This is a genomic window from Brucella thiophenivorans (assembly GCF_002252445.1).
In the GTDB taxonomy this organism is placed as follows: Bacteria; Pseudomonadota; Alphaproteobacteria; order Rhizobiales; family Rhizobiaceae; genus Brucella; species Brucella thiophenivorans.
Window position 1 is genome coordinate 1 of record NZ_NNRJ01000052.1, and the last position, 57,671, is coordinate 57,671.

The following is a 57,671-nucleotide window of genomic DNA, read 5'->3' on the forward strand; positions in this document are numbered from 1 at the left end:
CTATGCCTGGGCCGACAACAAATACATGCTCTATGGAGAAGGTTCCATCAAAACATCCCTCAACCACTTCTCTCAAAGCTATGCTCTCAAAGGCAATGTCGGCTTTAAAGTAAAGTGGTAAAAAGTCTACGGTCTTCTGCGAATTCAGCTCTCCGGCATCGGATCGGAGGGCTGTTCGTTTCAAATGAACAAACTGGGGCTGCGGATAAAAACTTGGACTATCAAGGAGGTAGTTCATGTATTCCTACGAAGATCGGATGCGAGCAGTTGCGCTTTATATCAAACTGGGTAAGCGTGCGAATGGACTTCCCCTTCAAAAGTGCAGGGCTTCTGTTAGATGAAACTGACAGGAGACCTTAGAATTGAAGCAGCGAGAATTTACAGAAGAGTTCAAACGCGAAACCCACGGCATGCTCCCGTCTATGAGCGGGAAAGGCAATTGTTATGATAATGCTATGGTGGAGACTGTCTTCAAGACAATTAAATCAAAACTGATCTGGCGCACGGTGTTTCAAACAAGAATTGATGCCATTAAAGCTATTGGACAAAATATTGATGGCTTATATATAATCCCATCCGCAGACATTCCGCACTGCGATATAAATCGCCAATCTCATATGAGATGACAACGCGAAATCTAGAGCCGGAAACTCTCCACTAATCCAGGGCAAGTCCATCGGAATTTTGCCTGTTTGACCGGCACCAGATCAGGAGTACGGGAGGTTAAAACCCGAGCGAACGGTAGCCGCCATTATGATAGACAAGTGGTTCTCCTCCGCGTGAAACAATCTTCAAAGCGCTACCGATAATGATGGCATGTGTATGACGTTCGATCACATCTTCGACCGCGCAATCGACGGATGCCAATGCACCAGAAAGCGCAAGTGCTCCACTTTCCAGTTCAAACCATTCAGCACCGTCATAACGCGCAATGCCTTTGATACCGTCTTTACCGGCAAAACGATCCGCCACATACTGCTGACCCGCGGACAGGATATTGAGACAGAAATGATTGTGCCGGTTGATAATTGGCCAGACAGACGCGCTGCGATTGATATTGACGATGATTGGCGGCTCCATCGACAAAGCTGTCGCAGACGTGACCGTCGCACCTGACCTATGTTCACCCCGACCGGCAGTGACAACGCTTGCACCAGCTGCCAATAGACGCATCGCCAACTGCAACTCAGCTGATTCCACGAGCGCGCTCGTCAATTCATCCGAAGTTTCAGAACGCGTATCACGAAGATAAGTCACCGTCGAAGCCATAAAATGAGCCGTCTCAATATTCCAACCGACTGAGAATTAACATGCTCTCAGACTACATCCGAGGTCGACTTTTCCTTATTCGACAAAGTTAATAGAAAATTGTCGGCGTCAGTGCCTGTCATGTTCTGCGCTTTGTTGCGGCTATGAATGCATCAAGTTCCGAGCGCGATCCCGCACCCTCCATCGGGCCTCGAACCGTGACATTACGCGCACCGGCTGCACAGGCGTAGGTAACCGCAATATCAGGCGAAAGCCCCAGCCTGCGGCTTGCAACATATGCGCCACCAAAACAATCGCCTGCGCCGGTGGGATCAATTTCATCAACGATGAACGCTTGCTGATGCAATCGCGTCCCGTCGGCGGCAAAGTAGCTTGCCCCATCACCGCCACGCTTGAGCACGATTTCCTTCACGCCCAGTTTGAAAAGACGCTCAATTGCCTTCTCTTCGCCTTCCACACCCGCCGCAAGTTCCAGCTCGTCACCCGATGGTAGCAACAAATCAGTCATTGAAATCAATCGTGCAAAAAACTGCGCCGTATTTTCATCCTGTTTGATTTCCTTGCGCAGATTGGGGTCAACAGAGAGCGTTCCGCCGCGCGCCTTGATGATGGTAACGGCTTGCTCGATCACCGCGCGCGCACCCGGCATAGTCAGTGCCGATCCCATGACATGAAGATGTCCCGCCCGCTGGCCGAGCTCTTCAACGTTGGATGTCCAGCCAAAACGGGACGCAGCAGATTGCACAATATTAAAGACGAAGTCGCGTGAACCGTTGGAGCGATAACGCACAAAAGCGCTTCCCGTTGGAAAATCCGGATCAATGGATATGCCGGTGACATCGACCCCATCACTCTCAAGACGACGGATATTCACGCGTCCAAAATCATCATCGCCGACGCATCCGATCATGGCTGACTGATTGCCCATACGCGCGCATTGGGAAATGAAAATTGCCGGAGCGCCACTCGGAAAAGGGCCGATCAGCGGCTGCGCTTCAACAAAACCGTCGCCAACAGTTGTTGCAACGATCTCAACCAGTATTTCGCCAGCACAGATTGTCGGACCAAGCTCATCGGGGGAAAGCACGCTTAAGGCCATTCTATTCACTCGCTATGTCATCGCCGAAATTCGGTAAAGAGTCGCAGAATAGATAATCTTCAGTTATTTTGAAGAGATAAAGCCCCAAACACTGAAAGAAAAAGCGGCTGTCATCGTTACAGCCGCTTTATTTGTATATTGGCCGCGCATTTTACCCGAAAGCGGTTTCATACTTTTCAGGATGCACTCTAATTTGCAAATCGTTCAATTCGCTGGCAGATCAGAAAAATCGCGCTGACGCGTAAAGGCTATGCCCTTGCTGTCGAACAAATGGCACGATTGCGGATCAATGCCGACCCTGATTTCGGCATCACCGCTGATCGGAGCTGTTCCCGGCGTGATGATGCAAAAGGTTTCGCTCATGCCTTCCGGCACGCTGTAAACAATTGTCTGCTGTCCAAGGCGCTCAACCACCGAAGAGCGCACGGTAATTGTCGTCTTACTTTCGCCGATAGTGACATGTTCGGGGCGAATGCCCAGTGTTAGCGTCTCACCAGTTTGCGGGCAGGCTGCTTCTTCGCAAAGAACCGGCAGAACCAGTTCATTGTTTCCGAGCTTCACACGCGGATGCCCGTTGCTCTCAAAGCCCGCGAACGTCACAGGCAGCATGTTCATGCGCGGGTTGCCGATGAAGCCCGCGACGAAGCTGTTGCGCGGACGGTGGTACAGTTCAAGCGGCGTACCAACCTGCGAGATGTTGCCGCCTTCAAGCACCACGATACGATCAGCCATGGTCATCGCTTCCACCTGATCATGCGTCACATAGATCATGGTTGCGCCCAGCTGCTTGTGCAGCTTTGTCAGTTCGATACGCATATCAGCGCGAAGCGCTGCATCTAGGTTGGAAAGCGGCTCATCGAACAGGAAAATCTTCGGTTCGCGCACAATCGCACGGCCAATCGCCACGCGCTGACGCTGACCGCCGGACAACATGCCCGGCTTTTGTTCAAGGCGCTGATCGAGATGCAGGATCGAGGCCGCATGTTCCACCTTACGCTTGATGGTGGCATTGTCAGCACCTTCGACGCGCAACGGGAATGCAATATTTTCGTAAACGCTCATATGCGGATAGAGCGCATAGCTCTGGAACACCATCGCGATGCCGCGCTTGACCGGAGGCAAATCGTTGACGCGCTTTTCATCGATGACAATATCGCCCGACGTCGTATCCTCTAGGCCTGCGATCATACGCAGAAGCGTGGACTTGCCACAGCCCGATGGGCCGACAAAGACCATGAACTCGCCTTCGTTCACTTCAAGGGATACGTTCTTGACGACGTCAAACTGGCCGAAGCTCTTGACAATATTCTTGAGGGATAATTTTCCCACGCTGCTCTCCTGCGGCCAAAACTTGGTCCAAAACCCGCCCTGTCCCATACAGAAGACAGGGCGGATCAGTTTGATTACTTCAGATTTTTCAGTTCTTCAGTTGCCTTGGTAAGCGCTGCTTCAGGCTTTGCATCGCCTGTGACAACGGACTGAACCATCGAAATCATCACATTCTGGAAACCGCGCCAGTCGGTGAAAAGCGGCTCTGCGCCACCATACTGGATGCCTTCGATCAGCGGGCGCCAGTAAGGAATGTCAACCATAACCTTATCAACGGCTGGCGACGGACGCATTGGTGTCAGGCCTTCATCGGTTGCAAGCTCATACTCTTCCTGAATAGCAGGAGAAGTGATGTACTTGGCAAACTCAGCAGCCTTTTCCTCAACGCCTGAATCCTTGAACACGGCAAGGCTGTCGGTGATGACAAGCGTACCCGAACCCTTGGCATCAGGACCAACAGGAAGCGTTGCAATGCCCCAGTTGAACTTGGAATCCTGAAGACGAACGGCAGCACCCGATCCACCCTGGATCATAGCGACTTTGCCATCAAGGAAGATCGCGCGAACTTCGTTCTGTTCGTAAGCGGTCGGGCCTTCCTGCGAATAGGCCTTGATGTCATTATAGGCTTTAAGCGCTGCCAAAACCTGCGGATTGTCCATAACGACTTCACCCTTGTCATCAAGTATCTTGCCGTCATTGGTGTAAACCCAATGCAGGAACTGATGCACGGTGTTGTCAAAGGTCTTGGCAGAAAGGCCATAGCCCGGAATACCGGTCTTTTCCTTGATGATCTTGGCAAATTCGATCTCTTCCGCCCATGTGCGCGGTGGCTGTTCCGGATCAAGACCTGCCTGCTTGAACAGGTCCTTATTCCAGTAGAGAACCTTGGTCGAAAGCGCGACCGGAACGCCCCACTGGGTGCCGTCATAAGTGACGGTTTCAACCACATGCGGGAAATAAGCGGCTTTTTCTTCATCGGTCATCGGAACTTCAACGATCATATCGTTGTCAGCAAATTCCTTGAGCGTGCGCGAACCGACATATGCGATTGCTGGCGGTGTGCCTGCAGCAGCAAGTGTGGTTGCCTTGTCCTGGCACTGTGCCCAGCCGACCACTTCAACAGCGATCTTCCAATCCGGGTTTTTTTCTTCCCATGCCTTGATGTATTTGTCATGCGTCTTGTCAAGCTTGTCGCCGCAATAGATCCACGAGATCTCCTGCGCTGCTGCTGATGCACCGAGTGTGCCAAGCATCGTGCTGCCTGCGAGAACAAGCGCCGCAGCCCCCATTTTGAATATCGTCGTCACCTCTGGAAACTCCCTTATGTTGATAGATTGTTGAGATGGATTGTCATTGCTTCACAGCACCTGCGGTCAGGCCTCCAACCAGATAGCGCTGTAGTAAGAAAATAATGATCATCGCCGGTGCGATGCCAACGAATGACGCTGCCATCAGCTCATTCCAGACGACTTCCTGCTTGCCGAAGAAGGCAAAAAGGCCAACCGGCAGCGGCATATATTCCGCCTTGGAATTGAACGTCAGCGCGAAGATAAACTGCTGCGCATAGGCACCGATGAAGGTTGTAATCGCCACAACGATTATCCCCGGCATGGCTATCGGCAGGATAACCCGGCGCAGCGTGTAGAAGTGACTTGCACCATCCATATAGGCCGCTTCATTCAGCTCACGCGGAATACGCATCATGTAAGTGCGCAAAAGCCAGATAGCCGCCGGAATGAGGAAGGCAACGCCCGGCACGATCATCGCGGCATAGGTGTTGAGCAGCTGAAAACTGCGCATCAAGCGGAACAGCGGGATTAGCAGAACCGCGCCCGAGAACATGTTGATCGCCAGAAAGCCGCCAAGGATCAGCCCTGCCCCACGAAAATCAAACCGCGAGAAAGCGTAAGCCGCTGGCACCACTAGGAGCAGCACGATGATCGTGACCACCGACGAGATGAAGAACGAGTTGAAGATATAGCGTCCGAATTGCGGAACGCTCTTCCACATCGAGAAATAGGCATCAAAACTGCCATTTTCCGGCCAGAACCTGTAGGGCGAAGAGAATAGCTGGTTCAATGGCTTCAATGAAACCAGAAAGCCTTCAAGGAAAGGTGCCAGCAGAAAAAACAGAAACAATGCAATCCCTGCATAGGCTGCGATTTTTTCATACCACGTATAGCGGTCGATAAGCGGCGTGTTTTGCGGTTGGCTCATTCTGGTGCTCCCTATGCCAGCTTTTCGGGGCTGATGCGCCGTGTGACACGGAAATAGGCAAGGCAAAACAGCGAGAGGAATATGCAGATGGTGACGGCACGCGCTGCGCCCTCACCATAACGCTTGGAGCCAATAGCCGTCTGATAGGTGTCGATAATCATCGTGGTGGTCGAACCGTTCGGGCCGCCCTGCGTCAAAATCCAGATAATGTCGAACGAGTTGAATGTCGCAATCGTAGACAACATCGACATAGTGATGATAGCAGGCAGCATCAGCGGCAATGTCACCCGGCGGAAGCGATACATGCGACCAGCGCCGTCCGTCCACGCGGCTTCATAAAGATCTTTCGGAATAGCCTGCATGGCGGCAAGGAAATAGAGCGTCACCATCGGCACGCCGATCCAGACGTCCGTGACAATCGTCGCCCAGAAGGCTGTATTACCATAAGCAAGGAAAGCAATTGGCCCATCGACCAGACCGAAACGCTGGAGCATACCGGAAATCATGCCGAACTGGCCGTTATACATCCAGCTCCACATGAAAATGCCAATCGCCATTGGCACGATCCAAGGCGGCATGATCATCAGGCGGAACAGCGCGCGCCCCGGCAAAGCCATATTGAGAAGCACCGCTCCAAACATGCCAATCGTGATCTTCATCAGCACCGAAAAGAACGTCCAGACGAATGTCCGGCCAATAACAGCCATAAACTGCGCATTGGCGATCTTTTCATAATTGGCCCAGCCGACCCAATTGGTCGTTCGGCGCAACGATGCGTCGGTGAAGGAAAGGATGAAGGTGTCGATCAGCGGATAGGCGACGATTGCCAGCACATAGATAAGTGCCGGTGCAAGCATGACCCAAGCAAAGATGACTTTGGAGCGTTGCATTCCCATGTATCAGATCAAACTTTCTGAAGTGCTGCGTCGAAGCGATCCCAGACGGGACGCAGATCGATGACCGTGCGCTTTTCACGCGCCTCATCCATTGCCATGGCAAGAATGCCCGCTTCCATCGCATCAAGCGGCGACACAGGAAGTGGCCCGCCATGCATGACATGGGCGATCACTTCTTCCGCCATCTTTTCGTCAGCGCCATAATGCTGAGAGAGCTCGGTGCGTGTCGCATATTCCTTGTGAATGGTACGCTTTTCGTTCAGCACTTCATGCACATCGAAATAACCACGAATGAAATCACCCTCAGCCTGACCGCGCGTTCCGAAAATCGCAAAGCGGCGGAACTGGTCCGGTGCATTCAGATTGGTGTGGAAGTTCATGCCGACGCCGTTGGCATATTCAATAATCGCGACTTGATAATCGATGATGTCACCATCGGAATCGAAAACCTTGTCGGAACCCTCCCAGCCCGTTGGCTTGCGATGGAACAGCGACATGTCGTTGATGCCTTCACGACGCGGATCATTTTCCGGAATGAAGGTCTTGCGGCCACCAAAGCTCGCAACGCGTTCTGGGCGTGAGCCGATAACGCTGTTGTAAAGATCGAGATCGTGGCAGCACTTCTCAAGAAGGAAGCTGCCCGACCACTTTGAATAGCGGCGCCAGTCGCGCATGAAGAATGCGCCGTGATATGGATAGATGTGTTCTGCCGCTTCAACCGAAACGATATTGCCAAGCAAACCATCGGTCTTGGCCTGCATCAGATCGCGATACATCGGTGCATAGCGCAGCACCAGACCAACCAGCAAACGGTCCTGACCGTGTTTAGCAAGAAGCTCAGCCAGCGCGTAAGTCTGCTCAATCGAGGATACAATTGGCTTTTCGGTGAAAACCGTAAGACCAGCTTCAAGACCCACACGAATATGATCGAGATGCATATGGTTTGGCGAGCCGATCATCAGCAGATCGAACGTCTCATTGGCGATCAGCTCTTCCGGCGTCGCATATTGCTTGCCAGCCGAAATGCCATGCTCATCCAGCTCTGCCATACCCGCAGGCGCAGGGTCTACATAGCCGACAATCTCGAACTCGGGATCAAGTGCATTGAAGACAAAACCCAAATAACCCAGACGATAGCCCAGTCCTACAATGCCGACTTTCACGATAAACTCCCAATCGATTTTTTAGTAAGATGAAAATTATCACCACAAAATGTCAAGAAAAAACACAAGGAATTTAGCAAAACCAAAACTTTTCACACAGACTTGATGAGGTCCAGAAATAGCATTCCCGACCACCTGCCTTAAAAGAAATCAAATTGCTCGAAATCAGTTCAATATGTACAAATTGCAATCATTCTGCATTAAAATTGCAATTTTAATAAATAAAAACAGTTATTTAATGGATTTACGGTTTCGTAAGCAGCACATCGAAATACCAAAAAGGGATGTATTTTGTTATAAATTCTGGCTGCGTGAAGCGCATGAAGTCATGCAAAATTCGCAACAAAAGAATTTAATAACCATTAAATCACAACCGGCTAAATTTTAGGATGGACAAAATCCATTGAAGGCGATGATATAGTTGCTAACAAGGCCAAGGCCTCTATCCCGCATGATTTGTGGCCAAGCCGACAAAGACTCAGCGGGATCTCACTTATCTAAAACGCGCCCCCGAAATTGGGTTTACCTTTCGGAATGCGCATAAATCTGCTGGTGGAGAATTGCATGCCTAGCCTATTCCGACTTGAAAATTCGTGGATCGCAAATCCCGCACCAGCCGGAACCATGACAATCGAAGTGTTTAACCTGTCGGATGAAACACTCACCGATTTCTCACTTTGCTACACCAGCATCACCCGCATTGTTGGAGAGCCGCAGATCACGAACGGACACTTTGTCCTGCATGATGGCAGCTTCAACGAAATAGCTACGCTCAAAGGCTTCGCATTGAAGCCGGGCGAAACATGGACTTTGAGCGTCGCACCACTTAATCGCTCACCGTTCCATGTTAATGACGGAGCGAAGACGGCTTATCTCAAATGTGCTGATGGCCGTTTGATCCACATTGAGACCGGCGAATTAGCGCTTTCGGGACAGAACCTCCCTCTGCCCGGCCCGCGCCTGCCGGAAGGCCGTCTTACGCTTCCGTTTGCTCTGCTGCCATGGCCCGTGAAATTCAATGCTGAAGCAGGCAGCACGCCAATTGCATTGCATCCCGCAGAGGGCACAGATCTTTCGGGTCTGCGTGCACTTTCGCTGGTTGAGGAGCTTCATGCGCGACTGTTCCCGCAAGCCCGTCAGGTATTTTCGCTCAAGTCTGTCGAAGGCGGTCGCGCTGTTGCGATCAAATCCGACGCGAGCATCAAGAAGAGCGGCTTCGCAATCGATTTCACGGCTGAGCTGATCACAGTTACAGCCTCTGATGCCGATGGCACACGCCATGGTCTTGTCGCGCTCGCGCACATTCTTGACGGTGCAAAACAAGATGCAGAAAGCTTCAAATTCCCGGTTTCGGGCCGCATTGAAGATGCACCACGCCATGATTGGCGCGGCTGCCTGCTTGATGTGTCGCGTCATTTCTGGACGCATAATGAAGTCACGCGCTTTCTCGACATTATGGCCTGGTATCGCCTCAACACGTTCCACTGGCATCTGACCGACGACGAAGCATGGCGCATTGAAATCCCAGAACTGCCGGAACTGACAGGGATTGGCGCAACCCGCGCTCCGAATAGCCCAATGCTGCCGCAGCTTGGCGATACGACTGAAACTTCGCACGGCTTTTATACCCAGGAACAAATCCGCTTAGTGGTTGCACATGCGCAATCCCTCGGCATCGAAGTGGTGCCGGAAGTCGACATGCCCGGCCATTGCAAGGCGGTACTGACCGCGCTCCCTTATCTTCAGGATCGCAATGAAGCCAATGAGTCTTACAAAACTGTTCAGGGCTTCACGAACAATGCGCTCAATCCCGCCATGCCAGCGACATGGGAGTTTGTGAAGACGATCCTTGACAATATCGTCGCTCTCTTCCCCGGTCGCTATATCCATATCGGCGGCGACGAAGTGGCAGATAATTCATGGATTGGCTCGCCGCTTGCACGCGAATTGATGGAACGCGAAGGGCTTAAAGGCACGTTTGAACTGCAATCATGGTTCATGCGTAAGCTCAAGATCATGCTGGAACAGCGCGGCCGTGTTCTCGCTGGCTGGAACGAAGTCGCTCATGGTGGCGGCGTGCAGCCGGAAGGCACTTTGCTGATGGCATGGCAGGCACCGGAAATCGGTATCGAGCTTGCAAAGCAGGGTTATGACGTCGTCATGACGCCGGGTCAGGCCTATTATCTTGATATGGCACAGTCGCATAACTGGTGGGAACCGGGCGCTGGCTGGGCGGGCGCTTCCACGCCGGAAGAAAGCTACGCTTACGAAGCTGCTGGTGATTTCCCACCAGAACTGGCGCAGCATCTCAAAGGCGTTCAGGCTTGTATCTGGTGTGAGCATTTCACCACGCACGCCTATTTCAACGACCTCACCTTCCCACGGCTACTGGCTGTGGCGGAAGCTGCGTGGACCCCGGCATCGGAAAAAGATTGGCTGCGCTTTGCTGTGCAGGCACGCCGTCATCCGCTATTCTGATCCTCATGTCCTGCACGGTTATAGCCGTGCAGCACAAAGCCTATTTTGGAAATAGTGGCGCACTGAATGTCGACCTCGAGCCTCGATCTTGTCCGGCAATATCCGATCGTGCGAGCCAGCACGATCGCGATCCTGTTTTTTGGTTTCGCAGGGGCAGCAACAACACCTTATCAGCCGATTGTCGGCATTAAAGTCATCGGCTTAAGCGACTTCACCTATTCGGTCGTGGCTTTCTGTGCCGTTGTCGCCAATCTCGCGGCCAGCATTGCCATCGGATTAGTATCTGACCGCATCGGGCGTTATCGCGCGCCAATGATCATCGTCACAGCCCTTGGTGTTGTGGGCTTTGGCCTGATCTGGCTATTTCCAACGCCTTGGGTGTTTGCACTGGCGACTATTGGACCAATCGCGCTTTTTAACGTCGTCAGCACGCTTCTGTTTGCCAATATCCGCAATCACTCTGCTGGAATGACGCCAATTGAACTCGGTGATTCCATCACCATTGTTCGCATGGCGATTTCGATTGCATGGATTCTTGTACCCGGACTTGTCGGTGCAGCACTCGCCGGAACTGGCTCTGCCCTCACCGCTTATTCCTTCGCAACATTGCTCGCGCTCGGCTGCTTTGCATCAATTGCCACATTGATGCCACATGATCACCACAAGAATCTTGAAAAAAGCCACAAAAAAGCCTCTAGTTTTGACGGCTTCAAGCGCCTTTTCTCACCTTTTGTCGTCACAAGACTGCTTGGAATCGCACTCATCACATCCGTTTTGCATGTGAACGCCATTGCACTTCCGCTGATCATTACAGGGCGCGGTGGTGGATCGGTCGAAGATGTCGGCATGGTCATGGGCTTCGTGGCAGGACTTGAAGCAATTCTCATGCTGGTATGGGCGCGTATTGGTCGCCGCCGAAGTCAGATCGGCATCTTCTTTGTCGCATCATTGCTTTACGCAATCTATCTTATCTGGCTTGCATTCCTTACCACACGATGGGAGATTTACGCGGCATCAACGATTGGGGGGATTGGTGCAGCTGCAATCGTGAGCCAGCCAATAAGCTATCTGCTTGGCATCATTCACGATCGGCCTGGCCTGTCGGCTTCCCTGATCGCAATAAACATGTTTGTCGGCGGTGGCATCGGCACAGCGCTTTTCGCTATTGGAACAAGCTTTGCTGGCTATGGAACTGTCACCATCATGGGGGCTATCGCAGGATTGGCCGGTGTCGCGATACTGGCAAAGGCAGAGTACAAGAAAAACTGAGGGGATTGCTTTGAGCCGGATACTACTGGAAGTCTGCGTCGATGATGCTGAAGGCCTGGACGCCGCGATCAAAGGCGGCGCAGATCGGATTGAGCTTTGCGCAGCACTCGCAATCGGCGGGCTGACGCCTTCCATCGGTCTCATGCAACTTTCAGCCAAAGCGCCAATTCTGATCATGGTAATGATACGGCCCCGCGCTGGCAGCTTCGTCTGGACCGAAGATGAATTGCAGATCATGGAAGCTGAAATTGCAGCAACACGTGCCCTCGGCCTTGCAGGTGTTGTGATTGGTGCCAATCTGCCCGATGGCAAGCTTGATAAGCCTGCATTGCAGCGGCTAGTGAAAGCGGCTCAAGGCCTTGAAATTGCACTGCATCGCTCAATCGATCTGACACCTGATGCGGCAGAAGGGGTGCAAATAGCTATCGAGCTTGGCATCGACCGCATTTTGAGTTCAGGCGGCGCCTTGAAAGCCGTATCCGGCCTCGAACGCCTTGCGGAAATGCAGATTGCTTCCAAAAACAAAATCACCATCATGCCGGGTTCGGGCGTGAATATGGGGACACTTGCCGAGATCGCTGCGGCATTGCCTGATCTCACTGAAATTCATGCATCCTGCAGTGCGCCCATCGATGCGGATGAGATTCTGCTGAATTTTGGCTTCGCTGTGCCGGGCGCGACAAGAACCACGGCAGCGAAAGTTGCCGAGCTGCGTACAGCTCTCAACGCCATTGCCGATGGCAGACAGCCACCTTCCTGATTTAAACAGCCATCCCTTGCTCAGGAATGGCCGACATACAAACGGAGCAAAAATAAATTTGTGTTGAAATAAACAACTGACTTGAGAAATTTGTGTTGAAGTAAAATTTTCTTTTCAATAGAAAATTACGACACAAGGAAAGGGCCGGAGTTGCAACCGACAGAAGACCTCTATCAGACTGTGCAAGCAGCAGTGCCGGAGCTTACTCCGAAGCTGCGTGGCATATGCCTGTTGATCGAAAACGATCCGGTAGGCTTCATTCGCTCAACTGCACGCGAATTGTGCAGCCAGCTTGGCACATCTGAGCCAACGCTCATCCGCTTCTGCCAGCGTTTTGGCTATGCGGGCCTTGCCGATTTCCGCATCGATCTTGCTTTGTCGCTTGCCCAGCGCCCCGGCCTGGTGCCCGCTGGTGTGGAAGCCAATCCGGTTGATCGTCGTGCCGTCAATTTCGACGCCAAGGATGCAATCGGACGCAAGGCAGTCAGTCTCCTTGAAGGCGATACCGCGGTGCTGTTCGATAACGGCTCCAGCACCGAAAGACTGGCAGCACATCTGGGCGATCTTGCACCCCTTATCGTCATGACCCGCAGTCTCGACGTTGCGCAGACCGTGCTTCGCCACAAGCAGCATCAGGTGATGCTGACCGGCGGCAGCATCCGCCGCGAAACCATGTCGGTCTCCGGACGACTGGTCGATACGGCTCTTTCGGAAATGCGTTTCGACACCTTTGTTATGGGTGCGGATAGTGTTGATCCCGAAACAGGTGTGAGCACTTTTCTGGAAGACGAAGCCCATCAGAACCGCGCGATGATCGAGGCTTCTGGCCGTGTCATCGTTCTGGCCGACAAGACCAAATTCAGCAAACCACGGCTGCATCGTATCTGCGCAATGGATCGGATTACAGCGATTATAACCGATATTGAGCCCAATCACGAAATAGCCAACCGCATCCGCGAACGCGGCGTGCGTGTCATCAGTACTCAAGAGGACGGCGTAAATGACTAAACTGGAAACGAGCCACACCTGGCAGGAAATTCATGCACAGCCGGGCATCTGGCAGGCTTGGGCAGCACCTCTTGCCACCCAGTCGGCTGAAATCCGTGAATGGATCGCCGCCAAGGGTATCAAGCGTATCGTTTTCAGCGGCGCAGGCACCTCGGCTTTCATCGGTCAGGCTCTTGCATCGGTCAAGGCTGGCGCGATTTCGCTTAACGCCATTCCAACCACCGACATTGTTTCCAATCCGTCCGAAACGCTGTCTGATGATGGCGAACTGCTCGTCGTGCAGTTTGGCCGCAGCGGCAACAGCTCGGAAACCATCGCAACGCTCGACCTGCTGGACGAGCATTTCCCGAAGGCTCACCGCCTCAACATCACCTGCAATGGCGAAAGCGCACTGGCCGTTCGCCCAGCAAAAGGCCCGGGCGAACAACGCGTCATCGTTCTGCCAGCAGCAACCCACGATCAGGCTTTTGCCATGACCTCGAGCTATACGACGATGCTTTTGTCGGCGCTCGCCTGCATTGATGGCACAGCTGATGTCGCCGACAAGCTAAACAATCTCTCGGCTGCCGGTGCTAAGGCACTTGCACAGCTCGACGCAACGCCTGCCCCGCATCCAGACCGTGCAATTTTCCTCGGCTCCGGCGCATTGACCGGCGTTTCGCGCGAAAGCGCACTCAAGGTTCTGGAGCTGACTGCAGGTCAGGTCATGACCAACTGGGACAGCACGCTCGGCTTTCGCCACGGACCAAAGGCTTCAGTTGTCGGTAACACCCGTGTTGTGGTTTTCATTCACCCGGATCAGCACACCGCTCGCTATGATCGCGACATCGCAGTTGAAATTGCTCAGCAGTTCCCGACGGCGACGGTTACGACTGTTGGCGGCGAAGACTGTGATCTTGCGCTTGATCTTACCGGCGACAGCCGCTGGGATGCCGTACTTTATGTGCTTCTGGCGCAGATATGGTCTGCCCGCTGGTCGGCAGAACTCGATCTCAACATCGACAATCCATTTATTGATCAGGGCAACCTGACACGCGTTGTTTCCGGGGTTAAGATTTACCCCTTTGCAGCATGAAACACGAGGTCAGCATGATCTGCGGCGCCATTGATCTGGGCGGCACCAAAATTGAGGGCCGACTGTTCGACGCAAATATGGAAACGGTTCTGACACGGCGTATTCCAACGCCTGTCAGCGACTTTGAGGCCTTTATTGATGGGCTTTCGGCGCAGATTGAATGGCTGACCGAGACGGCGGGCAATCCAAATCTGCCCGTCGGCATCAGCCTGCCGGGCTGGATTGATCCGGCCAACGGACATGGCTTTGCATCCAACATTCCGATCACAGGTCGCGATGTCGGTGCAGCCCTCACCAAACGTTTCGGACGCAGCTTTCCGCTGATGAACGACTGCATGGCTTTCGCCTATTCAGAAGCGCATGGCGGTGCAGCCGAGGGCAGCGAAGCGATGATTGGCCTGATTGTCGGCACCGGCATGGGTGCTGGTGTGGTCATCAACGGCGAGATTCCGCCGCGCTATAATGGTCTTGCACTGGAAATCGGTCACACGGGTATGCCTGCACGCATTCTAAGCGAGCAGAACATGCCATTGATCCCTTGCGGTTGCGGTAAGACGGGTTGCATGGAACGCTATGTTTCCGGCACGGGCCTTGCCGATATTTCCAAGATTAAGCTCAATGAGACCATTTCCAATCAGGAACTGACATTGCGCGCGTCCAATGGCGATGCGAACGCAGAAAAGGTTCTCGATGACTGGGCTGATCTGATGGCGGAATCGCTTCTGACCATGCAGCTTGTTGTCGATCCGGATTGCTTTGTGCTGGGCGGTGGCCTTTCCAATATGGATGGTGTTACTGAGCGCGTCTCAAAGGCATTTGAAAAGCGCAAACTCGGACCCACACGCATACCCGCCATCAGAACTGCACGTTTCGGTGATAGCTCTGGGGCACGCGGTGTTGCGCTATATGCATTAAATAAAGCTGGAGAAAGCCAATGACCCGTCTTGTCGCCCCCGATTATGTCTTTCTGAACGGGCGGCTTCAGACTGGTCTGGTGGCCGAGATCGGCCAGCATGGCATCACCCGTCTTCGCCCGCGCAAATCGGATGAAACGCCGGACTTGACGCCGCGTGTGCTGATGCCAGCCTGCATCGACCTGCAGGTCAACGGTGCGGGCGGCATCATGCTGAACTCGGAAACCAGTGCAAAGGGCATCGCGCATATCATCTCGACACTGCGCAAACTCGGCACTGCTTGGGTTCTGCCAACGCTCATTACCTGCGAGCCGGAGCGCATCATTCAGGCAGCCCATGCAGCCGTTGAATGTAAAGACATGGATGGCTTCTTCGGTCTGCACATTGAAGGCCCGCATCTCAACCCTGCCCGCAAGGGCACGCATCGCGTTGAATTCATCCGCCCGATGGATGCATCCACGCTTGAAGCGCTGAAAATTCTGCGCAAGGCGGATGTGCCTGTCATGCTGACGCTGGCACCGGAAATGGTGCCGGGCGACACGATCCGCGAGATCGCTGATATGGGTGTCGTGGTTTCCGCCGGTCACACCAACGGCACGACGGAACAGGCCCGCGCCGGGCTTGCTGCCGGTGTGAGTTGTTTCACCCATCTTTACAACGCCATGCCGCCAATGACCTCACGTGAGCCGGGTGTGGTCGGCACTGCAATTGGCAGCGATGCTTTCGTCGGCATCATTGTTGATGGACATCATGTGACATGGGAAATGGTCGGCGTCGCATGGCGTGCGCGCCCAAAGCGTGACCGCATGTTCCTTGTATCAGACGCCATGTCGACCATTGGCGGCCCAGATCATTTCGAACTTTATGGCGAGCGCATCGAAGTGCGCGATGGTGCACTCGTTAATGCAGCCGGTTCCTTAGCTGGCGCCCATATCGATATGGTCGGCTGCCTTGCCAATCTCGTTCAGCATGTCGGTGTGCCGCTTGAAGAAGCCATTCGCGCAGCCTGTGTTGTGCCTGCCGATGTGATGGGCGTAGCTTCACCGAACCTTGGTGCCGAAACGCCACTGCCAGAGATTCTTGCTCTGGATAGCAATCTTCAGCGCATTTCTCTCTAAAATTTTCTTTCTATCTATGGAGTCCCATCATGAGCAGCACTCAGACCTTGAGCAAACTTCCCGCCCGCTACGCGAGCGGTGCGCGCGGAGGCATCACCTCGATCTGCTCGGCACATCCTCTTGTTATCGAAGCAGCTCTTCTTGAAGGCATTGCAACCAAGACCGACGTTCTGATCGAAGCCACCTGCAATCAGGTCAATCAGGATGGCGGCTATACCGGCATGACACCGGCTGATTTCCGCCGTTTTGTCGAAGACATCGCATCGCGTCTCGGCTTTGATACCAAGCACCTTATTCTGGGTGGCGATCACCTCGGCCCAAATCCCTGGAAGCACTTGTCTGCTGAAGAAGCCATGGCCAAGTCCGAAGTGATGATGGATGGCTTTGTGCGTGCTGGCTTCACCAAAATCCACCTCGACACCTCCATGGGCTGCGCCGGTGAACCAGTCGCACTGCCCGATGCTGTGACCGCTGAGCGTGCGGCCCGTCTTGCCAAGGTTGCTGAAAAAGCAGCCGCTGAATCTGGTTTTGATCTGCCTGTCTATATTGTTGGCACGGAGGTTCCGATCCCGGGCGGCGCGATGGAAGAAATCGAAGATCTGGAACTGACCAAGCCCGATGCAGCACTTGAAACCATAGCCATTCATCGCAGAGCCTTTGCAGCACTTGGTTTAGAAGATGCATTCTCGCGCGCCATCGGTGTTGTCGTGCAGCCGGGCGTGGAATTCGGCAATGAAAATGTCGTCTATTACGACAGCGAAAAGGCGACTGCTTTAAGCGGTGTTCTCAACCAGACGCCGCAGTTTGTCTTTGAAGCCCACTCGACCGACTATCAGCCGGTTGAGGCGCTGTCGGCTCTGGTTCATGATGGCTTTGCCATTCTGAAAGTTGGACCGGGCCTGACTTTTGCGCTGCGTGAAGCACTCTACGGTCTCGATCAGATTGCAGCCTTCCTCGACAAGCTTCCAGAAGAAGAAACCGTTCGCGGCAAGCTTGAGAAGCTGCTTCTCAACGAGCCCAAGAACTGGGAGAAATATTATCATGGCGATGCGGAAGAACTGCGCCTTCAGCGCCATTTCTCCTATAGCGACCGCATTCGCTATTACTGGCCGCATCCGGAAGCAACGGCTGCCGTCAATTCGCTACTCACGCGCCTTGAAGGCCGCAAAATCCCGGAAACGCTGATCAGCCAATATCTCGGCACGCTTTATCCATCTGTTGCATCCGGCAAGGTTGAAGCCACGTCGCATGCACTGATGGTGGAAGCCGTTCGCAATGTCATCCGCATTTATGGACAGGCTGTCGGAACACATTCGTGAGGCAAAATAATTCAGCGAAGCGAGGCTATACCCTAGCTTCGCTTTTTGCGCTGGAGTGCTGCAAGAACAGAACGCTCCGAGCTTAAAAGATAGCTATCGAGCTCGTGTGCGGCGCGCTCATTATTGCCCGCTTGAAGCGAACCCAAAAGCTCCGCATTCAGCGCGATATAGGAGTCGTGCATATGCGCGGTATCTTCCAACTGCGCGAACACCAGACGCAGTTCCGCAAGCACCAGATCAAAACAAACGCTCAATCTCGTGCTGTCGCAAAGCTCGACCATGGCGCGGTGAAATTCCATATTGATGGTGCCAACCTGCCTCCAGTCACCATTTTCCTGCGCTGAAACTGCCTGCACTAATAGCGCGTTCATGCGCGCCAACGCCGGGTGCGCAGGAACTGCAATCTGAACAGCCCCCTTCTGGATAACGCGCCGAACGCGATAAATATCAACTACCGTGGCCTCGTCGGGCGTCGCAACAAAAACACCGCGATTGGGAATATAGGTCAGTAAGCTTTGGCTAGTGAGAAGGCGGAAAACCTCGCGCAATGTATTGCGCGATATGCCAAATTGCGCTGAAATCTGCTGCTCGGAAAGCTTGCTGCCGGGCAATAATTCGCCTGTAATCAACATTTCGCGGATTTTGGCAGCTGTTTGGGTCGCCAATGGCTGGTCATCGTCAAGCGAAGGCATTGCGTTCGTCATGAATATCCTTCAAACTTTCATTATTCGGAACAGCGCGGCATGATCCCAAGCTATCCCCCACCATTTTCCAGCGAGAGCGGTTCTTATTAAAATTATTCGTTAGAACCGCTCTATTTCTTTATTTTTTCGCATTATCCGGCGCAAAACCGCTACACACTTTTGCTGGAAATGCTCAGATACACAAATTACATATTGTTGAACAATACATAATAGGTTATTCAACAATAACTCGTAAAATGCCTTTATTCAACTGGGATGAGACATGGCAGCTATCGATCTCAACAGCGATCTTGGAGAAGGCTTTGGGCCTTGGCCGATGGGAGACGATACGTCGATGCTTGCAATCGTGACCAGCGCCAATATTGCCTGCGGCTTTCATGCGGGTGATCCTGCCGGAATTATGACCGTGTTGCGTGAAGCGGCTCGCCATGGTGTGACTGTTGGGGCGCATATCGGCTATCGCGATCTGGTCGGTTTTGGCCGTCGCAATATGGACCCTTCAAGCAGCGAACTGATTGCCGATACGATTTACCAAATTGGAGCTTTGCAAGGCCTGGCGCAAGCCGCCGGAACAACGGTCAGCTATGTGAAGCCGCATGGCGCGCTTTATAACACCATCGCTCATGATAAACGTCAGGCAGCGGACGTCATTGCCGGGATCAAGGCGATTGATCAAACACTTGTACTAATGGCATTGGCCGGTGCACCCATTGTCGATCAGGCACGCGATGCGGGACTGCGCGTAGTTGGCGAGGCTTTTGCGGACCGCGCTTATAATGCCGATGGCAGCCTTGTTAATCGTCGGCTTGAGGGCGCGGTTATTCATGATCCGCAGATCATTGCCGAGCGGATGCTGCGTATGATCAACGAACAGCGCATAACAGCCATTGATGGCACCGAGATTGCGCTCGACGCCCAGTCGATATGCATTCATGGTGACAACCCGACAGCCGTTCAAATCGCCCGTACTTTGCGCTCAACACTGGAAGCGCGCGGAGTCGAGCTTAAGGCTTTTGTCAATGTTGACCATGACTGAACGCCTGCGCTTTCTACCGTCAGGCAGCGACAGTTTTCTTGTCGAGCTTGACGATCTCGGCATAACGCTGACCTTGCTCGATGCCTTGCTTGCCGCAAAACTTGAGGGCGTTTGCGAAGTGATCCCCGGGGCGCGAACGATCATGCTACGCTTTGATCCTTTCGTGACCGACCGCGCAAAACTGACAGTGCAGATTGCAAAGCTGGACCTGTCGGTTCGCAGTTCGCGCAGCGGTGAATTGTTTGAAATCCCTGTTTGTTATGATGGTGAAGACCTTCGCGATGTCGCCGCCATTCTTGGCTGCACCATCAATGAGCTTATTGAGCGCCATACGGAAGCGACCTATATGGTGGCCTTTACCGGCTTTGCGCCCGGCTTTGCCTATATGACGTGCGATGATCCGAGCTTTGATGTGCCACGCCGCAAAAGCCCGCGTATGAAAATTCCGGCAGGATCAGTCGCACTGGCAGGCAAATTCGGCGGAATTTATCCCTCCGACAGCCCCGGCGGCTGGCAATTGCTTGGCACGACACCGCTTGCAATGTGGGATACAACGCGTGAACGCGCGGCCTTGCTTGCGCCGGGTGATCGCGTGCGCTTTTGCGATATAGCAAAGAGTAAAACCATTCAGGTTTCAAAGCCCGCACCAAAGCTGGAAAATCCTCGCAAAGCCACAGAGGGCCTGCTTGTCACCCGTGCCGACCGTCCCGTGCTGTTTCAGGATTTAGGCCGTCCTGGTCTTGCAAGCCAGGGGGTCTCTCAATCCGGTGCGCTTGATCGTATTGCGATGCAGCACGTCAATCGTTGTCTCGGCAATCCGCGCAATGCTGCGGTTCTCGAAATCTCCTTTGGCGGCTTTGCCTTCAAGACCGATCGTCCTGTTACCGTCGCCGTAACCGGCGCGCCCTGTCCCTTGACCATACACACGTCGACGGGAACAAAAATCACAGCCACATTTGCAAGCCCAATCGCATTGGATGCTGGCGATGAATTGCTCCTCGGCATCCCGCGGGAAGGAATGTTGAGCTATCTTGGTCTTCGTGGCGGGTTCGATGTCGAGGAAGTTCTCGGCTCAAAATCACGCGATACACTTGCCAAAATAGGTCCAGAACCCATTGCAATTGGCGACGTGATGGTGCCTGCCAATCGAACCGCACTTGCAGTCAATTGTGGTGAAAGCATAGAGCGCCGCCTGCCGCATGCAGGCGACGTCGTGACACTCGACATTGTACTTGGTCCCCGCACCGACTGGTTCACCCAGCAAGGGCTTGCAACGCTGACCGCACAGGAATGGGATGTGACACCGCAATCAAGTCGTGTCGGCATGCGCCTGTCAGGTCGGGCAAACATCGAACGCGCCAATCACGATGAGCTGCCATCGGAAGGCACAGCCCTTGGGGCAATTCAGGTACCGCATACGGGACAACCTGTGCTTTTCCTCGCAGATCACCCGCTGACAGGTGGCTATCCGGTCATAGGTGTTGTGGCGAGCCACCATCTTGATTTAGCGGGGCAAGTACCCATCGGTGCCCGCATCCGTTTTAACCCTATATCCGCTTTCGAACCGCAAGAAGTAATACGCTGATGAAAAAGCTGCTTATCGCCAATCGTGGCGAAATTGCCATCCGCATCATACGCGCAGCAGCCGATTATGGTGTTAAGTCTGTTGCAATTTATTCCGACGCCGATGCAAATTCGCTGCATGCAGAGTTTGCCGATGAAGCCTATGGGCTGGGCGCAGGGCGTCCTAATGACACCTATCTCAATATTGCGAAGATACTCGACATTGCAAAGCGCGCTGGTGCCGATGCAGTGCACCCGGGCTACGGCTTCTTGTCGGAACGCGCCGAATTTGCAAAAGCCGTTATCGATGCAGGTCTGATGTGGGTCGGCCCATCGCCGGAAGTGATCACCGCTTTGGGCGACAAAGTCGCAGCACGTCGCATCGCCGAACAAGTTGGCGCACCACTCGTCAGGGGATCGGACGGCCCATTGGAATCGGCAGCGGAAGCGGTGGCGTTTGCGCGTGAAGCAGGCTTGCCGCTGGCGATCAAAGCTGCCTTTGGCGGCGGCGGTCGCGGTATGAAGGTCGCCTATCATCTCGAAGAAGTCGGCGAATTATTCGATTCCGCCGTCCGCGAAGCGGTAGAAGCTTTCGGTCGCGGCGAATGCTATGCAGAACAGTTTCTTGAGAAGCCACGCCACATCGAAGCGCAAGTGATCGCAGACACTCACGGCAACACCGTGGTTCTTGGTACACGCGATTGCTCGCTGCAACGCCGTAATCAGAAGCTTGTTGAAGAAGCACCGGCGCCCTTCATCACACAAGACCAGCGCAATCGCATTCATGAATCCGCGCGCGCAATCTGTGCCGCTGCAGGCTATACTGGGGCAGGAACCGTCGAGTTTCTGCTTTCGCAAAACGGAACGATCTCGTTTCTGGAAGTGAACACCCGCCTTCAGGTCGAGCATCCGATCACCGAAGAAACCACCGGCGTTGATATTGTCATCGAACAATTGCGCATTGCTGATGGTAAAAAACTGTCGGTCACGGAAACGCCAGAACCGCGCGGTCATGCCTTTGAGTTTCGCATCAATGCGGAAGATCCGGGTCGCGGCTTCCTGCCAACGCCGGGCCTGATCACCCGTTTCCGCGCGCCTTCGGGTCCGGGTGTGCGTCTTGACACTGGCGTTGAAAGTGGATCGGAAATCCCCGGCCTTTATGACTCGATGATGGCCAAGCTTATTGTCTGGGGTGCCACACGCGAAGAAGCGCTTATTCGCGCGCGCCGCGCACTGGCCGAATTCCACATCGAAGGTGTTGCTTCCGTGCTGCCGTTCCATCGCGCCGTGGTTGAAGATAAAGACTTTATCGGCGAAGACGGTTTCAAGGTTTTCACCAACTGGATCGAAACCGAATTTCGCGGTGTTGAACCATCTGTAAGGATCGATCCGGTCGATGGCGGATTGTTGCGCAGCTTTATCGAGATCGATGGCAAGCGCCATGCAATCGGATTGCCAGCGGCGCTCTTCTCCGGGTTCAGTGCACCACAGCAAGCAACATCCAGCGCTCCCCAGGCCACAGAGGGTGCCGTCACTGCCCCTATTCCCGGCACGTTTCAGCAATGGCTGGTCGAAGACGGTGCAATGGTGAGCGAAGGCGAAATCGTCGCCATTATCGAAGCCATGAAGATGGAAACGCGTATTGGAGCTCCCAAATCAGGCAAAATCAGTCTTCGTGCAGAGGCAGGCAAGAGCGTAAGCCTCGGCGCGGAACTGGCCATTATCGAATAGTTCTTTCGGAACTAATCCAGCCCCAATGGATCGGCGATGCGCGGCCAAAGCTCCATGCTCGCCTTTCTGTATTCTGTGGCGGTTGCATCGGTCGGGTAGGATGTCGGGGCGGCGATATAGACAATCTCAGACGTGATCGGCTGAAAGCCAGCCTGAAAATGATTTGTCGATTTAACCAGCAGATAGTCCTTAGCCGCAAAATCAATATCGAGATTGGAAAAGATATTCGGCTCATAGGTCTGTGACCGGCTGGTAATGAGGATAATATCAATGCTCGTTCCGACCGGCCTTATAACTGCCACACGGCCAAGATTAACCCGGCTATTGCGAAAACTCTGCCAGCCAGCATCCATCACTTTTTGAATTGTCACACGCAGATCAAGCGGCTCGCCACCATGCCATGACGATTTTCCGCCAATGCGAAGCTCCAGCTCGGCCCCCTCACCTGCCGCATGACAGAACGAAACCGCTATCGGATCCCAGATCGTTGCCAAGGCGAAATTATCCATTCCGCGTTCAAGCATATGACGCAGAATAAAAGTTGCATCACCGGCAACACCGCCACCGGGATTGTCCCATATATCCGATATGACTACGGGCAGAGACGGATTGGCTTTGCGCACCGCAACAACGTGATCAAGCCCTGAATCCGTTTCGAACATCGGCATCGCTGTCAGTTTACGCATGCGGTAAAGCTCATGGCCAAGCTTTTGCGCCAGCGCGTCGCCCTTCGATTTTTCATTGTCGCTTACGACGACAATCCGCGTCCCCATATCCGGCACATCGCCAGCCATGAAGCCGTGAATGACGGAAATAGACAGAATATCGTCGTTGCCCTGCATGGCATTTATCCGATCCACAAAAGAACGCATCGGCTCACGGTTCGTCGGATAGAGCGTGATCATGCGACAGTCGAAGGTGGAGATGATGGGATTTATCTCGCCGCGCAAGGCACGAAGTGCCAAGTCAACGACATGCTCGCCACGCTCCTCAAAATCCGTATGCGGAAATTCGAGAAATGCTGCCATCAGATCAAGATTAGCAACACGCTTCGGCGTCAAGTGGCTATGTGGATCAAATTCGGCTGCAACCAGAATATCCGGCCCAACGATCTCGCGAATATGTTCAAGAAAATCCCCTTCCGGGTCGTCATAGCCCTGTGCAACCATCGCCCCATGCAGACCCAACACCACGCCATCCACCGGCATAGCTGCTTTCAATTCTTCAAGAATTGTATCGCGTAAAGTCTCATAGGTTTCACGCTGGATAAGACCCGCAGGTTCAGCCCAGCACGATGTTCCTTCAATGACGTCAAGCCCTTCCGCTTGCGCACGCCGCCGCAGGATCGGAACGACCGAAGAACACAGGGTCGGCGTATCCGGATGTTCGCCCGGCCCCGCATAAAATGCCGCTTTAAACGCATCCATATCCGTTGGAACCGGAGAAAATGTGTTGGTTTCAGTTGCAAGGGAAGCGGTAAAAATGCGCATGATATGAACCCGAAATAGCGCCAAGCGCGAGACAACTGAAAGCAATTAAAGGACGCGCAAACAACTGCGATTTGATAATATGAACGCTATTCCGCTCGCTTTTCCATATCATAAAGCAGCGCTGTGCACAGAAATTCAACTTCATTGATGAGTTGCGATCAGAATATCTGAATTTCAAGCGCCGCCCTACTCGCAATTTGCCCTTTCCATTACCATTTGCAGCCAGAAACAATTCTATCCCCATTCTATAAGCGGTGCCTAAAGACAGTTTCACCGCGCCGCAGGAGTATTTATGGAACGTTTGATTGAGCGCAGCCTCTTTGCCAGCCGCTGGCTGATGGCGCCAATGTATCTTGGCCTCGCATTGTCGCTGCTCATTCTGGTTTGGGTTTTTCTGGTCGAGCTATGGCGCTTTGCTATGATCATCCCAACCATGACTGTCAATGATGCCGTTCTTGGCGTGCTAGCACTGATCGATCTTAGTCTCGCAGCCAATCTCCTGATGATCGTGATTTTCGCAGGCTATGAAAACTTCGTCAGCCGCATGGATATTGCCGATCACAAAGACCGTCCCGATTGGCAGGGCGAAGTCGACTTTTCGGCTCTTAAGCTCAAGCTAGTTGCCTCTATCGTTGCAATCTCCGGCATTCATCTTCTGAAGGTGTTTATGGATGTCGCCAAATATTCCGCCGATCACATCAAATGGATGGTCATTATCCACCTGGTTTTCGTAATCTCAGGCGTCCTGCTCGCGGTCATGGATTGGGTTGCCAATCATGGCAAAACGCTCAAGAAAAGCGTCAGCAAGAGCTGATCATTGAAGAAACTTGGCGTCGGCTTTGCACATGCGGAGCCGACGCCACTATTTTACACCAAATTGAATTCTGCCTGATCACAACTTGCCAACCCGAATTAAGATGATTAAATAACTCATCTTTCATGGGCGGACCATTTGTAGTTAGGTGGTAACAAGGTTGAGTTTCTGGCACTCTATGATTTGGAACACCGAAGGCATCCGCGTTGTGTCTCCGGTCAAATGGCGTGTTCTCAACGGCCTGGTGAGCGTTTACTGGGAAGCTGAAAGCGCATCAGGCGCGTCCGGCTATTTTCTATCGCATGATCCGCGCATCATGATTTTCTTTCAGGACGTTTCAGCAAAAGTCCGAATTTCCAATGCGGACGGCCAAAACAACAATTACCATAGACCCATGTCACGGGCTATTTATATCCCGGCAGGCGTCCCACTATGGACCAGTACCGTGGCCACGCATCGGTTTTCTCATTTAAATCTGCATTTTCATAAGGATCGCTTGCTGAAATATCTTCGTCCGGCGCTCGGTCCATCTTTGGCAATGTCGATCATTCAAAAGCCGATAGAAATTCAGGATTTAGGCACACTCGAAGTTCTGGCCAGACTGTTGGAAGAGGAAGTTTCTAATCCGTCCCAGCATTCTCTTTATGTTGAAAACCTAATTGGTGCGATCCTCGCGCGTCTTCTTGTCGAGCCAGAAAATGACGAGAAGCAGGAATATGGACGCCTCACGCAAGCGCAGATGAACAAGCTGAAAGCCCATGTCAGCGTTTCTAATGATGGTCGCCTCAGCGTCGCAGAAATGGCTGCAGCCGTTGGTCTCTCGGAAAGCTGGTTTTCAAACGTATTCAAACAAACGACAGGGCAAACGCCATTTCAATGGCAGTTGACCAAGCGCATCGACCGCGCTCAGAAACTGTTATCTGATAGTGATGCGACGGTGGCAGGTGTTGCAGCCCAGCTTGGCTTCACCGATCAGGCACATCTCACGAAAGCCTTCCGGCAGATCGTCGGCGAAACGCCTGCGGCATGGCGCCGGTTACAACAACAGCGCCAGTAAAATCTTAAACTATATAAATTGCCCCCGTTCATTCGCACAAACGGGGGCAAAATCATTACCAGCTCCGGCGCAAGGTTGCGGTGACTTCACGCCCCGGATTGTAGAAATCAGCACCGAAGCCACCGAATGCGACATATTTTTGGTCGAACAGATTACTGACATTGAGCTGCAACGTCGTCTTGTCGATGAACTCATAGGTATAAGCCAGATCGAGGACCACGTTATCATCCGAACCGAACGTATTGGCGCTGTCGAAATAATACGAACCTGTATAGCGCGCACCGACGCCGAAGGTCATATCACCGCGTTTACCACTGCCTTCCCAACGATAGTTACCCCAAAGCGATGCTGTATGATTGGGGACCAGCGTCAATTGGTTGCCCGCCGCGCCATTGTTGGCATCTTCGAGAATCTCGTGATTCAGATATGAATAAGCGGCAGTCATACTGATATTGTTGGTGACCTCCGCTTTGGCTTCGAGATCAAGACCGCGGACACGGATTTTGCCAATTGCCGACTCTTCCCGCGTCACCGGATCAGTCTGCGTGATGTTAGTTTTGGTCAGATCGTAAACCGAAGCCGTGAAGAGAGCAGGAAACCCTATAGGGCTGTACTTTACGCCAACCTCATATTGTTCACCGCGTTCTGGTTCCGTATTCAGAGATGCTGGAACTGCCGACTGGGCATAACTGGTGAAAACCATGAATTCATCGGTAAACTTATAGGCAAGCCCCACGCGCGTGGTAAACTCGCTCAAGTCACCTTCCGCCGTCGTACTGTCCATTTTGTTAAACTGGTTGATGTCCATCCAGTCATTACGCAAACCAAGGGTAACGATCAGCTTATCCGCAAAGGTGAGGTCCTGCTGCGCATAAAGAGCCTTGGTTTCCTGTTTGTTACGCCGGTTGGTCGTCGTTGGCAGATTAAGCGGCGCACCAGTATAAACCGGGTTTGTCCAGTCGATGCCAGTCACACCGGGCATACCAGGATTATAATAGGAATCGGCCCAGGTACCAAAACTTGTGCCCGAATAATTATTATATTCGAAACCAACGAGGCTGCGACTTTTTACATTCTCAAAGTCTGCTTCATATTGCAGATGCGTATCGATAATGAATTGCCTGTTTGACGCATCACTCGTCATGAAACCGCGATCAGCAAACGTCGAGCCGTCCGTCGGCGTTCTGGAAATATAGGCGTAGCCATAACTCTTGTCGCCTTTGCTGTAGCGCGCATTGGAGTTAAAGCTCAATCCGTTTCCAAAATCATGCTCCAAAAGCATCGTCAGCGTATCGCGTTTGGTTTTGCCATAATTGAAATCTGGCTCGCCAAAGAAACGCTTTCTGCTGAAATCAATACCAACGGGATAGCCACCACTGTTTGGCGTATCGTTGAGATAGAGGTGATCATAAAGAACTGTGAGACTTGTCGCATCTGTGGGGCGCCATGTCAGACCACCCATAAAAAACTTCTCATCGTCTCGAGAATAATCATATTCCCGATCCGCCTTTTTAAACTTGCCTGTTAAGCGATAGGACAGAGTTTCATCTTCAGTCAGGTTATCACCGAAATCGAAACCAGTTTCGATGTGGTCATAGGAGCCGCCCGAAATATAGGCTTCGCCAAAACGTTCCGTTCTTGGCTTCTTGCTCGTGAAGTTTACCGATCCGCCCGGATCAGAGACGCCGAAAACGCTTGAGCTGCCGCCCTTGAGAACTTCTACCCGTTCGAATGCATAAGGCTCTTCACGAATGCCACCAAAAGGCTTTCCGAGCGACAGCCCATCGCGATACATATAGGCGTCAAAGCCACGGATTTTGAAATAATCGAAGCGATCATCGGAGCCGTAAAAAGTCGTAACAACACCCGACGTATAATTGAGAACCTCTTCAACGTCCGTTGCGTTGCGCTCCTGAATTTCTTTGGCGGTTATCACGGAGATGGACGCCGGTGTGTCCATAATATCGGTGGGTATTTTTCCACCACTTGTGGTTTTTGTTGCCACAATAGAATTGCGGTCGTCATCCTGTTTGCCTTTGCCATCCACCGTGATGGTTTCCAGAACCAATGGGGCGGCTGAGGTTGTGGCTTGTTGCGCAAGCGAGACATTGGGAACACAGACTGCCAGTGCCGAACAACCGAAAAGGAATGCTAAGCGCTTTCGCATCGCAGATCGCGGATCGTTAGCAGTGGTCATGTTCATATTCATGGTAGGTTCCGCAATCTCGTTATGCAGTTACAAGCGATAAGGTCCGCCGACAATCGTGCAATCGCGAGGTGTTGTGTGTCCAAATTTTCCGTACAACTCATACACCGCGATTGTCTGTTCACGCCACTAACTTGAGATTGTTTGTCCAGTATTGTAAAAATCGGCTTTATTGTAAAAAGCCACGGTTAATTCGCCGCAAAATTGACATGGTTCCGCTCGTGCCCTTGACGCCCCAATTTTAACCTGAGACTGAAAGGCCACTTTTAATTAGAGTGCATCCTGAAAAGTGAGAAACGTTTTTCGAAAACAGATGCTCGTTAAAACAAATGATTTAAAGAACCGATCTGATCCAATCAGATCGGTTCTCTATTGGGAGAATGCACCTGTGCGCCATTTTATCCGCTCGATCCTCGTATTGGTCGCAATCACTATGTTCCCCAATATTGCGGGCGCTGCATCTTCAAACAGTGATCAGACTTATCCAATTGTTATAAAACATGCTTTCGGCAAGACCACTATATCCAAAAAGCCGCAACGCATAGCAACGGTCGCCTGGGCCAATCACGAGGTTCCGCTTGCACTCGGCGTTATCCCGGTCGGAATGGCGGCTGCTAATTTTGGCGATAATGAGGGTGATGGATTGCTGCCCTGGGTTTCTGAGCGCCTTAAAGAATTGGGTGCGGACAAGCCGGTTCTGTTCGATGAAGGCGATGGCATTGATTTTGAAGCGGTTGCAGCGACCAGTCCCGATGTCATTCTGGCGTCCTATTCCGGCTTGAGCCAGTCGGATTATGACACGCTGAGCCAGATTGCACCGGTCGTCGCCTATCCTGAAGCTCCATGGTCGACGGATTGGCGCGACATGATCCGCCTCAATAGTGCAGGCATGGGGATGTCGAATGAGGGGGACGCTCTTATTAAGAAAATTGACGCCGATATTGCGAAGACTATTAGCGAGTATCCGCACCTTAAAGGTAAATCAGCTATGTTCGTTACGCATCTTGATGCGACGAACTTAAGCACAATCAATTTCTATACGACCAATGATACCCGCGTAAAATTCTTTGAGGATTTGGGGCTGATCTCGCCAAAGAGTGTCGTTCAGGCATCGCAGCCGGGACAGTTTTCCGGTTCTGTGAGTGCCGAACGCATCGATCTGTTTGACGATGTCGATATTGTCGTAACCTATGGTGGCGATGAGCTTTTCACGGCAATGCGTGCAAATCCACTTCTTTCCAAATTGCCGGTTGTGACGAATGATGCGGTTGTGATGCTTGGGAGAGACCCCTTGGGTACAGCCGCCAATCCCACCCCGCTTTCCATCTCATGGGTGCTTAAGGATTATGTTGCGCTGCTTTCAAGTGCTGCGGACAAGGCCAAATGATTTCCGAGAGCATTCAGCCAGCCCGGCCTGACGTTCAAATGGGCCGCTCTAACAATATCCGATCTCTGTCTTTGTTGCTGCTCCTGCTGCTTCTTAGCGCTATATGTTTTCTGTCCGTGGCCCTTGGCACGAGAGACGTTGCTTGGCCAGAAATATGGGCGGCACTCAATGGCCACGTCGACACAATCGGGCAAGCTGCCGTTTCAACGCGTATTCCCCGCACGCTGCTTGCCGTTATGGCAGGGGCAGCACTTGGACTTTCCGGCGCAGTCATGCAGGGCATAACCCGCAACCCGCTTGCAGACCCCGGCATATTGGGCGTCAATATGGGCGCGTCACTTGCTATCGTGATCGCCATCGTGTGGTTTGGGATTGCATCCGCCCATGCTTACATCTGGGTCGCAATTCTTGGTGCCGGATCGGCAGCAGTCTTCGTATACGCAGTCGGATCGCTGGGGCGCGGTGGTGCCACGCCGCTTAAACTCGCATTGGCCGGGGCTGCAACCTCAGTTGCCTTTTCCTCTCTGACAATCGCGATCATATTGCCGCGTGCCGATCTTGCGGGCGGCATTCGTTCATGGCAGATCGGTGGCGTGGGAGGCGCTACGATGGATCGTATCGCCTATGTCATCCCATTTCTGCTTGTGGGTGCTGCAATTAGCCTGCTTTCAGCGCGCAAACTCAATTCACTGGCACTTGGTGATGAATTGGCGGCGGGGCTTGGAGAGAATGTCGCCGTTGCCCGCGCAGTCTCTGCAATAGGCGCTATTCTTTTGTGCGGTGCTACAACAGCCATATGCGGACCGATCGGCTTTGTTGGCCTGATTATCCCGCATTTATGCCGCCTGCTGGTTGGCGTCGATCATCGCTGGCTTCTGCCGTTTTCTGCAATTGTGGGTGCCTGTCTTCTCGTCTCGTCAGATATTGTCGGACGGCTCATTGCACGACCAGCCGAAATTGACGTTGGCATTATTACAGCCTTTGTCGGGGCTCCGTTCTTTATCTGGATTGTAAGACGCCAGCGCGTGCGAGAGCTATGACCCTGATTTCACCCATATATGACCAACTGATCAGCGCCCGCAGACGAAAAGCACGAACCCGCCTCCTGTTGATCTTAAGCCTTGTTGTCATTCTCGGCAGCGTTTTCGCTTTAACTTTGATGCTGGGGCAATCCTTCACACCGCCGGGAGACGTTCTACGTGTAATGCTGGGCGAAGACGTCGCGGGAGCGAGTTTTACAGTGGGTCAATTACGCCTGCCCCGCGCGATATTGTCGATCCTTGCGGGTTTGAGCTTCGGGCTGGGTGGCGTGGCTTTTCAAACCATGCTGCGCAATCCACTTGCAAGCCCGGACATTATCGGCATCAGCTCCGGCGCAAGTGCGGCAGCAGTTTTTGCCATTGTGGTCCTGTCGATGAGCGGTCCCGCCGTGTCGGTATTTGCCGTCGTCAGCGGGTTAGGCGTAGCACTGCTCGTTTATGCCCTATCTTTCAGAAATGGTGTCGCCGGTACGCGCCTTATTCTGGTTGGCATCGGTGTTTCTGCGATGCTCGAAAGCTTCATTGCCTATATTCTTTCAAGCGCGCCTGCTTGGAATATGCAGGAAGCAATGCGGTGGCTCACAGGCAGTGTGAATGGTGCGCGGCTCGATCAGATGGCACCATTGCTGATCGCACTCATCGTCTTTGGCGGGTTGCTTTTAAGCCGGACACGCGATCTGGAATCTTTACGCCTTGGTGACGATACGGCTGCAGCGTTGGGAACCAAGGTTGCCCGAACACGCATCATTATCATCATCGCGGCCGTTGGCATGATCTCCTTTGCCACTGCGATTGCTGGCCCCATATCGTTTGTTGCCTTCTTATCCGGTCCGATTGCCGCGCGCATCGTCCGCAACAACGGATCGCTGCTACTTCCATCGGCATTGGTCGGAGCCATCCTTGTTCTGGCAGGCGATTATGTCGGCCAGTTTATGTTGCCCGGGCGTTACCCGGTTGGCGTCGTCACCGGCGCTCTCGGCGCGCCCTATCTCATCTATCTCATAATTCGGGTCAATCGGACCGGAGGATCGCTATGACAAGTCATTCGCTCAAAGTCAGCCAGCTCTCTTCGGGTTATGGCGATACAATGATTTTGGAAGACTTGAGCCTTAATGTGCCTTCCGGGCAGATCACGGTGATTGTCGGTGCCAACGCATGTGGTAAATCGACATTGCTGCGTAGCATGTCACGCCTTCTAAAGCCGTGTCATGGCCATGTTTTGCTTGATGGTAAATCCATTCACAAAATACCGTCGCGTGAGCTTGCGCAATCCCTTGGATTGCTCCCACAGTCCCCGATTGCGCCTGAAGGAATTACGGTCACTGATCTGGTAAGCCGTGGCAGACACCCTTATCAAGGTATTTTTTCGCGATGGACGAAAGAAGACAATGAAGCGGTGACGGCTGCATTGTCCGCTACAAAAACCGACGCATTAGCCGAACGGGCGATTGACGAACTTTCCGGCGGGCAAAGGCAGCGTGTGTGGATTGCCATGGCACTTGCGCAGGAAACGGAAATATTGCTGCTCGACGAGCCAACGACATTTCTTGACATCAGCCACCAGATGGAAGTTCTCGACCTTTTAACCGACCTTAACAAACAGCGGGATACGACGATTGTCATGGTGTTGCATGACCTCAATCTCGCCGCACGCTATGCCGATCATCTGGTCGCAATGAAAAACGGCAAGCTTTATGTGTCAGGCAGTCCCGATGAGGTTCTAACCGAACAAAATGTTCGGGAGATATTCAATATTGAAAGCAGGATCATCACTGATCCCACATCCAATCGACCGATGATGCTCCCCATCGGTCGGCATCGCATGTCTAATGAGACATGCCGAAGATAATAGCGCCTTATCGCATCATCGCAGCAACATTGCCGCCATCGACTGTGATCACAGCACCCGTTGATGTGCGCGCTGTGATGAGATGTAGAAATGCTTGTGCTACATCATCCGCCATCACTTCGCGCTTGAGAAGATTGCCACGCATATAGACTTCTGGTGTCACGCTGCGTGCCTGGGCGCGTTCCTCAACCATTTCGTCGGTCATCAGGCCCGTGCGGATGCGATCAGGATTAACGGCATTCACCGTAATGCCATCACAGGCATGTTCCAGCGAATATTGACGCATCAAGGCCATCAATGCCGCTTTCGATGTGCCATATGGACCAAAATCCGGGCCCGGATTAACCGCCTGTTTGCTCACATTGAACACGATTGAGCCACCGGTCTTCTGTTGCTTCATGACCTTGACTGCGGCTCGTGCAATATAGTGATGGCTCCAGAAATTGAGATCAAAAGCGCGTTTGAACAGCGCATCATCAACGGACTCCAACGCACCCTGAAAAGCAGCGCCGGCATTCGAAACCAGAATATCAACACCGCCATAGGTGGCTATGATTTCTGCAATCGCCTTTTCTGCCGCCAATGGATCGGTCAGATCGCAGGCTACAGCTTTGCCACCCAGTCGCTTGGCTTCGGCTGAAACACGTTCCGCATCAATGTCGATCAGTGCAATCTCCGCGCCCTGCTCTTTCAAGCGCTGCGCAATCGCCAAGCCCAAACCACCTGCTCCGCCAGTGATCACCGCGACTTGTCGTGTCAGTGGCTTCTCGGTTTGTTTGGCAAGTTTCGCCTGCTCAAGCGACCAATATTCGATGTCGAAAAGGTCTTCTTCACTCAAGGCTTCAAACTGATGAATTCCTTCTGCACCGCGAATAACTTCTATGGTTGCTTCCGCGACATCCGCGCCGATACGCGCAGCCTTTTGTGTCGGTCCGGCAGAAAACACTCCGATGCCATCGACATAAAACACCCGCGGCATAGGATCGAGCATCGTCTTACCACCGCCGACCCGCGCATTGTTGCGATCAAAATAGCCCTTATAGTCAGTGACATAAGCAGAAACCGCATCTTTAACTTTTGCCGCCCAACCAGCAAGATCATCAGCAAGTGGTGCAGGCAGAGCCACGCCATAACGCTTGATGTGAATCACATGTTCAGGTGTTGCATTGCCGCGACGCACGAGATCAGCGACATTGGGGGCGCCACAGAAATCAAGGATTTCACGATTGGAACGATGCTCGATAATGAAGCGTCGTGGTTGGCCTTCTTGTCTGCCCGGAAGGGCAATCGCGCCGCGCAGGATGGGTGCAATGTCAGCAACAGACGCCAATTCCTGTTTATATTCTTTTGTACTTGCCTGACCGAAAGGATGAGGATTTCCCTTCGCAATACGCTTTTCCGCACGGTCAATTGCCTCAATCATATTCTCATAGGCAATACGCGGATCGTCAGACCAGGTGAAAATACCGTGCTTGAGGAGGATCATGCCCGGCGCATCCGGGCGCTCTGAAAATGCCTTGAGACAGGCTTTGGAAAGATCAAACCCCGGCATGACATAAGGCACGATGATCATTTCGGGGAATAATTCCCGGATGATCGCCTCGCCATTTGGCTGGTTTGTCAGTGCTACAATCGCATTGGCATGCGTATGGTCAACATGCTTGAAAGGCAGGATAGCGTGAAGGATCGCTTCCACCGACGGATTGGGTGAGGAAGGATCAAGCAGCAACCGGCGCTGCAACATCACCATGTCATCGTCGCTCAAAGTTTCATAATTCACCATAGCTTTCAGCTTCTCAAGGTGAAGGGCGGGCAGACCGGCAGGCTCAATTTTGCCCATGTCCCAGCCGCTGCCCTTCACGCAAAGCACTTCCACCGGTGTGCCATCATGATCGCTGATTGTCGTCTTGACGGATGTGTTGCCACCACCATGCAGAACAAGCTTCGGTTCGGAGCCCAACAAACGAGTGGTATATGTACGGATGGCAACGTCGCGATTGATACCTGCTTTTTCATAGGCATCGATGATTGCTGTAAAATCCGTATCCGACCAGTTCGACTTCATCTACCAGGCTCCTCAGTTGGCAATCTGCGGCCACAACAGCGCAGACATAGACAAGCACCCATGGAAATTACATTTTTCCAAGGCATAACAATGATTTATGGAGATAACTCCTCACCTGATATACAATTGACACTATATATTGACATTAGTCAACTTGATTGATTGGCTTATTGATTAAAAGCGTTTTCTATGCAACTCAGATGAGCAGTGAAAACAGGAAATGAGTATGACATCGGACGATCTGACACCGTCTACGCATGCCATCCCGGCTGAATTTGATGACGCTATCGTCTGGGCTGCCTGGCTCTATTATGAAGACCAGCTCACCCAGAACGATATTGCCAAAAGAATGGGTGTGTCCCGGGCCACAATCGTCAATTATCTGCAAGAAGCACGACAGCGCGGCGTCGTGAGAATTCTGATGAATTCCGAAATACTCGCTCGCACGGAAATTGCTCATAAGCTTGCCGATCAATATGGGCTTGAAGAAGTTATGGTCATTCCAAGTGATCAGAGCGCATCATCTACATCACGTTTAAAAGCGCTTGGAACCGGCGGCGCGCGTCTCGTTGAGCGCATGGTCAAAGCGGGCGATACAATATGCGTTTCGTGGGGCCGTACGGTGCTGGCATTGGCCGATGAAATTGCATTGCCGCGACCACTGGAAGGCTTACAGGTCGTTCAGGTGACGGGTTCGTCTATCGGCAAGCGGGAATTCGCAGCCGAGCTGTGTGCATCAATCATGGCGCGTAACATCGGAGCCACGAGTATCAACATGCTCGCCCCCGCCGTGTTGAGCAGCGCCGAGTTGCGCGATGCTCTTATGGGCGAGCCTGCTTTAGTGAAACAGTTCGAGCTGATTGCTGAGGCAGATATGATCATTTTCGGCGTTGGCACACTTTCCTCGGAAAGCACGATGCGGATTGCAGATGTTACCAGCAATGAAGAAATAGACGCCTATGCCAAAGATGGAGCGGTCGCGGTTCTCATCTGTCGCTTTCTGGATGAAACCGGCAAACAGGTTGTTCGCGAGCTGGACAAACGGGTGATTGGTATCGAGCTTGATGAATTGCGCGGCGTTCCACGCAGGCTTTGTGTTGCGGGCGGTGCCAGCAAAGTTGAGGCAATTCATGCTGTGCTCACAGGCGGCTATGCCACGCATCTGGTGACTGACTTCGAAGCCGCCCGGCTATTATTATCGAGATAAAATAAAGAGGTGCGGATTATAAAACATATCCGCACCCTCAAATTTAATGCTTGATCGGCGTGGTGTTCATAAAGTGCAGCGTATCCTCAAAAGAGCGAATACCTGCATCAGAGCCTAATCCGGTGGCAACAAGTGCTGCCGATGACTGCGCGAAATTGAGAGCGGTTTTTACGTCCATCTTGTGATGAAGCGCAGTGATGAAACCTGCATCAAAAGCATCGCCGCAGCCGGTTGTGTCGACCACTTCGATCTGGAATGCAGGCTGGCGCAATATCTCGCCCGAAGCTGCCATGTAACAAACGCCATCGCCACCGAGGGTAAAGACACAGTGCTTTACACCACGGTCGATGAAAAAGCGCCCGGCACCTTCCACATCGTCAGCACCTGAAATTTGCTTGGCTTCTTCAATCGAAGGCATGAAATAGTCGATGTAAGGAAACAGCGGCGCAATCAGGTCGAGCGTGCCTTCATTGGCACCCAAAAGATCGAAAGTCGTGGTGCGGCCACGCGCTTTTGCCTCGGCAAGCAATTTGCGGCTTGGCTCGCCATCAAGTTTTGCAAGCAGGCCCGTTCCACCCAGGTGGATAATCGGAGGCGCTAAAACTGCATCAAGTGTTTCGTCCGCAACCTCAAAATGATCCGATGCGCCACGCGCATGCAAGGCAGGGCGATCACCATTGCGGCGAATATTGAGAATTGACGCTGACGTCGGAACCCCTTTGAGACGCTGCATCTGTGCTGTATCGACACCAAAACGTTGCAGGGTTGCAAGAACAAAATCAGCCTTTTCATCATCTCCCACTGCACCCACTGCGAGGCAATCGAGGCCAAGCTTCGCAAGATCGACAACGGTTCCGCCTGCTGTCCCGGCAACGGTCAGTCGGATTTCATCGATGAAATCCACATTGCCGCCTTGCGGAATTGCATCCACGGGGCGCCCGAGAACGTCGAGAATATAAAGTCCGATAACGGACACATCGTGAGACATGAAATCCTCCCAGATGACGAACAGCTAGGCTCGCCATTGAATGTATTAGCTACGATTGCGCAGCGCGAAAATTGTGCCTGCAAGCAAAATAAAGATGCCGATAATGGCAAGTTGCAGGGTGCTGGGGATGCCCACAAAAATCAGCACATTGCTGACCAGCGTGATGAGAAAAACCCCGAGCAGCGTTCCGATAACCGAGCCGGAGCCGCCGGTAATGCGAGCGCCGCCAAGTACAACCGCTGCAATGATTTCAAGCTCCATCCCCGCGAGATCAAACGGATTGGCTAAGCGATTGCTCGAAACATGCACAACGCCGGCAATGCCCGCCAGTAGCCCCGCGTAGGCAAAGACAAAAATACGCACACGGAAGAGGTTGATACCAAGGCGTTCAGCGATGGAGGGATTGCCGCCAACCGCAAAGATCGCACGGCCCATCAAAGTGCGTTCAAGAATGAACCACGTCACAAAAGCCGCAACAACCAGTACAAGCACAGTTGCAGGCAGGACCGAAACAACGCCATTTGATGCCTGATGCGTAAACAAGGAAGCTTTGCCGAAAGCATCCATTGCGGACGGAATATTCATGAACAGCGCTGTGCCAACGAAAGTCAGCAGGAAGCTTCTTATGACATATTGCGTTCCAATGGTGACAATCAGCGATGGCGCGTGCAGCTTCTGCACGAGAAAGCCGTTCAGCGCGCCAAAACAAGCGCCCCCCGTAGCTGCAAGCACCAGAATGACCGCCATGGGCATTTCTGGAAACCAGTTCGTCACCAGCATGGTCAAAGCATACATCACAAATGCAGCGATTGCAGTAAAGGATACGTCAATACCGCCGGATGCAAGCACCACAAGCACACCCATGGCAAACAGTCCCCGCACCACGGAAGCACGCAGAATATCGACCATATTGCTCATCTGAAGAAAATCAGGGTTTGCAGCAATAACAACCAGACAGGTAATGACCACCAGCAACAGCGTGAAAAGCTCGGGTCTTGTTCCCATCAAATCCCATGCGCGGCGCAAAATGCCCCGGTTTTGAGCGCCGGATTTTTCTGCCGAAACAATATCGGTCATTGCGCGATCTCCTTTGCAGTGCTGGCCATGGATGCGTAGATCGCGTCTTCAGTCAGTCCATCGGCATTGTGTGCAGCAACGATACGGCCCTGGCGCATGACCAGAATGCGGTCGCAATTCTGTAAAAGCTCAGGCAAGTCATCGCTAATTATGATGACACCCATCCCATCGTCGGCGAGACGCTGGATGATGCGAAAAATTGTGTCTTTCGATCCCACATCCACACCCACCGTTGGTCCATGCAGGATAAGCAGTTGCGGATTAATAGTTAGCCAGCGACCGATTAAGACACGCTGCTGATTGCCGCCGGAAAGCGATTGCACAGGGATAGAAACATCGGGTGCAACAATTTGCAGATCGGAAACGCTATCTTCCGCAACTTTTCGGGCTCTGCGCGAACTGATGACACCCAGAGCATTGCGCAGGCGGTTCAGAATTGGCAGCGTGATATTGTCCTGAATAGGCTTTTCAAGGAAAAGGCCTTCCGTCAGTCGATCTTCGGGAACATAGCCAATACCATATTTAATAGCGTCGGCTGCAGATTGCGGTGCGATATCTTTGCCATTCAGTTTTATCGTGCCCGATTGCGCAGGCACAACGCCCGACAGCGCCAGAGCAAGCTCATTGCGCCCTGAATCGAGCAATCCGGTAATGCCAAGAATTTCGCCCTTTTTAACTGTCAGCGAGACCGACTGAAAGTTTTGTCCATCGCTTAGCTGATCGACATCCAGCATCACCGAACCAAGTTTCGCATCCGTGCGATAGCGCGTTTCGCTGATCTCGCGGCCTGTCATCCAATGGCTGAATTCGGCCTTGGTATGCGTGGCAACATCAAGTTCCGCCACCTTCAAACCATCGCGCATGATAAGTGCGCGACCGCCCAGTGATTTACACTCATCGAGCTTGTGCGTGACAAAAAGAACGGCAACGCCTTTTTTCAACAGCTTCTCGACAACGCGCAAAAGATTGACAACCTCCTGCCGTGTCAGCGAGGTGGTCGGTTCATCCATGATAACCAGACGTGCTTCGGAAGCGACCGCACGCGCAATGGCGATCAACTGGCGTGTTGCAAGCGGCAGCGTATCTGTGCGGCGCTTTAGAAATGCGCCATCTGTCGGCAGATGAACTTCTGCCAATGCGCGTCGCGCTGTTTCATGCAGTCCTGCAATATCGAGCCTGCGGGCAAGCTTGCCAGAAGCTTCGACAAGCTGTTCAGTAAAGGCAACATTCTCTGCTACTGAAAGATTGGGCAGCAGCGATAAGTCCTGATAAACGGTTTCAATTCCCGCGCGCAAAGAACCGATGGCACCAATGTCGCCTGCACGGGCGCCTGTTGGTTCACCATCAATGAAAATCTGCCCTTCATCGGCAGGCTGTGCGCCGGAAAGAATTTTGATCAACGTACTTTTGCCACAGCCATTCTCTCCCATCAGATGGTAGATCTGGCCTGCTTCAATCACAAGGCTGACTTCTTTAAGCGCCTTGACGCCACCAAAGGATTTCTTGACGTTTCTGATTTCAAGAAATGGTGGCGGTGATGCAGTTTTTGAATCTGTAGCGTGCATGGAAAATTCCCGAAACTCTCAGATATTCTTAGTGATGCATTGGTTCCGGGGCTGTCGTGGTGCGAAACAGCCCCGGAACCCTATTGATTGGATCTATTCGTTATCAGAACGGATAGTTCTTATAGTTGGACTTGTCGACGTCCACCCATGCCTGACCCTGAATGATCACGCCTTTGCCTGGACCTTTAACGACGGTGACTTTCTCATAGCCCGGAACACCAAGGTCCATTCCGTCCTTGATTTCCTGACCTTGCAGAACCAGATCAGCGACCTTGTTCATCACATACCCAGCATCCTTCGGATCCCAGAAGAATATCTGGTCAACAGCGCCGGTATCGAGATATGGGCCGGTGTCTTTCGGCAAACCAAGACCATAGACGCAGGTTTTATCCTGAAGGCCGGCTTCTTCAACAGCGCGGCCAATACCGATCACGTCAATTGCAGAAGAACCCTGAAAGCCCTTGATGTCCGGATATTTGCGTAGAATTTCCTTGGCCTTTTCATAGGCTTTGTTGGCGTCGTTGAAGGATTCATTCTTCTCGGCAACCAGTTCCATTTCCGAATACTGCTTTGCATTTTCTGCGCCAGCGTCAACCCACTGGTTGTGGGTCAGACTACCCAGTGAACCCACGAAGGAAGTCCATTTACCCGACTTGCCCATGCAGTTTGCAAGCGCTTCGTTGATACGCTTGCCAAAGGCCTTGTTATCGAATGCTTCAATGTCGACATCGACATTGGTCATGCTGTCGCCTTCATGCGCAATAACCTTGATGCCACGTTGTGCGGCGCGGCGCAGAACACCTTCAAGGGCGGATGGATCCATTGGCACAACGGCAATCGCAGAGACATTCTTGGCAACGAGATCTTCGAGAATGCGTGCCTGCTGAGCCGCATCAGCCTTCGCCGGGCCGACCTGGTTCGTGCTGACATTGGTATTGTCTTTGCCATAGGCATCGACACCTTCGTTCATGCGGGTAAACCAGTTTTCACCAGTCACCTTCACAACGGTGGTGATTGTCGGCTTGTCCTGCGCGATGGCAGTTCCGGCCAACATAACGCCTGCAAGCCCGGCAAGCATTGTACAGGTCATAAGTTTGGAAATTCTACGCATATTTTTCCTCCAATAATAAAAGATGCTTATTCTCGAACTTCACTCTTTTGGGTCGGCAAGTTCCCTCCCGGCCAAACCCATCAGAGAATTGGTCATCGCCTCAGCCGAAGCCAGTAACCGATGTGCACACGGGCCGATGCCAACAAAACCAGCAGCAATACGCCCCACGCCAGATCGCGGAAAAAATTGGAAATGTTCATGAAATTAAACAGGCTTGAGAGAATCTGAAGTGCAGTCGCAGCAAGAAGTACACACAACACTTTGCCATATCCGCCTTCCGGCTTTACGCCGCCAAGCACTGCGATCAGAATTGCAATGAGCACGTAGGAGCCGCCGTAATCCCATTTCACTGATGAGTTGCGGGCTGCAATGATAATCCCTGCAACTGACGCAAGCACACCGCAGATTGTGTAGGTTAAAAGCAGCATACGCTTTTCGTTGATGCCGCCATACCGAGCAGCCTTTGAATTGCTGCCCAACAACATCAGCTTGACACCAAACGGCGTATATTTGAGCACAAATGCCAGCAATGCGGCTATAGCAAGAAACAAAGCAAAGCACATTGGGATGCTCAGGATGGGCATATTGCCGAAATTATCTAGCGGCTCAATGTAGCCCAGACTGATGGCCGAACCATTGGTGAGAAACACCGCAAATCCAGTAAATACGAGCTGCGTGCCGAGCGTGGCAATCAGCGGCGTGAGACGAGCATAGGCAATCATAATGCCGTTTATCAGTCCGCCAACCAGTCCAACCACCAGCGCCAGACCAGCGAAAGTCCATGAAAACAGAAGCGGCGCATCATCTACCGGAATGAAATTGCGCGTCAAAAGAAAAGCGATAATGCCTGCAAGATTAGCAAGAGCTATACCAGACAGATCAATACCGCCATTTCCCGAAATCATAGCGAGCATAACGCCGAGCGCCAGAAGGCCGAGCTCTGGAACCTGTGCTGCCATGGACTGCAAATTATAGCTGTCCATAAAGTTGGCGCCTGCAAATGCAGCTCCAGCAGCAAGCACTGCAACATTGATCAAAAGCAGAAAGAGTGTCTGCCTGTCCACGCCGTTCGATGACACGTCATCTCCTCCCAATATCAAGGGCTCCCACCCTCAAATGCACCGGCTACACCAGCTCACCCGAACTATGTCACCCGATACTGACATTTGTCAGTAGTCATTATCGTTTGTCAACATATTTCGCTTAACACCCGGAAAAACCCCGCAAATACGCGTTTTTAAACAGGTTTTTTGAAGGCACTTGTGGCGCTGCAACAAATGGCAGATCGCGCCAACAAATCATATTTTGACATTTGTTAAATATTAATCGAATACTTTCAGAAATTGCAAACCGTAATTTATTGCTGCTCAAATTCAGGGCAAAATAGTGCGCGCGCAGTTTCGTGCGCGATAAAAATTTCGTTTGTATAATGAAGGGTGGTCACATGAACGGTCTAGCCGCCATCTCGGACCCAAGCAGCAAAAGACAAACCAGAAAACCGCGGCGGAAGGTAATAGGGCTAATCCGTTGACGAACGAATTGCCCCACACACATGCCAATCAACGCCGGAATAAGTGCGCCGGTTGAAAGAACAAGCTGCTCAACCTGAAAAGCTCCATGTGTCCCAAGCCCAATAGCCATTGCTATGGTTGAAACTGTAAATGATATGCCGAGCGCCTGAATCAGATCATCTTTAGACAGACCAAGAGCCTGAAGATAGGGTACGGCCGGAATGACAAACACGCCTGTTGCACCCGTGATCAAGCCGGTCATTAACCCAATCAATGGCGACAGCCAGTATTCAGTTCTTTGTGCGACAGTGATCTGACGTGCGCAGAGTGTGTAACCGGAATAAATAACCAGAGCGAGACCAAGCAGGCCTGCCGTCAGGTCAGGATCGATATTGGCGATCCATGCCGATCCAATTACCGTCCCCGCAGAAATAGCCAGCATCATCGGCCAGAGTCTCCGCAAGAGCGCACCGAAGCTCGGCCCGGCCAGAAGTTGCCAGATGTTGGTAACAAGCGAAGGCACGATCAGCAGGCTTGCAGCCGCAAGTGGCGAGACAAGCGCACCAAGCACGCCCATGGCCACGGTTGGCAACCCCATTCCGGTGACGCCCTTGACAAGGCCAGCGACCAGAAAAGTCAAAAAGACGATAGATAATAACGGAAAAGAGAAATCAGACATGCCAAAAAATCACAAATAAAACGATCATCCGCAATGTGGATAAATCGGTACCTGACTTCGGCTATACCGAAGGCTGATTGTTGTGTAATCTTCGCAAATGCGATTTGATTTAACCGACCTTCGATTGTTTCTTGCCGTTGTCGATGCCGGTAGCATCACGCACGGTGCTGTGGAAGCAAGTCTCTCCCTGCCCGCCGCAAGCGAACGCTTGCGCGATATGGAACTTACAGGTGAAGTCCTGCTACTTCATCGCGGGCGCAGGGGTGTGGTTCCAACAGAAGCAGGTGAAGCACTTGCCCATCATGCACGTACGATCCTTCACCAAATGGCGCAAATGCGTGGTGAACTGGGACATTATGCGAAGGGAATGCGCGCCACAGTTCGCATTCTGGCCAACACGGCAGCCATTACCGAATATCTGCCAGAAAGGTTGGCATCATGGATGGCGGTCAATCCTCAAATCGATGTCGAAATGAAAGAACGACAAAGTACAGATATTGCGAGAAGTATCTCGGCAGGCTTTGCGGAATTGGGAATTCTATCGAGTGCTGGCGAGACCAGCGGTCTGATTTTGTACCCGTTCGCCGTTGATCGACTGGTCGTGGTATTTGCGCCGGATCATGAGCTCGCACTCAAACCGCAACTTCGCCTCGCCGATTTGTTGAATGAGCATTTTATCGGCCTGACCAATGGTGCATTGCAGCAGCATATCTCTTTTCAGGCAGCGCAGCTTGGTGCGAAACTCAAATTCCGCATTACACTTCCAAGTTTTGATAATATTTGCCACATGGCGGGTAAGGGAGTGGGTATTGGTATCGTGCCGGAATCGGCAGCACGTCGCTGCAAGCACTCAAGCCGCATCGCCATTACTCGACTTATGGACCACTGGGCAATGCGCCAATTGTCTGTCTGCGTGCGCGACGATGCAGACCTTACATTGCCTGCCAAAAGCTTGCTGGAACAGCTGACCAAATCGGCATGATTGTCATCAAGAGCGGCGGAAACTCTGGAACACTTCTGATTCAAACCTTGATGATGTTATTTGGCCATGGATTACGGCCTTCACGAAGCCACATCAACGTATCGAGCCAGAAGCCATTGACATGACTATCGTGGAAAAGCCCGAAATGGCCGATTGCGTCACAATCATAATCTGATGGCTGGAGGAGAACCGAAGTCCGCTCGGCACTGACATAGTAATCAAGCGTGCGCCCAATTGCGGCGGGCGTGCCAAGTTCATCGTCTGAGAACGCAACAGCAAGCGTCGGGGCTGTCATAGAGGCCATGCGAGCTATTGCTTGTTGCCGTTCTGAACGCGAATGACTGCGCTCAAACCGCGGCCCTCGAAAACTCCACTCATTGGCAACACCTGATGGTAGATCTTCCAGCCAACCAAGTTTACGGCCTGGAAAATATCCTAAGATTGCGGTCAATAGAGGCATGACGACATGCCATTTAAGCACCAGTGGAAGCCGTCGACGCAAAGCATAATCGCCCCACCATGCATATTGTGCGCCGACCGTTAACATTCGGTCGATCCGATATGCGCTTTGAGCAAGCCCCGGAAGAAAGCCTCCGATACTGTGTCCGACCACGATCAAATGACCGCCGCCGCCTCGGTTCCCAGCAAACCGCAGGACCGCTTCGAAATCGCGCTCACCCCAGTCGCGCCAGCGATAATCACACTCCCTTAGGCGTTCAGGTCTGGAAAGACCTATTCCCCGATAGTCATAGGTGATGACGTCGAAACCATGCGATGCCAGAAACCGTGCATAACGATGATAATATCGGGCAAGCACACCTGTTGCAGGGTTGATGATGACGGTTCCCAGTCGATTTTCTTCGGCGGTACGCCAGTAATGCCCACCGAGACGGACCGCGTCATGGCAGACAATAGTGACTGGCTCCGCATCAAAGCGGCTGTCTTGCGAAGGTTGAATCCTCATCGTGTAAACATACCTGCATCACGCGCTTGTGTATATTCACTAGTCGGTATACTTTTGGATATGGTCAAAACCCGTATTTCCACACGAGAGAGGATTATTGAGGCAGCCGGAAAGTTGTTTCACGCGGAAGGCATTCGCGATGTCAGCGTCGATACGGTCGCCCAAAACGCGGGACTGACGAAACGAACCCTCTATTATCATTTCAGCAGCAAAGATGATCTGATTGCTGCCTATCTTGAGGCGCGCGACCAGCCCAATCTCCTGCTATTCCAGCGCTGGTTTGCGGAGACAGAAGGCAGTGTCGCAGACAAAGTGCGCGGTATTTTCCTTAATCTCGCCCGGTCTGCAAAACACCCCAAATGGAAAGGGTGTGGCTTTCTTCGAACGTCTGTTGAACTCATTCAATTTCCAGGCCACCCCGCCATGATTGCTGCACGCATACACAAGATGCGGGTCGAAGATTGGCTGTGTTCGATTTTCGAAGAACAGCAAGCCCCCGACGAGGCTCGAATTCTTGCGCGTCAGATCATTCTGTTGCTTGATGGCGCCTTCGCCGTCGTACTTCTGCATCGGGATGAGAACTATATGCTTTGCGCAGGCGAGGCAGCAGCGCAGTTAATCAATCAACGGCTTGCAGCGCCTTCTGCGCAAAACCTTGAAGAGGCCATCCGAGAGAGTTGAGAAATTCGCTCCACGAATTTTATTATAGCGCCTAGATAAAAGCTGTCTTTGGCTTCCAGATTTATTGGCCCTAGCCTCCGTGTGTGAGTTCTGCCGCATTCAGAGCGCCGACTTTCAACAAGGACGCTCTGCCTTTCTTGGGAGGAGGGGTCATGACTAAATTATTCACGCCTTATATCAATCGTCGCCACCTGTTAGTCGCCATGGGGGCAAGTGCATTTGCTTCAAGTTTCGACGCACTTGCACCCTCATCGGCTTTCGCTAAAGCTGAGAAACTTGGCACGACCATTCCAGGCTGGTACCGCTTCAATATCGGCGATATTGAAGCCTCAATCATTTCGGATGGTTTGCTTGATCTGGGGTCAGCAACTGACCAGTTTCCGGCTGCACCCGCCGACGAAATCACTGAGATTATGAAAAGTGAATTTCTACCGGTAAAGCCTATGATGCTGGAACAAAATTGTCTCGTCATCAATACGGGCGACAGGCTTGTCTTGTTCGACAGTGGTATGGGAGCGGACAAGCTCTTCGGGCCGGAATCGGGTCGGATGCTTAAAAATCTGGCGGCTGCTGGCATAAATCCCGCAGATATTGATGATATTGTTTTAACACATGCGCATTGCGACCATTGCTGGGGCATGGTGGCAGAAGATGGCAACTTGAATTTTCCAAATGCACAAGTGCATATTTCTGAGGCTGATTTCGATTTCTGGACAGATGAAGAAAAGCTAAAAGCGGATGGCTTTGTGCCGAAGTTTGTAGCAGGTGCGCGCAAAAACCTTTTGCCATATCGTGACCGCATGCATTTCGTAAAAAACGATAAGGAAGTGTTGCCGGGCGTAACAGCATTGACAACGCCGGGGCATACGGTGGGGCATACATCCTACGTAATCTCGTCAGGCGATAAAACCTTCCTCAATGTCGGCGATGTTGTGCATCACTACGCTTTGCTGTTTCAGAATCCACAATGGGAATTTGCGTTCGACAGCGATCCCAAAGTAGCAGCACAGACCCGAATGAAGCTTTTCGACATGGCGTCCACGGATGAAATGCCGATGATCGGCTATCACTTTCCGTTCCCTGGCCTTGGTCACATCCGGCGCGAGGGCGATGCCTTTGACTATGTACCGATCCCGATTAAGCACGCCTGATATGAAAACGGCCGGAACTTCCGGCCGTTTTTTTCAATTCTCAATCATCAGACGTTTGAGCCTGCATGGTCATAGCACCATCAGCGTTCAAAACCCAGAACCTGTTGCCGCTGTCCTCGCGTTTGGCGTTAATCGTAAAGGATGAACCATCAAACAACGGCGACAGGCCCCGGAAGCTGAAGCGCTTTGGCAAACGATTATCATTTAACTGATACGCCATACGCAGCATGTAATTTGCTTGAAGCGGGCCATGCACGATCAGGCCTGGGTAAAACTCTTCATCAATGCAATAATCACGATCATAATGAATTCTGTGACCATTAAAGGTCACCGCCGAATAACGCATAAGCAACGTCGGCGTTCCATCGATTTCAAGCATCATATCCGGTTCGACAAAGTCCGCCTTGGGCGGCTTATTATCACTCGGCGCTTCCAGCGCACGATAGACAATATCATGACGTTCATTGAGTATGACATTACCATCGACAGAATATTCGTGATGAACAGTGACGAAGCACAGCGTTCCGCTGCGCCCCGCTTTGACGGCAATATCATCAACCCGTGAAAGGCGACGAACACTATCCCCGACCCGAAAACCGCTGGAGAAACAGAGTTCTCCGCCCGCCCACATTCTGCGGGGTAGCTGCACCGGCGGCAGGAATGCACCGCGGGCAGGATGACCATCTGCACCAAGGCCAGACATCGGCACAATGTCTGGAGACAGGCACCAGTGGATACCAACCGGCGCAAGATCGCCTGCCTTCAGGTCGCATGGTTCATCGAGAACCGCGGCCAATCCGTTTGCAAGGCGTGGCGTGATGATATCGAAAGTTTCACGCTCGGAACCCAGCCATTTTTTCAGATGTTCGACATCGATTTTCTCAGACATGACAAATCTCAATATGAGCGGGGAAGACCGAGAACGTGTTCGGCGACATAGCTGAAGATGAGGTTGGTGGATATTGGCGCAACCTGATACAAGCGGGTTTCACGGAATTTGCGTTCAACATCGTATTCGCTGGCAAAACCAAAGCCGCCGTGAAATTGGATGCAGGCATTGGCGGCTTCCCATGAAGCCTGAGCCGCGAGATATTTTGCCATGTTGGCCTCTGCACCACAGGGTCTTCCGGCATCGTACAATCGGCAGGCCTGATAGCGCATCAAATTAGCGGCTTCAATCTCGATATGCGCCTGTGCAATCGGGAATTGGACGCCTTGATTTTGACCTATGGGACGACCGAAAACGATGCGCTCCTTGGTATATTCAACCACTTTGTCGATAAACCAATAACCGTCACCAATACATTCTGCTGCAATCAATGCGCGTTCGGCATTGAGGCCGGTCAGGATATATTTAAACCCCTGGCCTTCCTCCCCGATCAGATTTTCAGCAGGGATTTCAAGATCATCGAAAAATAGCTCATTGGTCTCATGATTGACCATATTGCGTATGGGGCGCACCTCCATACCCTGCTTGATGGCATCTTTAATATCGACGAGGAAAATGGATAGACCTTCAGACTTCTTTTTCACCTGATCGAGCGGTGTCGTGCGCGCAAGAAGAACCATGAGATCAGAATGCTGGATACGCGAAATCCAGACTTTTTGACCATTTATGACGTAGCGGTCGCCCTTTTTGATAGCGGTCGTTTTAATACGTGTCGTATCCGTGCCGGTTGTTGGCTCGGTCACGCCCATGGATTGAAGACGCAATTCGCCGGAAGCAATTTTTGGCAAATAATGTCGCCGCTGCTCTTCGGAACCATGCCGGACCAGCGTATTCATATTATACATCTGTCCGTGACATGCGCCCGAATTACCGCCCGCACGATTGATTTCCTCCATGATGACAGAGGCCTCGGTTAGACCAAGACCTGCTCCACCATATTCTTCCGGGATCAGTGCTGCCATCCAGCCTTCGCGCGTCAAAGCTGCCACAAATTCATCAGGATAGGCACGCTCTTCATCGATGCGGCGATGATACTCAGCCGGAAAGCTTTGGCAAAGGGTCCTGATACCGTCGCGAATATCGGCAAAGGCTTCATTTGGATTCAGAAAATCATTCACTGGTCATACTCCGGAAGAGCGAGCGGCACGAGATTGACTTCACTGATCTCGCGCTTCGATAAAATTACTCAGGACAAAAGCGTGCGAATATCCGCAGTTGAAGGCAGGTTTTGCAGCTTGCTGAAAAGCACATCGGCGTCGGCATTTAATACCGGGCCAGCAAGTGTGCTGAACTTTGCCGCCAGTGCCTTAGGCGAAGGAAACGTTTCGGGTTCGCCAGAGGGGTCAGCAATACGCAGGCGATGCGTTTTGCCATCCACGGTGACGTCAAGCGTTGCACCAAAAGGATGCTTGAGCCCTTCCAGCCGTTCATCATGTACGACATCCACCCGATCGCTCAGCGCATCAACTTGCGGATCGCCCAACAGATCGTAATCGTCCCAGCCAAATTCCCCGCGCAGCAATGCGACCGCTGCCGCAAACGGCATGGAAAACTGACCTTCGACGATCGTACGGGATCGGCGTTTCTTATCGAGTGGCGCACCGACCAGCGTGATACCGTTTATATGCAGCCCGACGGTAATACTTTCGATGTCATCTGCCTTGAATTGATGCTCACGCTTGAGTGCAAGAAGGCCATCGACAGCAGCGTGGGTGTAACGACAAGCCGGATAAGGCTTGACGCCGATATTCATGGTTTCCCAGACAGAACCGAGCCCGGTAATTACAAGGGCAGGATCGGCATTGTCGCTATAGCCTTTCAGGAAACCATGCTTGCCATCGATAACATCAATCGCACCGACAAAACCCTCGGATGCGAGTGTCGCTGCCATCAGCCCTTTCATCGCCGTCTCGCCAACCTGATAGCGCTTGTTCCATGCTCCATTGATCAAAAACTGCAGTGAGCCCGATGCCTGACTACCAGCAACGCCGAAAGCGCTCACCATGGCATCTGTATCAAGACCGAAAATTCGCCCGGCTGCAGCGGCGGCACCAAACGTACCGGCAGTAGCAGTGGGGTGAAAACCGCGTGCATAATGCGCGCCTGGATCCAGTGCCATTCCAAGCCGGCAACAAACTTCAAAGCCAACAACAATCGCTGCAAGAAGATCGTCGCCCGACGCACCAGTCATTTCGGCTGCCGCAAAGGCTGCGGGAACAACCGGTGCACTGGGATGCAAGGAACTGTCGGCATGTGTGTCGTCAAAATCAAGAGAATGCCCGAATGCACCGTTTAAAAGGGCAGCAGCAGCGGGTGGATAGCGACGATTAAGCCCGAATACGGTGCACTCGCCATCCCCATCCATTCCCATCCGTCTTAGCATTGCCAGAATGGATGCTGTGGAATCGGCTTCATGTGCGGCGCGTATGCCAGATCCAATCAGATCCGTTGCAAGTGCAAGCGCACGTTGTTTGACCTCTTGAGGAATTTTGGCAGAAGAAGTGTCGGTTGCGAAATGAGCCAGAGTGTTTGTGACGGACATCGTCATCAGCCTTCAGTCTTGAATTCAGTACCAGCACGCAGGCAAATCTGACGGGCACGCAATATGACGGGCGCATCAACCATGGCACCATCAACACGAAGTGCAGCATCGCCGCTTTGAGCAGCGTCTAAAACGCGGCAAGCCCAATCGAGTTCTTTTTGTGACGGCTTAAAGCCCTCGCGCGCTAAAACGATCTGGGCAGGGTGAATAAGCAGCTTGCCGCCAAAACCAAGCTCCACGGAATGAGCGCAATCATTAAGAAGTATATCTTCGGCGTTGATTGCCGTTGTCACACCATCCAGCGGTGCCGGAATATTCGCAAGCCGAGAAGCCAATACGATTTCGCTGCGTGCATTCAGAAGCGACAGCTGCGTATGCCCCATCGCAAGATCAGCGGCATAGTCAATGGAGCCAAATGCGAGACGCGCAGAAGTTTTTGCAATTTTGCGAGCGTTCTCAAGCCCTTTGGCACTCTCGATCAGGGCAATGACAGGATGTTCGCATCGGGCTGCAACGCACTTGATATTGTCATCGCTTTCAGACTTCGGCAACATAACGGCAGCAAGTGGCAGTTGCTTGACGATGCGCAGATCATCGTAATGCCATGCCGTACCGATCGCGTTAATCCGCACAATCAGAGGCAAAGCGGATGATAATTCTGCGAGTACTCTAGCAAGTCCCTGACGGGCTGCGGCTTTATTGTCCGGTGCGACAGCATCCTCAAGATCGAAAATGACTGCATCAGGGCGAGCATTTATAGCCTTTGCAAAACGTTCAGGCCTATCTGCCGGAACAAAAAGCGGGAGCGATATTTTGTCTATCATCGTGTGCATAGATACTGATCCGATCAATTCTCGAAAAAGCATGGGCGACGATGTGCTATATTGGAAATATATTTTTAATCGGGTCTGTATAGCGAAACGTGATAGTTCACCCCAATCATCCGCATTCGAATTTATATGGCGCGCCATAAGGCATTATAACATTGCGATATAACCGATGGAGGAAGCTGTTATTTGAAGTGATAGCTTATTTGGCCAATTCTAGAGCAACATGAAGCTCTCCCTGAGCTTCGCTTTAAAAAGTTTAAGAAGCCAAGGTTTGCTCAATGAAATCCAACGATCTGGAAGGCCTCCTTGTCGTATCCGTAGAACAGGCAGTTGCTGCGCCTTATGTGTCATCCCGTCTTGCAGAAGCAGGCGCACGCGTTATCAAAATTGAACGCCCTGAAGGCGATTTTGCCCGCGGCTATGACGCTCTCGTTCACGGTGAAAGCGCTTACTTTGTCTGGCTCAATCGTGGCAAAGAGTCGGTTTGTCTGGATCTTCGCGAAGAGCAGGCACGCACCACACTTTCAAACATCATCACCAAGGCTGATGTGTTTATTCAGAATCTCGCGCCCGGCGCCATTGATCGACTTGGCTTTGCGCCAGACAAACTGCGCAAAGAGAATCCACAGCTCATAACAGTGTCTATATCGGGCTATGGAGACGAAGGGCCTTTCCAATATTTGAAAGCTTATGATCTTCTCGTTCAGGCAGAAAGCGGGCTTTCATCTATAACCGGCACGCCGGAAGGCATGACGCGGGTGGGCGTATCTGTCTGTGACATTGCGGCAGGAATGACCGCCTATCAGGCCGTTCTGCAAGCTCTGATCGCTCGTGGAAAAACCGGACAAGGACGGCATCTTTCCATATCGCTTTTCCACGCTCTCGCCGACTGGATGAACGTACCTTATCTTCAGTATACGTATGGTGGAAAAACACTGGGGCGTAATGGCCTGACGCATCCGACAATTGCACCTTACGGCGCTTATGCAGGCAGTGACGACAAGGAAGTTTTATTCTCGATTCAGAATGAGCGGGAATGGCATCAGTTTTGTGCTGAAGTTCTCAATCAGGCTGAGCTGGCTAAAGACCCGCGTTTTGATAATAATTCAAATCGGGTTGCCAATCGGGTATCGTTGAACGACATCATCAATGCAGTCTTCAAAACACTCACACGCGATCAGCTTGTTGAGCGTTTAAAAATCGCCAACATCGCCTTTGGGCGTGTGTCGACGATGGAGGATCTGTCTGAACATCCTCAAAACCGTTATATCGAAGTAGAAACACCGACCGGCCCCGTGCGTATGCTTGCCACAGGCATTCTTACAGACGGCGAAGATATTCAACCCGGACCTGTACCCGCACTGGGGCAGCATACCGGATCAATATTGGCAGAGTTTAGCAAAACTTGTCCTGCCTGAACGAAGGAACAATCTATGTCCCTTGATCGTCCGCATAAGAACTCATCAATCGCCCGTGCACGTGCGGTCAAGGCTGACACATTCAGCATTATTGCCAATGCTTTACACAAAGTGCAGGCCAGACAAATTGTTGATTTTGGCTGCGGTTATGGCGAGATGGCCGCAAGGCTCGCGGCTGATGGCTTTGACGTGACAGGCGTTGATCCATCAGCTGAATCGATTGAGCAAGCTCGCAAGTCACACCAACATTTAAGCTTTATTGAAGGAACGGCTGAACAACCTCCTCTTGAAGTAGGGAGTTTCGACGCCGCATATTTCCTCAATTCTCTACATCATGTGCCGCCCGCCGATATGCAACAGGCTGTTATGGCAGCCGCCACTATTGTGCGTCCTGGCGGTTTGGTTCTGGTCATCGAACCACTGGCTGCTGGAAGCTTTTTTCGTGCCATGCGACCCGTCGAAGACGAAAGCGAAATCAGGGCACTTGCCGCACATGCCGTCGATATGCTGATTGGCGATGGAACGCTAAAGCTGGTTGATCTACAACGCTGGGATCGCGAGAGTAAATTTCAATCTCTGGAAGACTTTACAGATTATCTCCTGCGTGTTGATCCACAACGCTCTGAATCTATTCATAAAAACAGTGTTCAGCTGGCGAAGGCGTGGCGGGAGAATGTGACCATTCGCGAAAACAGCGCATCTCTGTCTCAGCCCTTGGTTTGCTGGATTCTCACGCGTCGATAAACATTATATTGCGTTCAATAAATTCAATAGCTATGCTTTTCGCTTATAAATGTTAGCCTCTTTCATAAGGTAAAGTGATGGATATTCGACAGCTTCGGTATTTCGTCGCTATTGCCGAGCAAGGCTCATTTTCGCGCGCAGCCAATCTATTGCACATCGCTCAGCCCGCCTTGTCGCTGCATGTTCGAAATATGGAATTTGATCTCGGAACGCCGCTGCTTTCCAGAAGCCCGAAGGGCGTTGTTCCTACCGAAGCCGGTGAAATCCTTCTTAAAAATGCTCGCATCATTCTCGACCAGCTCACAATCGCCGAGGAAGAAATACGCGGGCACGACAATGACCCGAGCGGAGAAGTAAGACTGGGGCTTCCGGGTACGATAAGCCAAATTCTGGCAGTACCGCTCATTCTAGCTGCCCGAATGCGTTACCCGAAAATCAAACTGCGTATAGCAGAAGCCATGAGTGGCTTTGTTCTGGAATGGATGCGTGATGCGCGGATCGATCTTGCAGTCCTTTATCGCAACGTCGATGATCGCGGCATAGCGATGGTGCGCATGCTGGAAGAGGAACTCGTTTTCTTTGGTCCCGCCGAGCCTGTAAAAGATGTGACTGTTCCTGCACCGGGGGAGATTCTGGACTACAAGCTTATCGCTCAGTTGCCATTGATACTGCCAAGTGAAGCGCATGGCCTGCGCGAGCTTCTGGAACGGCAGGCAATTTCGTTTGATCTGCGGCTCAACACAATTATTGATGTCGATTCTTACTCCAATATTAAGGAACTGGTTCGCTCCGGCATCGGCTATTCCATCCTGCCGTTCAATGCCATCGCGCGTGAAGTGGAAGCAGGAATTCTCACGTGTTGGAAGATTGCTAACCCTCAGATTCAACGTTCCATCTATCTGACGCACTCAATTGAACGGCCGATGACAAATGCCGTTGCGGCCATCGAAGCGCTTAGTCGGGAGGTCTTGCGCGATCTGGCTCGAACGGGTCAGTGGGCAGGCGCAACGATCCTTCCTAACAATTCCGATAGCGTTTAAAAACTCCCTTTTATCCAAGGCTTTGCCATATAAACTTTATCGCTTTGGCTTTAGCTAGAACGTTTTTATATGGCGGGAAGCGAATTAATCAATTTGATACGCGCCCCTCTCCTCATCACAATATGGCTAACCTTCGAGGGATTTGGGATCGGAGGAACTGGGAGGAATTATGGGAACGATGAATCATTTTTTTGGAGCAACGGGTAAATTGACCTCGGCAGCTCTGATTTTCGCTGCCGCAACCGCACTTTCGACAACCGCATATGCTGCCGAAAAGCCAAAAGAACTTCAGATCGGAATTACCACCTATTCGTCAGGTGCACCTTCAGTCTTTGGTGTTCCGGGACGCGAGGCAGCCGTCATGCTTGCCGAGCAGATCAATGCAAAAGGCGGCATCGATGGCGTGCCAATCAAATTGCACTTCGTCGATGAAGGTGCAGGTCTTGAAACATTGATGACCGAATATCGCCGTCTCGCTGAAGATGTCGGCGTTGATGTGATGTTCGCCTCCATTTCCTCAGGCGTTTGTAATAAAATAGCGCCCCTTGCAGAAGATCTCGAAGTCGTCAACTTCATGTGGGATTGCGGCACGCAACGCATCCTCGAAGACGACAAATATAATTATGTGTTCCGTACACAGGCCAATGCAACGCCCGAAGTGCTTGCACCGCTGGCCTATCTGCTCAAGCACAATCCTGATTTCAAGACTATTGCAGTGGTTAATCAGGACTATGCCTGGGGACGTGATAGCTGGGAAATTTTCTCAACAGCTTTGAAAACCCAACGTCCTGACGTTGAGGTGGTCGCCGAACTGTTCCCAGCTTTTGGTGCAGCAGACTTCTCGACAGAAGTTTCGCGCCTGCAAGCTCTCAAGCCAGATGTCATTCTGTCCACCTCATGGGGTGGCGATCTTGATACTTTTGTGCGTCAGGCCAAGCAGCGCGGTCTCTTTGACCAGTCAAAATTTGTTCTGGCGCTGGCAGAATCCTCACTTGAACGTCTTGGCGACGATCTTCCGGAAGGCGTTATCGTAGCAGCCCGCGGGGACCATTATTTCCTGCATCCGGAAATGCTTGAAGACGAAAAGTTTAAGAAATTCAATGCGGACTTCAAAGCCAAGACCGGTGCCTATCCAATCTATTCCGTCTATCACATGGCTCAGGCCTTCGCGGCTCTAGAGGCCGTTTATGCAAAGGCCATTGCAGCCAATGGTGGTGAGTGGCCGGATAAAGATCAGATAGCAGAGGCCATGGTTGGCCTCGAATATAAGGGCTTTGGGCGTCCGCTGGTTATCCGTGAAGATGGTCAGGCTGTTGAAGCGCAGCTTGTCGGGACGACCGCCAAAGCGGAAGCCTATCCATTCAAGATTATAGATAAAATGGAAATCTACGATGGTGCCGGAATTACAGCACCTGTCGGGGAAAACTCGATCGAATGGATTAAGACTTTCCCTGCGGACAAGCTCAAGATCGACGGCACAAGCTACAACCACAAATAATGATGGCACCGGCCCCATCGCAGAGCATCGATGGGGCCGTTCAACTGATCATTGCGGATTGTGCTGGATAAAAAGCAAGCAGGAACAAATCTATGACTTCTAATTTCGTCGTTCTGGCATTGCTCGACGGCATTGCCTACGCGTCATTGCTTTTCCTTGTCGCTGTTGGCCTCACACTCATTTTCGGTGTTCTGGGTATTCTCAACATAGCGCATGGTAGCCTCTATGCAATTGGCGCGTATGTTGCAGCAACAATGGGTCAATGGCTAGTGAGTAATGGCTATAATCCCTGGCTCACCTACCCCGCACTGCTTGCCGCAGCCATTCTTGTCGGCGTTTTGCTCGGCGGTGTGATCGAAAGATTTCTGCTTCAGCGCATTTACAACAAAGAACCCGTTCTCCAGCTTCTGGTGACGTTTGCGGTGTTCATGATCCTCGAAAATCTGCAGCGCATGATCTGGGGTGTGCAGCCCTATTATATGTCTACGCCGCTGACATTGCTCGGCAATGTGTCTTTCCTCGGTATAAATTATACCGTCTATCAGGTACTCTTCCTGCCATTTGCTGCCGTGATTGTGCTGATCTTCCTGCGTTATTTTTTACGCCACACCAATACCGGCTCACAAATTCTGGCAGTCACAGAAGATCGTGAAGCCGCAACTGCAATTGGCATCAATGCAACCCGCGTTTATCTGCTGACATTCGTGCTCGGCGCATGCTTTGCAGCGCTTGGCGGCGCGCTGGCAACGCCCACGACATCTTTGGTCACGGGCATGGGTGCCAATATGATCGTGCTGTCTTTTGCTGTTGCCGCGACCGCCGGTCTTGGTCAGATCGAGGGTGCTGCAATCTCCGCTTTGATGATTGGTATTGCGCGCGCTTTTGCCGTGCATCTTAGCCCGGAACTTGAAGTCATTACGCCTTATCTCATCATGGTGCTTGTTCTTCTGGTGAAGCCCAACGGCCTGTTTGGCAAAGAAACCGTGAGGAAAATCTGATGGATAAGCGATTTCTAGCCTTTATTGCCGTCATCCTCGCACTTGGAATCCTTCCCTTCGCGATGGACAGTTCGACGACGTTTGTCGCCATGGTCATGGCAAAGAGCCTGGCAGTGCTTGGAATTCTGATCCTGCTGCGTGCAGATCAGGTTTCATTCGGGCATGCGATGTTTTTCGCAATAGGCGCTTATGCTGCCGCGTTTCTTTCAACGAGTTTCCGCGGGATTGACCTCTCGCTTCTGATTTTGGCCGCTCTTGTCGCCTCACTGCTTGCGGGCTTGATCGTTGGCGTTTTTGTTACGCGCTATCGCGGCATTTTCTTTGGCATGATCAATCTTGCCTTCTCGATGGTTTTTTATTCCATTCTGGAAAAAGCCTTCCACATCACCGGCGGTTCCGATGGCATGCGTATTCGGCGTCCGACATTCCTTGGAATGGAGTTCAAGCGCGCTGAATTCGATCTGGTGATCTATTTTGTTATCCTCGCTTTGGCGGCGCTCTGTTTCTTTCTGGTCTGGCGTTACCTTCGCTCTCCGCTGGGACAGGCGCTGCGCGCCATCAAAACCAATGAAACCCGCCTTGAATATCTCGGCCTCTCGGCAAAGGCAGTTTTGTTAACCGGCTATGTTATCTCTGCCGTATTGTGCGGACTTGGCGGTGTTTTGATGGGTATCGTGCAGGGACTTGCTACGCCCGAACATGCATTCTGGACCCGCTCATCCGAGTTTGTCTTTATCGCAGTCCTCGGAGGCCCCGGTCACGTTGCAGGTGCATTGAGTGGAACCTTTATCTTCGAGCTTATCCGCACTTACGCAGCTTCACTGCTCACCGATAGCTGGCAGCTCATTCTAGGCGTAACGCTGATCATCATCATCCTTTG

50 protein-coding genes and 1 pseudogene (1 of these 51 running past the window's edge) are annotated in these 57,671 nt (G+C 52.2%); 28 read left to right on the forward strand and 23 right to left on the reverse strand.

Features of this window, described 5'->3' with window-relative positions; all coding sequences use genetic code 11:
• Positions 1-238, reverse strand: a 238-nt coding sequence (locus CEV31_RS21240; protein ID WP_210190942.1) for a hypothetical protein, incomplete at its 3' end; no start/stop codon positions are given.
• 166 nt (positions 239-404) lie between these two features.
• Between CEV31_RS21240 and CEV31_RS16710 the strand changes: the two are divergent.
• Positions 405-661: pseudogene (locus tag CEV31_RS16710) on the forward strand (integrase core domain-containing protein); the annotation flags it as partial.
• Between the two features lie 62 nt (positions 662-723).
• Here CEV31_RS16710 and CEV31_RS16715 read toward each other — a convergent pair.
• The 7 genes from CEV31_RS16715 to CEV31_RS16745 all read right to left on the reverse strand — a co-directional run bounded on the left by CEV31_RS16715 (position 724) and on the right by CEV31_RS16745 (position 7,973).
• Entirely contained in the window at positions 724-1,269 is a 546-nt protein-coding gene (locus tag CEV31_RS16715) for a flavin reductase family protein (protein WP_094508663.1), read from the reverse strand.
• Between the two features lie 118 nt (positions 1,270-1,387).
• On the reverse strand, positions 1,388-2,368 hold the full coding sequence (locus tag CEV31_RS16720) for a tagatose kinase (protein ID WP_094508665.1): 981 nt from the start codon (positions 2,366-2,368) through the stop codon (positions 1,388-1,390).
• 204 nt (positions 2,369-2,572) lie between these two features.
• On the reverse strand, positions 2,573-3,697 hold the full coding sequence (locus tag CEV31_RS16725) for an ABC transporter ATP-binding protein (RefSeq protein ID WP_094508885.1): 1,125 nt from the start codon (positions 3,695-3,697) through the stop codon (positions 2,573-2,575).
• A 74-nt stretch (positions 3,698-3,771) separates the two neighbouring features.
• Positions 3,772-4,986: an ABC transporter substrate-binding protein gene (locus CEV31_RS16730; RefSeq protein ID WP_094508667.1), complete on the reverse strand. Its 1,215-nt coding sequence runs from the start codon at positions 4,984-4,986 to the stop codon at positions 3,772-3,774.
• A 61-nt stretch (positions 4,987-5,047) separates the two neighbouring features.
• Positions 5,048-5,914: a carbohydrate ABC transporter permease gene (locus tag CEV31_RS16735; RefSeq protein WP_094508669.1), complete on the reverse strand. Its 867-nt coding sequence runs from the start codon at positions 5,912-5,914 to the stop codon at positions 5,048-5,050.
• Positions 5,915-5,925: 11 nt separating this feature from the next.
• Positions 5,926-6,810 carry a carbohydrate ABC transporter permease gene (locus CEV31_RS16740; protein WP_094508671.1) on the reverse strand — a complete coding sequence of 295 codons (885 nt, stop codon included), beginning with the start codon at positions 6,808-6,810 and terminating at the stop codon, positions 5,926-5,928.
• Positions 6,811-6,818: 8 nt separating this feature from the next.
• A complete protein-coding gene (locus tag CEV31_RS16745) occupies positions 6,819-7,973 on the reverse strand; it encodes a Gfo/Idh/MocA family protein (protein ID WP_094508673.1) in 1,155 nt (384 codons plus the stop codon).
• A gap of 564 nt (positions 7,974-8,537) precedes the next feature.
• Here CEV31_RS16745 and CEV31_RS16755 point away from each other — a divergent pair.
• The 8 genes from CEV31_RS16755 (at position 8,538) to CEV31_RS16790 (ending at position 17,914) form a co-directional block, all read left to right on the forward strand.
• The gene (locus CEV31_RS16755; RefSeq protein ID WP_094508887.1) at positions 8,538-10,451 is read left to right on the forward strand and encodes a beta-N-acetylhexosaminidase; all 1,914 of its coding nucleotides are present in this window, start codon (positions 8,538-8,540) and stop codon (positions 10,449-10,451) included.
• A 66-nt stretch (positions 10,452-10,517) separates the two neighbouring features.
• The gene (locus tag CEV31_RS16760; RefSeq protein ID WP_094508678.1) at positions 10,518-11,720 is read left to right on the forward strand and encodes an MFS transporter; all 1,203 of its coding nucleotides are present in this window, start codon (positions 10,518-10,520) and stop codon (positions 11,718-11,720) included.
• A gap of 10 nt (positions 11,721-11,730) precedes the next feature.
• Entirely contained in the window at positions 11,731-12,480 is a 750-nt protein-coding gene (locus CEV31_RS16765; RefSeq protein ID WP_094508680.1) for a copper homeostasis protein CutC, read from the forward strand.
• Positions 12,481-12,630: 150 nt separating this feature from the next.
• Entirely contained in the window at positions 12,631-13,488 is an 858-nt protein-coding gene (locus CEV31_RS16770; RefSeq protein ID WP_094508682.1) for a DeoR/GlpR family DNA-binding transcription regulator, read from the forward strand.
• Positions 13,481-14,563, forward strand: a complete 1,083-nt coding sequence (locus CEV31_RS16775) for an SIS domain-containing protein (protein WP_094508684.1) — start codon at positions 13,481-13,483, stop codon at positions 14,561-14,563. Before CEV31_RS16770 ends, CEV31_RS16775 begins: the two co-directional genes overlap by 8 nt.
• A gap of 14 nt (positions 14,564-14,577) precedes the next feature.
• On the forward strand, positions 14,578-15,501 hold the full coding sequence (locus CEV31_RS16780) for an ROK family protein (protein WP_235818139.1): 924 nt from the start codon (positions 14,578-14,580) through the stop codon (positions 15,499-15,501).
• Positions 15,498-16,595, forward strand: a complete 1,098-nt coding sequence (gene nagA, locus CEV31_RS16785) for an N-acetylglucosamine-6-phosphate deacetylase (protein ID WP_094508688.1) — start codon at positions 15,498-15,500, stop codon at positions 16,593-16,595. Before CEV31_RS16780 ends, nagA begins: the two co-directional genes overlap by 4 nt.
• 29 nt (positions 16,596-16,624) lie before the next feature.
• Positions 16,625-17,914, forward strand: coding sequence for a D-tagatose-bisphosphate aldolase, class II, non-catalytic subunit (locus CEV31_RS16790; RefSeq protein ID WP_094508690.1), 1,290 nt, complete (start codon positions 16,625-16,627; stop codon positions 17,912-17,914).
• 32 nt (positions 17,915-17,946) lie between these two features.
• On the opposite strand, the gene CEV31_RS16795 is transcribed toward CEV31_RS16790, so the two are convergent.
• Positions 17,947-18,618 carry a GntR family transcriptional regulator gene (locus CEV31_RS16795; RefSeq protein WP_235818140.1) on the reverse strand — a complete coding sequence of 224 codons (672 nt, stop codon included), beginning with the start codon at positions 18,616-18,618 and terminating at the stop codon, positions 17,947-17,949.
• A 262-nt stretch (positions 18,619-18,880) separates the two neighbouring features.
• Here CEV31_RS16795 and CEV31_RS16800 point away from each other — a divergent pair, with 262 nt between their 5' ends.
• From CEV31_RS16800 to CEV31_RS16810, 3 genes are read left to right on the forward strand one after another with little or no spacing between them, the layout of a single operon-like run.
• The gene (locus tag CEV31_RS16800; RefSeq protein ID WP_094508692.1) at positions 18,881-19,654 is read left to right on the forward strand and encodes a LamB/YcsF family protein; all 774 of its coding nucleotides are present in this window, start codon (positions 18,881-18,883) and stop codon (positions 19,652-19,654) included.
• Positions 19,647-21,239: a 5-oxoprolinase subunit B/C family protein gene (locus CEV31_RS16805; protein ID WP_094508892.1), complete on the forward strand. Its 1,593-nt coding sequence runs from the start codon at positions 19,647-19,649 to the stop codon at positions 21,237-21,239. The genes CEV31_RS16800 and CEV31_RS16805 overlap by 8 nt, the downstream gene beginning before the upstream one ends.
• Positions 21,239-22,948, forward strand: coding sequence for an acetyl/propionyl/methylcrotonyl-CoA carboxylase subunit alpha (locus CEV31_RS16810; protein WP_094508694.1), 1,710 nt, complete (start codon positions 21,239-21,241; stop codon positions 22,946-22,948). Before CEV31_RS16805 ends, CEV31_RS16810 begins: the two co-directional genes overlap by 1 nt.
• Positions 22,949-22,959: 11 nt before the next feature.
• On the opposite strand, the gene CEV31_RS16815 is transcribed toward CEV31_RS16810, so the two are convergent.
• Complete coding sequence (locus tag CEV31_RS16815; RefSeq protein WP_094508696.1) at positions 22,960-24,438, reverse strand: M81 family metallopeptidase; 1,479 nt, start codon at positions 24,436-24,438, stop codon at positions 22,960-22,962.
• A 292-nt stretch (positions 24,439-24,730) separates the two neighbouring features.
• Between CEV31_RS16815 and CEV31_RS16820 the strand changes: the two genes are divergently transcribed.
• Positions 24,731-25,252, forward strand: coding sequence for a TIGR00645 family protein (locus tag CEV31_RS16820; protein WP_094508698.1), 522 nt, complete (start codon positions 24,731-24,733; stop codon positions 25,250-25,252).
• 160 nt (positions 25,253-25,412) lie between these two features.
• Entirely contained in the window at positions 25,413-26,309 is an 897-nt protein-coding gene (locus CEV31_RS16825) for a helix-turn-helix domain-containing protein (RefSeq protein WP_210190943.1), read from the forward strand.
• Between the two features lie 55 nt (positions 26,310-26,364).
• Here CEV31_RS16825 and CEV31_RS16830 read toward each other — a convergent pair whose 3' ends face one another.
• Complete coding sequence (locus CEV31_RS16830; RefSeq protein ID WP_094508703.1) at positions 26,365-28,518, reverse strand: TonB-dependent siderophore receptor; 2,154 nt, start codon at positions 28,516-28,518, stop codon at positions 26,365-26,367.
• A gap of 430 nt (positions 28,519-28,948) precedes the next feature.
• Here CEV31_RS16830 and CEV31_RS16835 point away from each other — a divergent pair, with 430 nt between their 5' ends.
• Genes CEV31_RS16835 through CEV31_RS16850 form a run of 4 tightly spaced genes read left to right on the forward strand, consistent with a single transcriptional unit; the run spans position 28,949 to position 32,791 of the window.
• Entirely contained in the window at positions 28,949-29,902 is a 954-nt protein-coding gene (locus tag CEV31_RS16835; RefSeq protein WP_094508894.1) for an iron-siderophore ABC transporter substrate-binding protein, read from the forward strand.
• Positions 29,899-30,942 carry a FecCD family ABC transporter permease gene (locus CEV31_RS16840; protein ID WP_094508705.1) on the forward strand — a complete coding sequence of 348 codons (1,044 nt, stop codon included), beginning with the start codon at positions 29,899-29,901 and terminating at the stop codon, positions 30,940-30,942. Before CEV31_RS16835 ends, CEV31_RS16840 begins: the two co-directional genes overlap by 4 nt.
• Positions 30,939-31,979 carry a FecCD family ABC transporter permease gene (locus CEV31_RS16845; RefSeq protein WP_094508707.1) on the forward strand — a complete coding sequence of 347 codons (1,041 nt, stop codon included), beginning with the start codon at positions 30,939-30,941 and terminating at the stop codon, positions 31,977-31,979. The genes CEV31_RS16840 and CEV31_RS16845 overlap by 4 nt, the downstream gene beginning before the upstream one ends.
• On the forward strand, positions 31,976-32,791 hold the full coding sequence (locus tag CEV31_RS16850) for an ABC transporter ATP-binding protein (protein ID WP_094508709.1): 816 nt from the start codon (positions 31,976-31,978) through the stop codon (positions 32,789-32,791). The genes CEV31_RS16845 and CEV31_RS16850 overlap by 4 nt, the downstream gene beginning before the upstream one ends.
• Before the next feature lie 7 nt (positions 32,792-32,798).
• Here the strand turns inward: CEV31_RS16850 and CEV31_RS16855 are convergent, their stop codons facing one another.
• Positions 32,799-34,856, reverse strand: a complete 2,058-nt coding sequence (locus tag CEV31_RS16855; RefSeq protein WP_094508712.1) for a bifunctional aldolase/short-chain dehydrogenase — start codon at positions 34,854-34,856, stop codon at positions 32,799-32,801.
• Between the two features lie 226 nt (positions 34,857-35,082).
• Here CEV31_RS16855 and CEV31_RS16860 point away from each other — a divergent pair, with 226 nt between their 5' ends.
• A complete protein-coding gene (locus CEV31_RS16860; protein ID WP_094508896.1) occupies positions 35,083-36,063 on the forward strand; it encodes a sugar-binding transcriptional regulator in 981 nt (326 codons plus the stop codon).
• Positions 36,064-36,106: 43 nt separating this feature from the next.
• Here the strand turns inward: CEV31_RS16860 and CEV31_RS16865 are convergent, their stop codons facing one another.
• From CEV31_RS16865 to CEV31_RS16890, 6 genes are all read right to left on the reverse strand, one after another.
• The gene (locus CEV31_RS16865; RefSeq protein ID WP_094508715.1) at positions 36,107-37,051 is read right to left on the reverse strand and encodes a carbohydrate kinase family protein; all 945 of its coding nucleotides are present in this window, start codon (positions 37,049-37,051) and stop codon (positions 36,107-36,109) included.
• Between the two features lie 45 nt (positions 37,052-37,096).
• Positions 37,097-38,128 (reverse strand): ABC transporter permease, encoded by a 1,032-nt coding sequence (locus tag CEV31_RS16870; protein WP_094508717.1) that lies wholly within the window; start codon positions 38,126-38,128, stop codon positions 37,097-37,099.
• Complete coding sequence (locus tag CEV31_RS16875) at positions 38,125-39,693, reverse strand: sugar ABC transporter ATP-binding protein (RefSeq protein ID WP_094508719.1); 1,569 nt, start codon at positions 39,691-39,693, stop codon at positions 38,125-38,127. The genes CEV31_RS16870 and CEV31_RS16875 overlap by 4 nt, the downstream gene beginning before the upstream one ends.
• Before the next feature lie 103 nt (positions 39,694-39,796).
• On the reverse strand, positions 39,797-40,804 hold the full coding sequence (locus CEV31_RS16880) for a substrate-binding domain-containing protein (protein ID WP_094508721.1): 1,008 nt from the start codon (positions 40,802-40,804) through the stop codon (positions 39,797-39,799).
• A 92-nt stretch (positions 40,805-40,896) separates the two neighbouring features.
• Positions 40,897-41,883, reverse strand: coding sequence for an ABC transporter permease (locus tag CEV31_RS16885; protein WP_094508724.1), 987 nt, complete (start codon positions 41,881-41,883; stop codon positions 40,897-40,899).
• Between the two features lie 361 nt (positions 41,884-42,244).
• Entirely contained in the window at positions 42,245-42,994 is a 750-nt protein-coding gene (locus CEV31_RS16890) for a sulfite exporter TauE/SafE family protein (RefSeq protein WP_094508726.1), read from the reverse strand.
• Positions 42,995-43,091: 97 nt separating this feature from the next.
• Here CEV31_RS16890 and CEV31_RS16895 point away from each other — a divergent pair, with 97 nt between their 5' ends.
• Positions 43,092-43,976, forward strand: coding sequence for a LysR family transcriptional regulator (locus CEV31_RS16895; protein ID WP_094508728.1), 885 nt, complete (start codon positions 43,092-43,094; stop codon positions 43,974-43,976).
• 40 nt (positions 43,977-44,016) lie between these two features.
• On the opposite strand, the gene CEV31_RS16900 is transcribed toward CEV31_RS16895, so the two are convergent.
• Positions 44,017-44,940, reverse strand: a complete 924-nt coding sequence (locus CEV31_RS16900) for an alpha/beta hydrolase family protein (protein WP_094508730.1) — start codon at positions 44,938-44,940, stop codon at positions 44,017-44,019.
• Between the two features lie 60 nt (positions 44,941-45,000).
• Here CEV31_RS16900 and CEV31_RS16905 point away from each other — a divergent pair, with 60 nt between their 5' ends.
• Positions 45,001-45,621: a TetR/AcrR family transcriptional regulator gene (locus CEV31_RS16905; protein WP_094508732.1), complete on the forward strand. Its 621-nt coding sequence runs from the start codon at positions 45,001-45,003 to the stop codon at positions 45,619-45,621.
• Positions 45,622-45,773: 152 nt separating this feature from the next.
• The gene (locus CEV31_RS16910) at positions 45,774-46,772 is read left to right on the forward strand and encodes an MBL fold metallo-hydrolase (RefSeq protein WP_094508734.1); all 999 of its coding nucleotides are present in this window, start codon (positions 45,774-45,776) and stop codon (positions 46,770-46,772) included.
• Between the two features lie 40 nt (positions 46,773-46,812).
• On the opposite strand, the gene CEV31_RS16915 is transcribed toward CEV31_RS16910, so the two are convergent.
• The 4 genes from CEV31_RS16915 to CEV31_RS16930 form a co-directional block, all read right to left on the reverse strand.
• Positions 46,813-47,661, reverse strand: coding sequence for an FAS1-like dehydratase domain-containing protein (locus CEV31_RS16915; RefSeq protein ID WP_094508737.1), 849 nt, complete (start codon positions 47,659-47,661; stop codon positions 46,813-46,815).
• An 8-nt stretch (positions 47,662-47,669) separates the two neighbouring features.
• Positions 47,670-48,839, reverse strand: a complete 1,170-nt coding sequence (locus tag CEV31_RS16920) for an acyl-CoA dehydrogenase family protein (RefSeq protein ID WP_235818141.1) — start codon at positions 48,837-48,839, stop codon at positions 47,670-47,672.
• A 68-nt stretch (positions 48,840-48,907) separates the two neighbouring features.
• Entirely contained in the window at positions 48,908-50,263 is a 1,356-nt protein-coding gene (locus CEV31_RS16925) for an MmgE/PrpD family protein (protein ID WP_235818142.1), read from the reverse strand.
• Positions 50,264-50,268: 5 nt separating this feature from the next.
• Positions 50,269-51,096, reverse strand: coding sequence for an HpcH/HpaI aldolase/citrate lyase family protein (locus CEV31_RS16930; protein WP_210190944.1), 828 nt, complete (start codon positions 51,094-51,096; stop codon positions 50,269-50,271).
• 275 nt (positions 51,097-51,371) lie between these two features.
• On the opposite strand from CEV31_RS16930, the gene CEV31_RS16935 reads away from it, so the two are divergent.
• The 6 genes from CEV31_RS16935 to CEV31_RS16960 form a co-directional block, all read left to right on the forward strand.
• Complete coding sequence (locus CEV31_RS16935) at positions 51,372-52,511, forward strand: CaiB/BaiF CoA transferase family protein (RefSeq protein ID WP_094508743.1); 1,140 nt, start codon at positions 51,372-51,374, stop codon at positions 52,509-52,511.
• 15 nt (positions 52,512-52,526) lie between these two features.
• Positions 52,527-53,255 (forward strand): class I SAM-dependent methyltransferase, encoded by a 729-nt coding sequence (locus CEV31_RS16940; protein WP_094508745.1) that lies wholly within the window; start codon positions 52,527-52,529, stop codon positions 53,253-53,255.
• Positions 53,256-53,332: 77 nt separating this feature from the next.
• A complete protein-coding gene (locus CEV31_RS16945; RefSeq protein WP_094508747.1) occupies positions 53,333-54,295 on the forward strand; it encodes a LysR family transcriptional regulator in 963 nt (320 codons plus the stop codon).
• Positions 54,296-54,464: 169 nt separating this feature from the next.
• Positions 54,465-55,793, forward strand: coding sequence for an ABC transporter substrate-binding protein (locus CEV31_RS16950; protein WP_235818143.1), 1,329 nt, complete (start codon positions 54,465-54,467; stop codon positions 55,791-55,793).
• Between the two features lie 92 nt (positions 55,794-55,885).
• On the forward strand, positions 55,886-56,791 hold the full coding sequence (locus CEV31_RS16955; RefSeq protein WP_094508749.1) for a branched-chain amino acid ABC transporter permease: 906 nt from the start codon (positions 55,886-55,888) through the stop codon (positions 56,789-56,791).
• Positions 56,791-57,671 carry the 5' portion of a branched-chain amino acid ABC transporter permease gene (locus CEV31_RS16960; protein WP_094508751.1) on the forward strand. 106 nt of this gene lie beyond the right edge of the window, so only the first 881 of its 987 coding nucleotides appear in the window; its start codon is at positions 56,791-56,793; its stop codon lies off the right edge, out of view. The genes CEV31_RS16955 and CEV31_RS16960 overlap by 1 nt, the downstream gene beginning before the upstream one ends.

Bases quoted from the DNA above. Each gene is read 5' to 3' on its own strand.
- CEV31_RS16820 (WP_094508698.1), top strand. From the start codon at position 24,731: ATGGAACGTTTGATTGAGCGCAGCCTCTTTGCCAGCCGCTGGCTGATG.
- CEV31_RS16740 (WP_094508671.1), bottom strand. From the start codon at position 6,810: ATGGGAATGCAACGCTCCAAAGTCATCTTTGCTTGGGTCATGCTTGCA.
- CEV31_RS16795 (WP_235818140.1), bottom strand. From the start codon at position 18,618: ATGACGAACGCAATGCCTTCGCTTGACGATGACCAGCCATTGGCGACC.
- CEV31_RS16930 (WP_210190944.1), bottom strand. From the start codon at position 51,096: ATGCACACGATGATAGACAAAATATCGCTCCCGCTTTTTGTTCCGGCA.
- CEV31_RS16720 (WP_094508665.1), bottom strand. From the start codon at position 2,368: ATGGCCTTAAGCGTGCTTTCCCCCGATGAGCTTGGTCCGACAATCTGT.
- CEV31_RS16945 (WP_094508747.1), top strand. From the start codon at position 53,333: ATGGATATTCGACAGCTTCGGTATTTCGTCGCTATTGCCGAGCAAGGC.
- CEV31_RS16950 (WP_235818143.1), top strand. From the start codon at position 54,465: ATGGGAACGATGAATCATTTTTTTGGAGCAACGGGTAAATTGACCTCG.
- CEV31_RS16855 (WP_094508712.1), bottom strand. From the start codon at position 34,856: ATGAAGTCGAACTGGTCGGATACGGATTTTACAGCAATCATCGATGCC.
- CEV31_RS16790 (WP_094508690.1), top strand. From the start codon at position 16,625: ATGAGCAGCACTCAGACCTTGAGCAAACTTCCCGCCCGCTACGCGAGC.
- CEV31_RS16715 (WP_094508663.1), bottom strand. From the start codon at position 1,269: ATGGCTTCGACGGTGACTTATCTTCGTGATACGCGTTCTGAAACTTCG.
- CEV31_RS16940 (WP_094508745.1), top strand. From the start codon at position 52,527: ATGTCCCTTGATCGTCCGCATAAGAACTCATCAATCGCCCGTGCACGT.
- CEV31_RS16815 (WP_094508696.1), bottom strand. From the start codon at position 24,438: ATGCGCATTTTTACCGCTTCCCTTGCAACTGAAACCAACACATTTTCT.
- CEV31_RS16775 (WP_094508684.1), top strand. From the start codon at position 13,481: ATGACTAAACTGGAAACGAGCCACACCTGGCAGGAAATTCATGCACAG.
- CEV31_RS16915 (WP_094508737.1), bottom strand. From the start codon at position 47,661: ATGTCTGAGAAAATCGATGTCGAACATCTGAAAAAATGGCTGGGTTCC.
- CEV31_RS16910 (WP_094508734.1), top strand. From the start codon at position 45,774: ATGACTAAATTATTCACGCCTTATATCAATCGTCGCCACCTGTTAGTC.
- CEV31_RS16860 (WP_094508896.1), top strand. From the start codon at position 35,083: ATGACATCGGACGATCTGACACCGTCTACGCATGCCATCCCGGCTGAA.
- CEV31_RS16830 (WP_094508703.1), bottom strand. From the start codon at position 28,518: ATGAATATGAACATGACCACTGCTAACGATCCGCGATCTGCGATGCGA.
- CEV31_RS16845 (WP_094508707.1), top strand. From the start codon at position 30,939: ATGACCCTGATTTCACCCATATATGACCAACTGATCAGCGCCCGCAGA.
- CEV31_RS16810 (WP_094508694.1), top strand. From the start codon at position 21,239: ATGAAAAAGCTGCTTATCGCCAATCGTGGCGAAATTGCCATCCGCATC.
- nagA (WP_094508688.1), top strand. From the start codon at position 15,498: ATGACCCGTCTTGTCGCCCCCGATTATGTCTTTCTGAACGGGCGGCTT.
- CEV31_RS16840 (WP_094508705.1), top strand. From the start codon at position 29,899: ATGATTTCCGAGAGCATTCAGCCAGCCCGGCCTGACGTTCAAATGGGC.
- CEV31_RS16895 (WP_094508728.1), top strand. From the start codon at position 43,092: ATGCGATTTGATTTAACCGACCTTCGATTGTTTCTTGCCGTTGTCGAT.
- CEV31_RS16925 (WP_235818142.1), bottom strand. From the start codon at position 50,263: ATGTCCGTCACAAACACTCTGGCTCATTTCGCAACCGACACTTCTTCT.
- CEV31_RS16850 (WP_094508709.1), top strand. From the start codon at position 31,976: ATGACAAGTCATTCGCTCAAAGTCAGCCAGCTCTCTTCGGGTTATGGC.
- CEV31_RS16880 (WP_094508721.1), bottom strand. From the start codon at position 40,804: ATGCGTAGAATTTCCAAACTTATGACCTGTACAATGCTTGCCGGGCTT.
- CEV31_RS16805 (WP_094508892.1), top strand. From the start codon at position 19,647: ATGACTGAACGCCTGCGCTTTCTACCGTCAGGCAGCGACAGTTTTCTT.
- CEV31_RS16890 (WP_094508726.1), bottom strand. From the start codon at position 42,994: ATGTCTGATTTCTCTTTTCCGTTATTATCTATCGTCTTTTTGACTTTT.
- CEV31_RS16780 (WP_235818139.1), top strand. From the start codon at position 14,578: ATGATCTGCGGCGCCATTGATCTGGGCGGCACCAAAATTGAGGGCCGA.
- CEV31_RS16900 (WP_094508730.1), bottom strand. From the start codon at position 44,940: ATGAGGATTCAACCTTCGCAAGACAGCCGCTTTGATGCGGAGCCAGTC.
- CEV31_RS16905 (WP_094508732.1), top strand. From the start codon at position 45,001: ATGGTCAAAACCCGTATTTCCACACGAGAGAGGATTATTGAGGCAGCC.
- CEV31_RS16870 (WP_094508717.1), bottom strand. From the start codon at position 38,128: ATGACCGATATTGTTTCGGCAGAAAAATCCGGCGCTCAAAACCGGGGC.
- CEV31_RS16955 (WP_094508749.1), top strand. From the start codon at position 55,886: ATGACTTCTAATTTCGTCGTTCTGGCATTGCTCGACGGCATTGCCTAC.
- CEV31_RS16755 (WP_094508887.1), top strand. From the start codon at position 8,538: ATGCCTAGCCTATTCCGACTTGAAAATTCGTGGATCGCAAATCCCGCA.
- CEV31_RS16935 (WP_094508743.1), top strand. From the start codon at position 51,372: ATGAAATCCAACGATCTGGAAGGCCTCCTTGTCGTATCCGTAGAACAG.
- CEV31_RS16800 (WP_094508692.1), top strand. From the start codon at position 18,881: ATGGCAGCTATCGATCTCAACAGCGATCTTGGAGAAGGCTTTGGGCCT.
- CEV31_RS16735 (WP_094508669.1), bottom strand. From the start codon at position 5,914: ATGAGCCAACCGCAAAACACGCCGCTTATCGACCGCTATACGTGGTAT.
- CEV31_RS16730 (WP_094508667.1), bottom strand. From the start codon at position 4,986: ATGGGGGCTGCGGCGCTTGTTCTCGCAGGCAGCACGATGCTTGGCACA.
- CEV31_RS16865 (WP_094508715.1), bottom strand. From the start codon at position 37,051: ATGTCTCACGATGTGTCCGTTATCGGACTTTATATTCTCGACGTTCTC.
- CEV31_RS16875 (WP_094508719.1), bottom strand. From the start codon at position 39,693: ATGCACGCTACAGATTCAAAAACTGCATCACCGCCACCATTTCTTGAA.
- CEV31_RS16760 (WP_094508678.1), top strand. From the start codon at position 10,518: ATGTCGACCTCGAGCCTCGATCTTGTCCGGCAATATCCGATCGTGCGA.
- CEV31_RS16835 (WP_094508894.1), top strand. From the start codon at position 28,949: ATGTTCCCCAATATTGCGGGCGCTGCATCTTCAAACAGTGATCAGACT.